Source organism: Nocardioides litoris (assembly GCF_006346315.1).
Classification (GTDB): Bacteria; Actinomycetota; Actinomycetes; order Propionibacteriales; family Nocardioidaceae; genus Nocardioides; species Nocardioides litoris.
In genome coordinates this window covers 110,411-156,094 of the sequence record NZ_VDMR01000010.1, presented here as the reverse complement: position 1 = coordinate 156,094, position 45,684 = coordinate 110,411, and the positions used below count along the sequence as shown (strand labels likewise).

Here is a 45,684-nt window from a genome sequence, read left to right as displayed (position 1 = left end):
CCGGGGGGCCCGGCGGCCGCGGGCGCTCCGCCTGGCGGAGCGGCGGTCCCCGGGGCGGCGCCGCCGGCCGCCGGCGCGGCGGCACCGTCGGTCGGGGTCGCCGCCGCGGGGGTGCCGGCGGCCGGAGCGGCGCCACCGCCGTTGCCGGCGTTTTTGCCGGTGTCGGTGCCGCACGGCCCGGCGCCCTGCTTGTCGCAGGCAGCCGGCATCTCGGCCTTCTCGGCCAGGACGTTCTTGTCGGGGTTCTTGCCGTCGAAGGTCGGGTTGTTGCAGCTGCGCACGTCGCGGTTGGTCAGGTTGACCGCCGGGTCGGCCTGCTTCAGCGTGGCGATCTGCTCGAACCCGGCCTTGACCAGGTTGAGCGGCAGTGGCGAGTAGCCGAACGGTCCGGCGTTCACCTGCCCGGCGCACAGCGAGTAGTAGACGAAGTCGGCGAGCGACTGGCGCTTGGCGGTCGTCATCCGCGGGTCCTTCGCCCCGGTCGGGACGATCATGTAGGAGTACGACGACACCGGGTAGGCCCGCGGGTCGGGGTTGGTGTAGACGTCGTCGAGGATCTGCGTCAGGTACTTCGTGGGGTCGGCCTTGGTGGTGTTGATGCGGGCCCTGGTCAGCGCGACGGCGGTGTTGTACTGCGTCGGCTCGACGTAGTAGCCGCCCTTGTTGAGGACCTTGACGACCGGGTAGTCCTTGTCGAGCGGGTAGGAGTACTCGACGTACCCGATCGTCCCGTCGCCGGCGAACCCGGAGACCGTGTTCATGACCTGGTCCGAGCCCGACTGGGCGATCATCACGTCGCCCTTCTTCGGGAAGTACGACGTGAGCCCGGCCTTGCCGAAGTAGGGCCGCCAGATCGACGGGTAGGCCTTGTCGAGCCAGGTGGTGAACTGCGCGGTCGTGCCCGACCCGTCGGAGCGCACGACCGGGACGATCAACTTGCTCGGGAAGGAGCGGCCGTTGTTGTCGGCCGTGATCGCCTCGTCGTTCCAGTTGGTGATCTGCCCGGTGAAGATCTTGGCGATCGTCTCGCCCGACAAGCGCAGGTTCTTGACCATCTGCCCGCCCACCTTGAGCTGGTAGGTGAAGGCGGTGCCGCCGGCGACCAGCGGCAGGTAGGCGTAGGGGCGGCCGTTGCTGGTGTCGGCCTGGCCGGTCTCGTCGCGGCCCTGGTAGGGGATCTCGGAGATCGCGAAGTCGGTGGTGTTCTGCGAGAAGTCCTTGCGGCCCTTCGAGGAGCCGCCGCCGGTGTAGACGACCTTGATGCCGTTGGCGTCGACGTCGGAGATCCACTGCTTGACGATCAGCTCCGACCAGGTCGAGCCGGTCCCCTCGATCGTGGCGTACGCCGCGCGGCCCGACGTGCCGGGCGTACCGGGCGAGCCGGGCGTGCCGGCGGGGTCGGCGGTCGCCGGCGCGGCGGCCGTGGCCGCGACGACCGCGACGGCGAGGGCGGCCAGGGCGGCGGCGAGGCGGGTGCGGCGGGTGCTCATCGGGTGGCTTCCTTGCTGGGCGGGACGGGCGCGCCGGGGGCGGCGGGTGCGGCGGGAGCGGGCTGGGCGGGTGCGGAGGGCCCGGCGAGGGGCGCGGCCGGCGAGACCGGTCCGCGTCGCAGGCGGGGCCGGCGCCGACCGCCGGCGCGCGGCGGCCGGGCCAGCAGCCGGGCGATGACGAACAGGACGAGCACCAGCAGCAGGAGCGCGAACGCGGCGCCGTACGCGCGCTGGATGGCGACCTCGTTGCCGGAGCGGACGCCGCCGAAGATGAACAGCGGCAGCGAGTTCATCGCCCCGTCGACGGGGTTGGTCTTGGTGAACTCCGCCGCGCCGCTGGTCAGCAGCACGGGGCTCGTCTCGCCGATGCCGCGGGCGATGCCGAGGATGAGGGCGGTGGCCAGGCCGGGGCGGGCGGTGGGCAGCACGACGTGCCACACGGTGCGCCACCGGCTCGCGCCGAGGGCGAGGCTGGCCTCGCGGAGGCCGCCGGGCACGACCCGCAGCACGACGTCGGAGGCGCGGGCGATGATCGGCAGCATCATCACCGACAACGCGAGCGAGGCCGCGAAGCCGGAGCGGTCGTTGCCGAGCGCCAGGATCCAGACGGTGTAGATGAACAGGCCGGCCACGATCGAGGGCAGCGCGGTCATGGCCTCGACCACGGTGCGCACGACTCGGGCGAACCGGCCGCCGACCTCGGTCATGAACACCGCGGTGCCGATCCCGAGCGGGAGCGTGATGGCCACGGCGATGCCGATCTCGATGAGCGAGCCGAGGATCGCGTGCCGGATGCCGCCCTGGTCGAAGGGGTCCTTCGGGCCGACGCCGGCCATGTCGTCGAGGAAGAAGTTGGTGTTGAGGACAGGCTTGTAGCCCTTGTAGGCCACGTACGCGACGACCGCGACGAGCGCCGCCCCCACGACCACCGCGCCGCCGGTCACCACCGCGGCGGCCACCCGGTCCTTGACGTCGACCCAGGTGCCGGTGGCGGCCGTCGCGACCGCGGTCACGAGCAGGCCCAGCACGAACCAGCTGAGCACGAACCACGGCAGGCCGGCGAGCGGCAGCAGCCGCTGCGTCACGACCCAGGCCAGGCCGAGCGCGGCCACCCAGGACCCGACGCGGACGAACAGCTCGTCGGGCGTCGGTCGGCCCAGGGACGCCCGGGGGGCGCGGGGCGGCGCGTCGTCGTCGTACGACGGGAGGGTGGTGGTGCCGCGAGGGCGGGTGGCGGCCGGGGCGGCGTCGGGGCGTCGGTCGAGGGCGGTCATCAGTCGGTGTCCGCCCCGGAGCGGCTGCGGTTGACCACGATCGCGGCGAGCGTGTTGATCAGCAGCGTGATGAGGAACAGCACGAACCCGGCCGCGAGGAGGGCCTTGAGCTGGGAGTCCGAGGCCTCGCCGAAGCGGTTGGCGATCAGCGAGCTGATCGTGTTGCCGCCCTTCTCGGTGACCGACCACTTGATGTCGAAGGCGGGCGAGAGGATGAGCGCGACCGCGATGGTCTCGCCGAGCGCGCGGCCGAGCGCGAGCATCGTGCCGCCGATGATCCCGCCGCGGCCGAAGGGCAGCACGACGGTGCGGACCATGCCCCACGTCGACGCGCCCAGCGCGAGCGCGGCCTCCTTCTCCCCCGGCGGCGTCTGGGAGAAGACCTGCCGCATCACCGCGCAGGCCATCGGCATCACCATCATCGAGACCGCGATGCCGGCCACGAAGGAGCTGAAGCCGTACTGGCTCAGCGCCGGCAGGGGCGCGTCGGCGTTGCCGCCCGGCACGGCGAAGAGCGGGATCCAGCCGAGGTTGCGGTCGAACCAGATCGACAGGTCCGCGGCGTACGGCATGAGCAGCAGCGCCACGAAGAGCCCGTAGATCACCGACGGCACCGCCGCCATCAGGTCGACGAGGGAGACCAGGGTGGGCCGGATCCGTGCGGGGGCGTACTCGCTGATGAACAGCGCCGTGGTCAGGGCCAGCGGGAACGCGATCACCATGGCCACGAACGCCACCTGCAGCGTGCCGACCAGCACCGCGGCGATGCCGATGACGTCGGTGTCGGGCGACCACTGCTGCTCGGTGAGGAAGTCCAGTCCGTAGCGCTGGAACGTCGGCAGCGCCTGCAGCCCGAGGAAGAGCCCGACCCCGCCGGTGATGACGAGGACCGAGGCCCCGACGAGCCGCGCTGAGTGCGCGAAGACGGCGTCCGCGCCCGTCGTACGACGGCTGAGCGCGCGCGCCTTGACCTCGACCCCGGCGGAGCGCTCGAGGTCGGGAAGAGTGGTGGTCACCTGGTGCTGTCCCTGCTGGTCACGAGTGTCGGTGCCGTGCTGCGCCCCTCCCCAGGGGAGCGGCACGAGTCTCAGCGGGACGACGGAACGACCGGGTGGGCGACGGTGAACGACCGACGAACGTCACGCCGGTCCTGGACCAACCGGCGCGCACCCTGGGGACGAGCCTGGCCCGGAATGACCAGGCCCCTGGTCAGCGCGGGCCAGGCGGCCCGTCGACGTGACCACGTGCCGCCCACCGTCGTGACCAGGCCGAGCTCCCCGGGCCCGTCGGCCGGCGCTCGGGGATCCCCCGCAGCGGGACACGGACCGCACCCGACGGTGGTCGAGGAGGGCGCCCTGCGCCCGTCTCCAGACCCGCAGCCGATATGCCGACCCCACCCCACGATGGTCGAGGAGGGCGCCCTGGCGCCCGTCTCCAGACCCGCAGCCGGCAAGCCGACCCCACCCCACGATGGTCGAGGAGGGCGCCCTGGCGCCCGTCTCCAGACCCGCAGCCGGCAAGCCGACCCCACCCCACGATGGTCGAGGAGGGCGCCCTGGCGCCCGTCTCGAGACCATTCCCCAGGGCCATCGACCACATCGAACACATCGAACACATCGTCGAGAACTGTCGGCGGTCACGTCTACCGTGTTCACCATGACCACCAGCCGACTCCTCGACCCGGCCCTCGCCGCCGTGGCCGACGCGCACCGCGAGAAGCGGCGTGTGGAGGTGAGCGAGCTGCTCGCGGTGCTCGACTGGTGCGCAGCCCACGAGGTGTCGGAGGCGGAGGCGTCGCTCCACACCATGACCCCGGGCCTGCAGCTCGGCGGGCCGGGCTGCCCGTGGGTCAGCGAGTTCGACACCCACGACCTCGCCTGCGTCCTCGGACGCTCCCCCGACTCCTGTGCGACCTACGTCGGCAACGCCCTCGAGCTGCGCCACCGCCTCCCCCGCCTCTGGGCCCGGGTCGTCGGGCTGGAGGTGCCGGTGTGGAAGGCGTTCCGCATCGCCGAGCAGACCCAACAGCTCCCGCCCGCGGGTGCAACCGAGGTTGACCGGGCGCTCGCCCCGACCGCGCACTCGTGCACCTTCGCCCAGGTCGACCGCACCGTCGCCTCCGCCCTCGCCACCCACTGCCCCGAGGAGGTGGAACGCCGGCGTCTGGCGGCGCTGGAGCACCGTCGGTTCGACGTCCACCTCGACCACGTCCGCTCCCTCGACGGCACCGTCGAGGTCACCGGGACCCTCGACCTGGCCGACGCGGTCGACCTCGACACCGCCGTCGCCGGCGTGGCGGCCCAGCTCGGCGAGCTCGGGTCGACCGAGTCGTGGGACGCCCGCCGCGCCCTCGCGGTCGGGGAGATCGCCCGCGCCCAGCTCGCGCTCGACCTCGAGGTCGGCAGCACCACGGGGCGTGGGGTGACCGTGTACGCGCACCTGCGCTCGGACTCCGACCTCGTCGAGACCGTCGGCTCCACCATCACCCGCGAGCAGCTCGCCGCCTGGTGCCGCCAGCCCGGCACCCGCGTGACCATCACGCCGGTCGTCGACCTACCCGGCGGCGACCCCACCGCCGCCCTTGCGCTGGCCGAGCAGGTCGCCGCCTGGCTGCACGACGACGCCCACGTCAAGCCGGTCATCGACCTTGCCGCCGACCTGACCAGCAGCGGCTACACGCCCTCACCACGGCTGGCCGAGCAGGTCGACCTCCGCGACCAGCGCTGCGTGTTCCCGTACTGCAACCGCCGCCGCACCGACCGCGACCACACCATCCCGTACGACGCCGGCGGCGAGACCCGCTCGACCAACTCCGCGCGACTGTGTCGGTCCCACCACCGCGCCAAGACGTTCTCCGACTGGGACTACCAGCAGGGCAGACCCGGCGTGTTCGAGTGGCACAGCCCCGCCGGCGCGACGCACACCGTCGACCGCTCCGCCGAACCCTGACCACCGAGCCCCACACCCCGCCCACCACCGGCGGGGCCACCGGCACGTCCACCCGACCTGAGGACGCCGCCACCGGTCCAGACCGTCGCGCTGCGCTACCTCGGGGTGGGCCGCGCCCGCATGGCGCGTTCCTACGGTGCGGCATGCGCCTGCGTGCCGCGTCCCTCGCCCTGCTGGCCGCGTCCGGGTGCGGGTCCGGCGCCGAGCCGCGGTCGACGCCGGGCTCCCCCTCACCTACCTCGGCGATCCAGGCGGGGACCCTCGACAGCACGAGCCTCACGCCGGCCGCGCCGGTCCGCCGGGCCGAGGCGCGCCGGGCCGTGCGCCGCGCCGCCGACCTCATGCTCACCGAGCCGGTGACGCCCTTCGTCGCCGTGACCTCCGCCGAGGACGTCACGCTGGTCGAGACCGAGGGCTCGGCGACGCTGGAGGGTTGGCGGGCGACGACCCGCTTCACCTACCCGGCCGAGGACGGCGACTCGACCATGCGGGTCGTCTCGCGCGGCACCACGACCTGGATCCAGATGGTGGGGTGGCCCGAGCCGGCGCGTGGGTGCTGGCTGGAGCTGGGGCCACGCCAGGTGCCGCTCGGCATCACCGCGATGGTGCCGGGGACCCCGGCGTACGTCTCGCTGCTCGACTTCCTGCGTGCCGACGGCTCCTCGGCGGACGGACGGGGGGTCGTCGAGGGCTCGCTGCCGCTCCGCGCCGCCATGGCGCTCGTCGACGGTCGGGCGCTGCAGCGGATGGGGGTCTCCGGCATCGACCCGGCCGGGCAGCACGTCCCCGTCCGCATCTCGTACGGCGGGGGGCGGGTCCTCCAGGTCACGGTGACCGGCGACGACCTGTCGGAGTCGCTGCGGCGGGCCGGCACGTCCGGCGGCCTCGAGGTCCGCGAACTCCTCGAGGCCGTGACCTACACGCTCCGCTTCCCGGTGCCCCGGTCGGACGACGAGGAGGTCAGGGCCCCCGACCCCGGACTGCGCTTCGATGCGGGCGAGGAGCCCTTCGGCTGCCGCTGACCCGGGACGACCGGGCGACCTCAGGCGCGATCGTCGACCTCGCCGTCCGCGGAGGAGGTCGCGGGACCGTCGTGGCCGGTGGCGGGCGGGCCCTCCGTGCGCGGGGCGGGGTCGTCGACGGCGGTCATGATGCGGGTGATCTCGTCGCAGTCGGCGGCCGAGGGGCGGCCCCAGCCGGGCTGGTAGCCGTACAGGTCCTCCAGCAGGCGACCCTCGACGAGGGTGTCGAGGATCTCGACGTCGCGGGGGCCGAGCAGGCCGGGGTGGGCGACGCCGCAGGTCTCGGCGACCTTGAGCAGGTCGCGGCGCAGGGTCGTGATGTAGTTGGCGACCCGCTCGCCCTTGAGCACCGGGTCGAGGCCGCGCTCGAGCCACGGGACCTGGGTGGCGACGCCGGTGGGGCACTCACCGGTGTGGCACTTCTGGGCCTGGATGCACCCGGCGGCGAGCATGGCCTCACGGGCCACGCTCACCATGTCGGCCCCGAGGGCGAAGGCGACGATGGCGTTCTCGGGCAGCCCGAGCTTGCCGGCGCCGACGAAGGTGACCCGCTCGTGCAGCCCGCGCTCGGCGAAGGTGCGGTAGACGCGGGCGAAGCCGAGCCTGAACGGCAGCGCCACGTTGTCGGCGAAGACGAGCGGCGCGGCGCCCGTGCCGCCCTCGCCGCCGTCGATCGCGACGTAGTCGACGCCGCGCTCGCCGGACTCCATGGCCGCGACGAGCTCGTCCCAGAAGGTCATGTCGCCCACGGCCGACTTGATGCCGACCGGGAGCCCGGTCTCCGCGGCCAGCATCTCGACGAAGTCGAGCATCGAGTCGACGTCGTGGAACTCCGCGTGCCGCGACGGCGAGAGGCAGTCGACCCCGACGGGTACGCCGCGGGTGCGGGCGATCTCCTCGGTCACCTTCGGCCCGGGGAGCACGCCGCCGAGGCCGGGCTTGGCGCCCTGGCTGAGCTTGACCTCCAGCGCCTTGATGGGCGCACTGTCGACGAGCTCCTTGAGCCGGGGGAGGCTGAACCGGCCGTCCTCGTCGCGGCACCCGAAGTAGGCCGTGCCGACCTGGAAGACCAGGTCGCCGCCGTGCCGGTGGTGCCGCGAGACCGCGCCCTCGCCGGTGTTGTGCAGGCAGCCGGCCTCGGCCGCGCCGCGGTTGATGGCCTCGATGGCGTGCCCCGACAGCGAGCCGAAGCTCATGCCGGAGACGTTGACGACCGACGCCGGCCGGAAGGCGAGCCGGCGCCCGCGCGGCCCGCCCAGCACCTTGGCCGACGGGAGCGTCGCCCCCTGGGCGTGCCCGCTCCCGCCGGCGGCGCCGCCCTGGCCCACCGCGCTCTGGGGCGGCGGGGTGTCGGTGAAGGTGCGGTGGCGCACGATGACGTTGCCCGAGGAGTGCTCGAGGTCGTTGTCGGTGCCGAACCCGAAGTAGTTGTTCTCCAGCTTGGCCGAGGAGTAGATCCAGCGGCGCTGGTCACGGCTGAAGGGCCGCTCCTCGTCGTTGGCGGCGACGATGTACTGGCGCAGCTCGGGGCCGATCTTCTCCAGCAGGAAGCGGGCCCGCCCCAGCACCGGGTAGTTGCGCAGGATCGCGTGCTTCTTCTGCGTCACGTCACGCGCCGCCACCGCACCGAGCGCACCGACGGCCGCCACCGGCAGCCCGACCTTCCACTTGCCCATGGGGACCTCCCGCTCGACGCCGCGCCGCGGAGCCGCCGCGCTGCTGCCCGTCACCCTCGCACGATCAGCGCGGACGCAACCGCACCCGGTAGGACCACGCCGCGGCCCACGCGGCCGCGTCGCCCTCGTCGGGGTCCGCCGGCCGCCCGTCGAGCTCGACCGCCTCGAGACCGAGCCCGGTGCCCTCGAGCAGCAGGCGCAGGTCGGCCACGGTGTAGCAACGCGCCGACTGCGCGAGCGGCGGATCGTCGGGCCCGTCGAACCACCAGGTGTCGACGAACCGCGAGCGCAGGTGGTCGTAGTCCACCCGCTCGCGCAGCCCGGTCTCCTCCTCGACCTCCTCGAGGCCGGCGTCGGCGATCCACCCCGCCGGGCAGAACACGTCGAGCAGCGCCACGCCGCCCGGCGCGAGCCACGAGGCGATCCGCCGCAGCAGCACCCGTTGGTCCTCGTCGCTGCCGACCCCGAAGCCGTTCCAGAGCACGACGGCGCCGAACTCGCCGTCGCCGGACCAGGACAGGAAGTCCGCCTCCACCACCTGCAGCCGCGGCCGCGCCTCGGCCAGGGCCCGGGCGTACGCCGCCCGGCGCGGCGACAGCTCGACGGCGACGACGTCGTGGCCGAGGTCTGCGGTGGCCGCCGCCGACCCGCCGGCGCCCGCTCCCAGCTCGAGCACCCGTCCCCGGCCGAGGCCGCCGAACCGCTCGACCGCCGCCGCGCGCTCGCGGTGGTGGTCGAGGACCCCGGACGGCCCGTGGGCCAGCGCCTTGGCGTCGAAGAAGCGGGCGACCCAGTCGGGGGCGTGCGCGGAGGCGGGGTGCGCGTCGGTCACCGGCCCATCCTGGCGGCCCGGGTGCGGTCAGCCCATCGACTTCTGCCCGTCGATCGTCTCCCGGATGATGTCGGCGTGGCCGGCGTGCTGGGCCGTCTCGGCCACCACGTGCACGAACACCCGCAGCGCGCTCCACGACGCCCCCGGCTCGAACCACGGGGCGGCCGGCAGCGGCTGCCGGGCGCCGAGCTCGACGGTGCGGACCAGCTCGTCGGTGCGCGCCGCCTGCTCGTCGTACGCCGCCAGGAGGCCCTCGAGGGTCTCGTCGTCGCGCATCCGGAAGCCCTCGGCGTAGGCCACGGCCTCGGGCGGCGGGTTGGTCCAGTCGATGTGCTCCCAGTCGACCTCCGGCATGTCGACCGGGCCGTCGACGACGAACCGCGCCCACTCGGCCTCGACCGACGTCACGTGCTTGACCAGCCCTCCGACGCCGAGGCTGCTCGCGGTCGGCGTCAGCCGGGCCTGGTCCTCGGTCAGGCCGGCCGCCGTCACGCGGAACAGGTCGCGGTGCTTGGCCAGGGCCTCGAGGAGGTCGTCGCGGATCGGGTCGCCGGTGCTGGTGGAGGTCGTCATGACCTCACCGTAGGAGGCCCACAGGCCAGTTCCTGTCCTTAATCGGGACGGGTGTCCCATCGATCTCCACGCCCTGGGGTGGCGCGCCGCGACCGCGGTTGGTGGTGCCCTGGCCCCATGACCTCGCACGACACCCCGACCGACCGCGGGAGCCGGTCGGACAGGAGCCGACGCCTGTCCCCGAAGCAGGTCGTCGGCATCGTCGTCCTGGTGCTGGTCGCGATCTTCTGCGCCCAGAACACCGGCCGGACGACCATCCAGTTCTTCGGCGGCGAGACGCAGTCGCCGCTGTGGGTCTGGCTGCTCGGTGTCCTCGTCGTCGGCGTGCTCGTCGGCTTCGTGCTCGGCTACCGCAAGAAGGGCTGAGGCCCCGGTGGCGGTCCTCGACCGCGAGGCCGGCCTCGTCGTCACGGCCGCTCCGGGCACCGGCAGCACGGCCCTCCTCGCGGCCCTGCTCGACCAGCGGCCCGTCCAGCAGGTGCCCGACCCCGCGCGGGCCCGCGAGGCCGGGGTCGACCCCAAGCACGGCACCGTCCGGCAGCTCGTGGCGGCCGGGCTGCTCGACGACGACCCCCGGCTCCAGGTGGTCACGACCACCCGCAACCCGTTCGACTTCTACGTGGCCGAGTACGAGCGCAGCCGCACCCGGTGGGTGCAGGAGCTGCGCAAGCCCGACTCCTTCGTGCTGACCACGCCGGGCGTCCTCGACCAGGTCGTCGACGCCGTGACCCTCGACTTCGACGCCTGGCTGGCCAAGGCCATCGACGACCCCGACCGCCCACGCCGCATCAACGCGGGCCACGTCGGCGAGGCCCACGTGGTGCTGCGGATGGAGGCGATGGAGGCCGACCTGCGCGAGCACGTCGGCCTCGAGGTCGCCGTCCCCGCCACCAACGTCACCGAGCGCGACCGCGCCTACTGGCGCCGGTACTCCATCGCCGGCCGCCGACTGGTCGAGCGTGCGCACGCCGAGGACCTCGCGCGCTTCGACTACCGCTTCTAGACCGCCTGCGTTCAATCCGCCCGTGAGAGAACCCTCATCCGCGACGTGGTGAGGCCCGGCAACTCCCGGGGAACGCTGGTCGTTGGACCACCTGTCACCCGACCCTGTCCGACCCCGACTCCCCAGGAGCCAGACCGCCCGATGGACGGCCGAAGTCCCAGACCGCCCCTTGCCCACGCAGCACCCGACACCCCGGGTGCGCCCGGTGAGGGGCGGTGGCGCCTGTGTGGGCGCTGAGCCTGCTCCTCGGACTCCTCGTGGTCCTCGCGATCACCGCGGCCACCGGCTACTTCGTGGCCCAGGAGTTCGCCTACATGACCGTCGACCGGTCACGCCTGACCGCGCGGGCCGAGGCCGGTGACGCCGCCGCCAGGCGCGCGCTCGCGGTCACCCGTCGTACGTCGTTCATGCTGTCGGGCGCCCAGCTCGGCATCACCGTGACCGCCCTCCTCGTGGGGTACGTCGCCGAGCCGCTCGTCGGCGAGTCCGTCGGCACCGCGCTCGGCGGTGTCGGGGTCCCGACCGGCGTCGGCGTCGCCATCGGCACCGTGGCCGCGCTGCTGCTCTCCACCGGCGTGCAGATGGTCTTCGGCGAGCTGTTCCCCAAGAACCTCGCCATCGCCCGGCCCGAGCAGACCGCCATCGCGCTGGCCCGCTCGACCACGATCTACCTGGCCGGCATGGGCTGGCTGATCGCCTTCTTCGACAAGGCCTCCAACGCCCTGCTGCGGCTGTTCGGCATGGAGCCCGTGCACGACGTCGAGCACTCCGCGACCCGGCGCGACCTCGCCCACATCGTGACCGAGTCCCGCGCCTCGGGCGACCTGCCCGCGGACCTCTCGGTGCTGCTCGACCGGCTCGTCGAGTTCCCCGACCGCGACGCCGAGCACGCCATGGTGCCGCGCGCCCGCGTCGGCACCGTCACCGACGACACCCGCCTCGACGACCTGTGGCACACCATGGGCGAGGGCCACTCCCGCTACCCCGTGCTCGACGAGCAGGGCGACGTGGTGGGCGTCGTCCACCTGCAGGACCTGCTCGCCGAACCACGTCGCGCGGAGCTGCACGTGCGCGACATCATGCGCGAGCCGCTGCTCGTGCCCACGGTGATGCCGCTGACCGACGTGCTCGGCACCCTGACGGCGTCGCGGCGCCAGCTGGCCTGCGTGCTCGACGAGCACGGCGGCCTGGCCGGCGTCGTCACGCTCGAGGACCTCGCCGAGGAGCTCGTCGGCGAGATCGACGACGAGCACGACCTCGACGCACCCGAGCTGCCCGAGGCCGCCCCCGACGCCGGCGCGACCTCCTGGGACCTCGCCGGCACCCTCCCGCTCGACGAGGTCGAGCGCGTCGTGGGCCGCGACCTGCCCGCGGGCGAGCACGAGACCCTGGGCGGCCTCGTCATCGCCTGCCTGGGCCGCCTGCCCGAGGTGGGTGACCGCACCGAGGTGCAGCTGGCCTCCCTGCCCAGCGGCGACGACGACCTGCCCGAGCGGCTCGACCTCGAGGTCCTCGAGGTCGAGCGCCACGTGCCCGCCCTGGTCCGCATCTCCCACGCGGCCGCCGACGAGGAGGTGACGGCGTGAACAGCCCCGTCGTGGTCACGCTGGTGACCGTCGCGCTGATCGCGCTCAGCGCGTTCTTCGTCGCGGTGGAGTTCGCGGTGCTCGCGGCCCGCCGCCACCGCCTCGAGGAGCGGTCGGCCCACAGCGCCTCGGCGCGCGCGGCCGTGCGCAGCTCCGACGAGCTCACCGTCCTGCTCGCCGGCTGCCAGCTCGGCATCACCGCCTGCGCCCTGGGGCTCGGCGCGGTGACCAAGCCGGCCGTCAACTACGCCCTCACCCCGCTCGTCGAGGGCTGGGGCGCCCCGTCCTGGGTCGCCGACGTCACGGGCTTCGCGATCGCCATCTTCGTGGTCACCTTCCTCCACCTGGTGATCGGCGAGATGGCGCCGAAGTCGTGGGCCATCGCCCACCCCGAGACCGCCGCGATCGCGCTGGCCCTGCCGATGCGGGGCTTCATGTGGGTCTTCCGGCCGGTCCTCAAGGTCCTCAACGAGACGGCCAACTGGTGCCTGCGCCGGGTCAAGGTCGAGCCCCGCGACACCAAGGCGACCGGGCAGACCCCGGCCGACCTGCGCGCGCTCGTGGAGCACTCGGCCAACGTCGGCGCCCTCGACGCGTCGTTCTCCTCCCAGGTCACCGACGCGCTCGACCTCGAGACGCTGACCCTGGGCGAGCTCGCCGACCCGACGCGTGAGATCACCTCGGTGCCGCTCGACGCCACCGTGATCGAGGTCCGTGACGCCGCCCGGGCCACCGGGCACCTGCGGATCCTGCTCCACGACACCGCCGGTCACCTCGTCGGCATGGTCCACGTGCGCGACACCATGGGCGTCGAGGACGCCACCCGCGCGCGCGACCTGCGCCGCGACGTGCTCGTCCGCGCGCCCGACGTGCCCGCCCACGAGGTGCTCACCGCCATGCGGCGCACCCGCACCCACCTCGCGGTCGTCACCACCGGCTCCGGCCCGGCCGTCGTCACCCTCGACGACGTCGTCGCCCGGCTGCTGCCGAGCGAGGTCGTCACCGGCTGAGGCCCGGCTCGACGGAGCCGCGGACCGCACGGCGGGGTGGTCACGACCACCCCGCCGTCGCGGTCGAATGGGACTGCTCCCTCCGCCGTCCACACCCCCGCGACCACAGGACTGCGACCCCCATGAGCCCCCTCACCTCCGACGCCTGCCCGCGCTGCGGCGCCCGCCAGCTCCCCGTGCTCGACGCCCGGGCCGGCAAACCCGGCTCCGGTCCCGTGCCGGCAGACCCGCCCGTGCGCCTGGTCTGCGCCTCCTGCCCGCCGGCCGAGGCGCCGCCGCTGTCAGGCTGAGCGACCGGGGGCGTACATGATGAGCGCGACGCCGACCAGGCAGACCAGGGCCCCGCTCACGTCCCACCGGTCGGGGCGGAAGCCGTCGACGACCATCCCCCAGGCGAGCGAGCCGGCCACGAACACGCCGCCGTACGCCGCCAGGATGCGCCCGAAGCTCGCGTCCGGCTGCAGGGTCGCCACGAACCCGTAGACCCCGAGCGCGAGCACGCCCGCGCCGATCCACAGCCAGCCCCGGTGCTCGCGGACGCCCTGCCACACCAGCCACGCGCCGCCGATCTCGGCGAGGGCGGCGGCGACGAAGAGGGCGATGCTGCGCACGGTGTCCACGCGCCCGACCCTAGGAGGGCGGGCGGACCCCGCCCCAGATCACGCGGCGCACGACGACGGGGTCGAGCACCCGGTCGACGACCGGCCGCGGGATGCGCCAGCCCCGGCCGCGCGGGTCGTGGATGGTCAGCCCGTCGGGTTGCGGGCCGAGCACCTCGCCCCACCGACGCCGGGCGGCCGGGAACCGCCGGAGCGGGCGTCCGTCGAGGGCGGCGGCGATGTTGTGGGCGAGCTGCTTGTCGGCGCGGTTGCGGGCGGAGGAGCGCAGCGGGTCGGTGGCGGCGCAGTCGCCGACGGCGTACACGTGCTCGTGGCCGGGCACCCGCAGGTCGCGCCCGGAGCGCACGTACCCCTGCTCGTCGAGCAGCGCCGACGGCAGCCAGCCGGTGTTGGGCCGCACCCGCCCCACGGCCCAGACCACGACGTCGGCCGGCGCCGGGTCCTGCCCGGTGCTGAACGCGACGGGGCCGGTGCCGAGGGCGTCGAGCGCGGCGTCGGGCACGACCGCGCGGTGCCCGGGGTGCAGCCGTGTGCCGGCCGCGCTGGCCCGTCGGGCGACGTCGTCCCAGACCCGGTCGTGGTGCAGCGGCAGCCCGCGCTCGCCGGGGAAGTAGAGGTCGACCCGGGCCCCGGGGTGGGCCCGGGCCAGGTTGACCGCGCTGCTGACCGCGGCGGCTCCCCCACCGACCACGGCGACGGACCCCGCGGCGGCGAGCCGCTCGTGGTCGGCCCGCACCTGCGCCTCGACCTCGGCGCGGGTCTGCAGCCCCGGGCGGCGCCAGAACCCGTTGGTCACGCCGGTGGCGACCACCAGGACGTCGTACGGCTCGGTCGCGGGCGACCCGTCGGGCCGGCGCAGGAGCACCTCCCGGGTCGCCAGGTCGAGCCCGACGAGCTCGGCGTGCACGGTGCAGACGTGGTCGAGGCGGCGGTAGCGGTCGAAGGGCACCAGGTGGTCGCGTGCCCACTGCTCGGGCCAGGCGAGCCGGTGGCCGAGCCCCTGGCCGCTGACCAGGAGCGGCTTGCTGGAGACGCCGACGACCTCGAAGCGCCGCGGGTCGAGGTGGCGGGCGGTGAGCAGCCCGCTCTCACCGAGCCCGGCGACGACCACCCGGGTGCGGTCGGTGGGGCGGGTCATGCGCGGCGCGGCGGCCGGGGCAGCAGCATCGGCACCCGGTCGATGACCTCCTGGTAGGACGGCCGCCGCTCCAGCGACCGCCGCTCCATCATCGGGATGCTGGCGCCCAGGAACATGGCGCTCATCAGCACCAGACCGATCGGCATCCACCACCAGTCGCCCGGCGAGGCGGCCAGGCCGAAGAGCAGCAGCGAGGCCCAGAAGCACAGCTCGCCGAGGTAGTTGGGGTGGCGCGACCAGGCCCACAACCCGCGGTCCATGACCTGCCCGGGCCGCTTGGTGCGGGCGAACCGGTGCATCTGCACGTCGGCGACGAGCTCGAGCAGCACCGCCCCGAGGCCGACGACCAGCGCGACGACGTCGAGCCAGCCGACCGGGCGTCCCGGCGCCGTGAGGGCGACGTACGCCGGCAGCAGCCCGGCGAAGACCTGCAGGGTCGGCACGACGTGGATCGCGGCCAGGTCGACCACGCCCTCGGCCCGGCCGGCCCGCTCGCGCAGCATCGGGTAGCGCCAGTCCTCGTGGTGCAGCCCCGGCCACGCCCAGGCCCAGTTGGCCGTCAGGCGCACCGCCCACAGCACGACCACGCCGACGACGAGCCCGTTGCGCAGGCCGTCGACGTCGGGGTGGGCAGCCACCCACCAGTACGCCACGAGGAGCGGCGGCAGCACGCTCCAGTAGGCGTCGTAGCAGCTGGAGTTGCCGAGGAACCGGCTGCCGGCGAAGACGACCAGGGTGGCGACGAGGTCGGCCAGCAGGCCGTCGAGCCACAGCCGGCCGGTGTCGGGGCCGACCGCCAGCCAGGCGCCGGCGGCAGCGAACGCCACGACGTACAGGACGGTGATGCGCGTCAGCGACGCACCCTTGTCGAGGGTCGCGCCGCGCTCGGATGCTCTGGTGCCCGTGCCCACGCGGGCACGCTAGTGCAGAACTGGAACGTGTTCTAGTGGAACGGGAGGGTCGGCGTCAGGAGCCCGCGGCGCGGCGACGGCGCTCGGCCTCGCTCACGGAGGACGCCGCGGTCTGCTCCTGCTGCCGCTTGCGCTCCGCCTCGGCCTCGCGGGCCAGGGCCGAGTCGGCCTCGGAGCGGCCGGAGGTCCACACGCCGGTGGAGTCGAGGTCGATGGTGCGCACCGAGCGGCGGGCGGCCGGCTCCTTCGCGACGTACGTCGGCAGCGGGACCTGGCGCGGGTCCCAGCCGGCGGGCTCGGCGGGCTCGGCGGCGGGCTCCGGGTCGGGCTCGGCCGTCGGCTCCTCGGCGACCTCGGCGTCGACCTCGGCGGGCACGGCCTCGATCTGGTCGGTCTCGGGCTCCTCGTCGACGGTCGCGGGAGCGGCCGGGGCGACGGGCGCAGCCGGGACGGGGAGGCGGCTGGCCGGGACGGCCCGCTCGCGCCGGACCATGAGGCGGCAGGCGACCAGCCAGCCGACGAGCAGGGCACCGGGCAGCGCGACCCAGCCCCAGCCGAGCGCGCCGAGGCCGGCGGCCAGCGCGACGCCGGCGAGGGCGACGACGAGGACCAGCAGCACCCGGAGGCGGCGGCGGGCGGCCTGGCGGGCCGCGGCACGGCGTACGGCGAGGGGCCGGCGGTCGACCCGGACCTGCGGGGCACGCTCGCCGACGGGGTCGCCGACGGGGTCGCCGACGGGGCCGTCGACGGGGACGGCCGTGGAGGCGGGCTTGCCGGGCTGGACGACGAGGCGGGCGGAGCGGGAGTCGACGGGCTCTCGACGCGCGAGGACCCGCAGCCGGTGGGAGAACCCGTCGACGGCGCGCGAGGCGGCACCGTCCTCGTGGTGGCGCAGCGCCTTGGGGATGAGGTAGGCGGCCCAGGCCACCGCCAGGGCGACGAAGATCAGCGCGCTCAGGTCCACAGACCGAGGTTAGGAGCGCTGGACCATCCCGGTGCGGATGTCAACAGGTGTGTCGGAGATTCCCTCCTGGTGCTCCTGTGACTTCCCCGCCCACCGGCCCCGGGTCAGCGGGGGTCGGCGTGCTCGAGGCGCCGGAGGACCCCGGCGGGGGCGTCCTCCTTGGTGATCGCGAAGAGGCGGTGGTCGCGCCAGTCACCGTCGATGTGCAGGAAGCGCGGGGCGTAGCCGACCTCGTGGATCTCGAGCTTCTCCACGACGCGCAGCGAGTTGGAGTTCTCGGGGCGGATGGCGACCTCGATGCGGTGCAGGCCGGCGACGGTGAAGCAGTGGTCGAGGGCCATGGCCACGGCGCGAGGCATGACGCCGCGGCCGGCGACGTCGCGGTCGAGCCAGTAGCCGATCGAGGCGAACTGGGCCGACCCGCGCACGATGTTGTTGACCGTCACCTGCCCGGCGAACCGGCCGTCGACGTCGAGCGCCCAGGGCAGGGTGTGGCCGCGGGCGGCCGAGGCACCGAGACGTCGCACCAGCGCGCGGAACGTCACCGGACGCGCGCGCGAGCCCGGCGGTGCAGTGGCGTCCCAGCGCACCAGCCACGACGCGTTGCGCTGGCGCACCTCGCGCCAGGCCCGCACGTCGGCGCGCCGCAGCGGGCGCAGGGTGACGACGGGTCCGCCCTCGGCACGGGTGGTGAGCGTGACCGGCCAGCCGGTGCGCCGCGCGCCCCGCCGCGTCCACAGGGCCATCAGTGGTCGCTCCCGACGACCTGCTCGACGGCGTGGACGAGCAGCGGCTCGAGGACCCCGAGGCCGTCCTTCACACCGCCGCGGGAGCCGGGCAGGTTGACGACCAGGCAGGCGCCGACGACCCCGGCGAGCCCGCGGGAGAGCGCAGCGGTCGGCACGCCCTTGGCCACGCCCGCGGCGCGGATCGACTCGGCGATGCCGGGCACCTCGCGGTCGAGCAGGGCCCGGGTCTGCTCCGGGGTGCGGTCGGTGGGGGTGAGCCCGGTGCCGCCAGTGGTCAGCACGACCCGTGCGCCGGCCGCGGCCGCCGCGGAGATCGCCGCGCCCACCGGCTCCCCGTCGGGCACGACGGCGGGCTCGTCGACCACGAAGCCCAGCCCCCGCAGGAAGTCGACGATGAGCGGGCCGGTCTCGTCGGCGTACACCCCGGCCGCGGCGCGGTTGGACGCGACGACGACCGCCGCCGGCAGGCCGGTGGGCTGGCCGGTGGGCTGGCCGGTGGGGTGGCCGGTCACCGGCGCCACTCCCCCGACGTGCCACCGGTCTTGGTCTCGACCCGGACGTCGGTGATGACCGCGCCCTTGTCGACGGCCTTGACCATGTCGACGACGGTCAGCGCGGCGACCGAGACGGCGGTCAGCGCCTCCATCTCGACCCCGGTGCGGTCGGTGGTGCGCACGGCGGCGGTGATGTCGACCGACTCGTCGGTGACCTCGAGGTCGACGGTGACGCCGGAGAGGGCCAGCGGGTGGCACAGGGGCACGAGGGACGGGGTCTGCTTGGCGCCCATGATGCCCGCGATCCGGGCCACGGCGAGCGCGTCGCCCTTGGGCACGCCCTCGCCGCGCAGCAGCGCGACGACCTCGGGCGAGACGAGCACCCGCCCCGACGCGGTGGCGGTGCGGGCGGTGACGTCCTTGCCCGACACGTCGACCATGAGGGCCGCACCGGAGGAGTCGAGGTGGGTCAGGCGCTCGGGCACCCCAGCGATCATGCCAGCCCGTGCCCGTCCACGACGTACCGTGGTGCCATGCTCCGCCGTCCCGCTCGCCCTGCCCTGGCCGCCGTCACCGCCGCGGCCCTGTCCGCGACCGTGCTCTTGTCGGGGTGCGGCAGCGAGCCGCGCGGCGACGCGACCTCCGCCGTGGCCGCCCAGGTGCCCGCCGAGCGGGTGGCCGACGCGGCGCCCGTCGCCCGCGAGGACGCCGACCTCACGGGGCTCCTCGACGACCTGCGCGCCGCCGGCGAGCAGCTGACCACGACCCGCTTCCAGCTCGCGGTGCGCGGCGACCAGCGCCTCGACGTCACCGGCGCCCTCGACAAGGACGGGAAGCAGCTGCAGGCCCGCCTCGCCGAGCCGGTGCTCGGCCTGCGCGAGGTGCGGGTGGTCGACGGCGTGGCCTACGCCCTGACCCAGATGGGCTCGGCCGACGGCTCGTGGATCCAGCTCGACCTGGCCGACCTGGAGGGCATGCTGCCCGACCTCGGTGGCCTCGGGGACCTCAAGACCTCGCTGGCCGACCAGCTCGGCGACGCCGACGACCTCGTCACCGACGTCACCTCCGAGCAGACTGCCACCGGCACGACCTGGACCGTCGACCTCGACGTGCGCCGCATCGCCGGCCTGCTGACGTCGCTCACGGGCTCGATGGGTGCGATGGCGATGCCCGGCCTCCCGCAGCCCGACCTCGGCGAGCTGCCGGCGAGCGTGCCGGTCACGGTCGCCTTCGACGACGCCGGTCGCCTGAGCGAGGTCGCCGCCGAGACCGAGCAGGGCTCGATCACCCTGACCCTCACCGACCCCGGCGCCCCGGTCGTCGTCGAGGCGCCCGCGGGCGCGCTCGACCTCGGGTCGATGGGCCTGCCGGGCCTCACGCCCGGCGGCTGACCCGGCGGCTGACCCCAGCGCTCAGTCCTGGTCGAGCCGGACGACCGTCACCTGCTCGCCGGCCGCGACCGCGGTGACGTCCTCCGGCACCACGATCAGGGCGTTGCTGGCCGCCAGGTCGCCCACGAGGTGCGACCCCGACCCGCCGACCGGCTGGACCTCGGTGACGGTGGTGCCGTCGGCGCCGATGCTGATGACGCCGCGCAGGAACTGCCGCCGCCCGGCGGGTGACCGCACGTCGTGGGTCAGCCGGGCCTGCACCGTGCGCCGCGACTCGGGCACCAGGCCCATCATCCGACGCAGCGCGGGCCGCACGAACATCTCGAACGAGAGGTACGACGACACCGGGTTGCCCGGCAGGCAGAAGATCGGCACCCGACGCGGCTCGACGCCCTCGGTCCCGTCGCTCCCGCGCGGCGCGCCGCCGCCGGCGCCGGCGCCCATGCCGGCGGTGACGTGGCCGAAGCCCTGCGGCTTGCCGGGCTGCATGGCCAGCCCGCCGAACCACACCGTGCCGAGCGGGGCGAGCGCAGCCTTGACCACGTCGTAGTCGCCCATCGAGATGCCGCCCGAGGTGACCACGAGGTCGGCCCGGCCGACCTGGTCGTCGAGCGCCCGCAGGAAGGCCTCGGGCTCGTCGGGCACCAGCCCGACCCGGTAGGGCACGGCGCCGGCGCGGCGGGCCGCGGCGGCGAGGAGGTAGGAGTTGCCGTCGTAGATCGCGTCGTCGTCGTCACCGGGGCGCAGGGCCGTGCCGGGCGCCCGCAGCTCGGAGCCGGTGGAGACGATGACGACCCGCGGCCGCGGGCGCACCCGGACCGTCGAGCGCCCGACCGAGGCCAGCAGCCCCAGGTGGCGCGGGCCGAGGGCGGTGCCGGCCTCGACGAGCAGGTCGTCGGTGGCGACGTCCTCGCCGGCGTACCGGACGTGCTGGCCCTCGACGGGGGCGCGGGTGATGCGGACCTCGGCGGCGCCGCGGTCGGTCCACTCGTAGGGGACGACCGTGTCGGCACCGGTGGGCAGCGGTGCGCCGGTCATGATCTTGGCCGCGGTGCCACGGGCGAGCTCGGTGACCGGGCCGCCGGGCGTCTGGCCGGCGCCGATCTGGCCGACGACCGGCAGCACGACGGGCGACTCGTCGGCCGCGGTGGCGACGTCGACGGTGTGGACGGCGTACCCGTCCATGGCGGAGTTGTCGAAGCGCGGCAGCGACAGGCCGGAGCGGACGTCCTCGGCGCAGGCGAGGTCGAGGGCGTCGAGCAGCGGCTGGGCGAAGTCGGGCAGCGGCGAGGTCGCCTCGAGCACCAGGGCGAGGTGCTCGTCGACGGTGCGGAGGTCGGCCACGCTCAGTCGGCCAGCCCGTCGGCCAGCCCGTCGGCCTGCAGCACGGTGCCCTCGGGCACGCGGTCGGCCTGGCGGGCGTCGACGGCCACGTCGCCGACGACCTGGACGCCACGGCCGAAGGTCACGTCGCCCGTGACGCGCAGCGAGGTCGCCTTGGCCATCGACGGCGCCCCCTCGGGGAAGTGCCGGTCGAAGTCGGTGACCAGCTTGTAGTGGTCGGTGTCGAGGTCGACGTACGGGATCTCGGCCGCCGCCTGGTCGAGCACGAAGTCGCTGCCGAGGTCGTAGACGTCGGAGCGCAGCACGAGGAGGTCGTTGGTCGTCTTGACCGGCACGAACCGGCTGCGGTCGACCTCGATGAGCTGCGAGCCCTCGAAGACCTCGATCGCCGCGCCCATCGCGGTCTCGACCTGGATGACCTCCGGGGTGGAGGGGTCGCCCGGGTCGACGGTCTTGGTGTTGCGGATCAGCGGCAGCCCGAGGATGCCCTGGCGCTGGTCGAGCGCGGTCTTCATCGCGGCCAGGTCGAACCAGAGGTTGTTGGTCGAGCAGTAGCGGTGGCGCTCGAGGTCGGCCAGCGCGTCGAGGTCGGCCTTCGGCGTCTGCGCAGTCTCGCGCAGCACCAGCCGCCCGTCGCTCTTGCGCCGCGCGAAGTGGCCGCCCTTGCGGTCGGACGGGGTGCGGCGCACGGCCTCGATGGCGAACGGCGCGCCCGTGCCGGCGAACCAGCCGGCGACGCGCGGGTCGGGCACGGCGCCGAGGTTGTCGGAGTTGGAGACGAACACGTGCTGGAAGCCGCGCTCGAGGAGCAGGTCGACCAGGCCCGTGCCGCGCATCGCGGTGTAGATGTCGCCGTGGCCCGGCGGGCACCACTCGAGGTCGGGGTCCTGGGGCCAGGAGACCGGCGAGAGGTCCTTGGCCAGCAGCTTGGGCTCCTTGTTCTGCAGGAACTCCAGGGGCAGGCCGTGGACCTCGAGGTCGGCGTAGCGCGCCAGCGCGGCCATCGTGTCGTCGCTGGTGCGGAACGAGTTCATGAAGATCAGCGGCAGGGTCGCGTCGTGCTCGGAGCGCAGGTGCAGCACCTGGCGGGCGATCACGTCGAGGAACGACAGGCCCTTGCGCACGCACAGCAGCGACTTGGCCCGGCTCATGCCCATCGAGGTGCCGAGGCCGCCGTTGAGCTTGACCACGACGGTGCGGCGCAGCGCCTCCGCGCCCGCCTCCGCGTCGACCTCGACGCCCGCCAGCGACGGCATGTCGACCGGGTCGATCGTCGACTCCGGGACCATGCCGGTCTCGCCGTGCTCGAGGAGCCGGAAGTAGTGGGCGAAGGTGTCGATCGCGACCTCGTCGACACCGGCGTCGACCATCTTCGCGCGCGCCCTCTTCAGTGCGGGACTACCCATGGGAGCGAGCCTAGGCTCCGATCGTGGACAGGGCACCATCCAGCCTCGCCAAGCTCGCGCTGCGCGACCAGCTGCTCACCGCGCGCAACCGGCTCCCGGTCGCCGAGATCGGGCTGTTCGCGCGCGCGGTCGCGGGCCACCTGCTCGCGGCGCCCGAGGTCACCCGGGCGGCCACCGTGGCGGCGTACGTCTCGATCGGGACGGAGCCCGGCACGTCCTGGCTGCTCGACGGGCTCGCCGCCGCCGGCACGCGGGTCGTCCTGCCGGTGCTGCTGCCCGACGGCGACCTCGACTGGGCGGCGTACGCCGGCCCGGGCGGCCTCGCCCCCGCGCGGTTCGGCCTGCTGGAGCCGACCGGACGGCGGCTCGGCGTCGACGCGGTCGGCACCGCCGACGCGGTCGTCGTGCCCGCGCTCGCCGTCTCCCCCACCGGCCTGCGGCTAGGCCGCGGCGGCGGCTCCTACGACCGCGCCCTGGGCCGGGTGCCGGTGGGCACGTTCACCTGCGCGGTCCTGTACGACGGCGAGGTCCGCCCCGTGCCCGCCGAGCCCCACGACCGGCCCGTCACCGCCGTCGTCACGCCGTCGGGCCTGCACCGCTTCTGACCCCGCGGGGGTTACCCGTCGGCGGCGGGGACCAGCCGCAGCCGGTCGTCGGCGGCGGCGTCGACCGCGGCGGTGGTGAAGGGCCACGGCAGTGACCCACCGCGGACGAGGAGGTCGGTCTGGTCGGTCGCGTGGGGGTGGAAGGCGTGGCCGGAGACGCCGGTCAGGTTGACCCAGCGGGCGTCGTCCCAGTCGGCGAGCGAGACCACCATGCGCATCGAGGGAGCGTTGGTGACCTCGTAGCCCTCGGCGGCGTCCCAGGCGGCGGCGTCGACGGCCGAGGGTCCACCACCGGACTCCCAGCCGCCGCGGTTGAAGGTGCGCTCGACCAGGCCGATGCCCGACTGCCCGAGCGAGGAGGACTCCAGGCGCAGCTCGTGGAGCGCGCCCCACGTCCACTCCCCCGGGTCGGGCCCGACGAGGCGGGTGAGGTCGTCGCGGGCGTCGACCATCGCGCGGGCCACGATGTCGTCGCGACGCTCGACCACGTCGTCGGTGGTGGTGTCGTCCCACCACGGGTCGTCGGGCGCCTCGAGCAGGTCGGTCACCGCCCCCATCCACCGCTGCCCGCCGTCGGGCCACAGGTCGCGCGGCAGCTCGTCGTGGAAGGTGAGGGCGAGCAGGTCGCGCCACACCACGTTGAAGTAGGCCGCCGCCGCGCTCTGCTCGCCCTCGGCCGGCTGGCTGAGGTCCCAGCGGGTCAGCAGGCGCTGGCCGTCGTCGTCGTACCCGGGGTCGAGGCGGGCGGCGAGGAGGTGGGGCAGCAGCACCGGCGCGACCGGGTTGCGGGTGTCGCGCTGGACGGCGAGGGAGTCGTCGACCGAGACGGTGCCGTCGCCGTCGAGCTGGGTCTGCAGCAGGTCGCGGATGCGCTGGGACCGGTAGCCGCGGTCGAAGTCGGACCCCAGGTCGTAGGCGTAGTCGGGGCCGATGACCTCCTGGTTGGCGGTCACCACGAACCCCTCGTCGGGGTCGAGCACGCTGGGCAGGCCGTCGTAGGGCACGTCCTCGCCGGTCCAGTCGTTCTCCGGCCGCCACCCGGCCGAGGGCCAGCGGCCGTCGTTGCCGGACTTGCGGATCGGGATGCGACCGGGGGCCTGGTAGCCGATGTGGCCGTCGCGGTCGGCGTACACGATGTTCTGCGAGGGCACCGCGAAGTCGGCGACGGCGGCGCGGAACGACGTCCAGTCGCTCGCCCGGTTGAGGGCGAGCACCGCGTCGGCGGTGGGCGCGGGCTCCAGCGCGGTCCAGGCGAGCGAGACCGCGAGCTCCGTGCCGGCCGGGGCGCGACGGGAGGGCACGTCGGCGTCGTTGGCGACCCGGGCCAGGGTGTCGTCGACGTCGCTGAGGATCGGCCCGTGGGCGGTCGAGCGGACCTCGACGACCACGTCGTCGGCGCCGTCGACCTCGATCGTCTCGGTGCGGCTGGCGAGCGGGCGGAGCCGGCGCCCGTGCTGCCAGCGGTCGCCGACGACGCGCTCGACGTACAGGTCGGTGACGTCGGGGCCGAGGTTGGTGAAGCCCCAGGCGATGTCGGCGTTGTGGCCGATGATGACGCCCGGCACGCCGGAGAAGGAGAACCCCGCGACGTCGTAGGGGCAGTCCGGCCCGACGGTGCGGCAGTGCAGCCCGACCTGCATCCACACGCCCGGCAGCGAGACGCCGAGGTGGGGGTCGTTGGCCAGCACGGGCATGCCGGTGTCGGTGCGGTCGCCCGAGACGACCCAGGAGTTGCTGCCGATGCCGTCGCCGCGCCCGAGCCAGACCGGCAGGCGGTCGACGGCCGCACCGACCTGCGCGAGCGAGCGCCGCGCAGCAGCGGCGCCGGGGCCGCCGAACGGCGCCGGCCGGGTCGGGAACCGCGTGGTGCCCGGCTCGGCGTCCTGGTCGAAGACCCCGTCGACGACCGCACCGCTGCCCACGATGGGCGCGTGCTCACGGCGGGAGTACGCCGGCCACAGCTGCTCGGTGCGCTCGCGGCCCACGACCGCGGCGGTGAGGGTGCGGTCGATCTCGTCGCTCATGTTGCCGCGCAGGTCCCACGCCATGGCCTTGAGCCAGGCCAGGGAGTCGACGGCCGACCACGGCTCCGGCGTGTAGCCGAGACCACCCGCGTTGAGCACGGCGTACTCCAGCGCGACCTCGCTCGGGGCGCGGTCGCGCAGGTAGGCGTTGACGCCCGCGGCGTAGGCGTCGAGCGCCACGCGGGTGTCGGGGTCGAGCAGCGGCAGCTCGGCCTCGGCCACCCGCCGCCAGCCCATCGTGCGCACGACCACGTCGCTCTCGACCGCGTCGGGGCCGAACAGCTCGGCCAGCCGGCCCGCCGTCGCGTGCCGGCGCACGTCCATCTCGTAGAACCGCTCCTGGGCGTGCACGTAGCCCTGGGCGCGCATCAGGTCCTCGGTCGTGTCGGCGTAGACCTGGGGCACGCCGTGCTCGTCGCGCACCACGTCGACGTCCCCGGCGAGGCCGCTCACCTCGACCTCGCCGTCGGTCTGCGGGAACGAGCGGCGCACGACCACCGCGCCCGTGACCAGGGTCGCCACCAGCACCAGGACGAGCACCGTGGCGGCGTACGCCGACCAGCGCAGCGGTCCCGGGAGCAGCCGGAACCGCCGCCACCAGAGCGGGACGCGGCGGGTGCGCTGCGAGCCCCCGGCGGGGCGCAGGTCGGGCTCGTCGGTAGCGGAGGTCATCGTGCGGAACATCATGCCGTGCCGTATCGTTGGCACTCGACGGGCGCGAGTGCCAATCCCTCCGCCCCGGACCCGATCACCCCTCTCCACCCGCCTCCACCCGCCTCCACCCGCCTCCACGAGGAGCCCCGCCGTGCCGACCTACCAGTACGCCTGCACCGAGTGCGGGCACGCGTTCGAGCAGGTCCAGTCCTTCACCGAGGACTCGCTGACCACGTGCCCCGAGTGCCAGGGCCGCCTGCGCAAGCTCTACAACGCTGTCGGCGTCGTCTTCAAGGGCTCCGGGTTCTACCGCACCGACAGCCGGGCCGCCGACGGCAAGGGCTCCGGCTCGGGCGAGCAGAAGTCCGAGACCAAGACGGAGACCAAATCCGACTCCAAGACCGAGTCGAAGCCGGCCGCGAAGTCCGACTCCTCGTCGTCGTCCTCGTCGTCCTCGTCGTCGGCGGGCAGCAAGGCCTGACCTGTGGAGAGGGCCTCGGCGCCCTCGCCCGAGCCCGTCGACGCGCCTAGCGTCGCGGGATGCCCCTCGACCTCGGCCGTCCCGCCCGCCTGACCCGCCTCGCCTCCGACGTACGCCGCCAGGTGCTGCGCCAGCGCCGGCTGCTCGCCGCGGGCTGCGCGGCTCTCGCGGTCGCCTCGGGCCTCGCGGCCACCCGCACTCCCCCGCCGGCGACCACGGCGGTGGCGGTGGCCGCGCGTGACCTCCCGGCCGGCGAGGTGCTCGGGCGCGGCGACCTGGTGACCGTCGCCTTCGCGCCGGGGTCGGTGCCCGCGGGCGTGCTCGACGCCGACCAGGTCGACGGCCGGGTGCTGGCCGCGCCCGTCACCCGCGGCCAGCCGCTGACCGGGGTCGGTCTGGTCGGGCCGGCTCTCACCACCGGCCACGACGACCTGCGCGCGGTGCCGGTGCGGTTGCCCGACGCCGGAGCCGCCGGTCTGCTGCGCCCCGGTGACGACATCGACCTGGTCGCGACCGACCCCCGGGCCGGCGGGAGCGAGACCGTCGCGTCGGGGGCGGTCGTGCTCGCCGTCCCCGCCCCGGACGACGCGACCGGGCCCACCGGCCTCGCCGGGCGGCTCGTGGTGCTGGGCCTCGACGACGCCGCGGTGGCGTCGGTCACCGACGCGGCCGCGCGCTCGGTGGTGACGTTCGCGTGGTCCAGCCGCTAGTTTCGACGGGCCCCGGGGGTCGGGGCAGTCTCGGACACACCTAGGAGCAAGATGAACGGCTTCAAGAACTTCCTCTTCCGCGGCAACCTCGTCGACCTGGCCGTCGCCGTGATCATCGGCACCGCGTTCGGGGCCGTGGTCACCACGTTCACGGCCTGGCTCACCGCCCAGCTGCCGGAGTCCGTCGACAGCGTCTTCAGCAACGAGGCCAACTCGTTCGGTGCGTTCCTCAACGCGGTCATCTCGTTCGTGATCCTGGCCGCGGTCGTCTACTTCCTGGTCGTGACGCCCTACGTCAAGGCCAAGGAGCGCTTCTTCCCCAGCCCGCCGCCGGGCACCCCGGAGGACATCACCCTGCTCCGCCAGATCCGCGACAGCCTGGTCGCCCAGGGCGGCGGTTCCGCGCTGCCCCCCCAGGCCTGACGCCTTCGGGTTCCCGCGACGGGTCTCGCTCAGCCCCCGTGGTGGGGCGGGACCTGCTCGCGCAACCACGCCTCCGACGCCGAGTCGCCCGGGCCACGCCCGGACGGCTCGGCGTCGTCGCGCTCGTCGCGGGTGGTGTCGGGCAGGACGTCGCCGAAGACGGCCTCGAGCCGCCGGCGCCGCTGCTCCGGGGTCTCGGAGCGCTCGGCGGGCCCGACCTCGTCGGTCACGCGCAGGTCACGCGCACAGGCCGGCGGACCTGCGCTGCTCGGTGGTCACCGCGCCGCCCTTGCCGCTCCCGTCCCCCGCGGAGGCCGACCGGCCGGTGACGTCGTCCTTGGCGCTGATGACGCCGGAGGAGGTCTTGCCGGCGAGCGGCCTGTCCTCCTGGACCCGCTTCCACAGCTGCTCGGCCTCCGGCAGCCACTCGACGCGGTTGGGGTCCTCCGGGGCGTACTGCCACGGCACGGTGACGAACTTGATCTTGTTGAGGCCGACCGAGCGGAACGAGGCGCCCACGTCGCCCATGTCGCGGACGGAGTCGAAGTCGGTCTGCAGCGACTGGGTGGCGGCATCGAGGAAGCCGAGGAGCCGGTCGACCCGGGTCAGCATGCCCTTGGAGACGACCTTGCCGGCCATGGCCGCGAGGAACGCCTGCTGCCGGGTGATCCGGCCGAGGTCGGAGCCGTCGCCGAGCGTGTAGCGGGCGCGGACGTAGCTGAGTGCCTCGTTGCCCTTGATCTCGCGGGTGCCCGCCGGGATGGTGATGCCGTGGGCGGGGTCGGAGACCTCCTCGGGGATGCAGACCTCCACGCCCCCGATGGCGTCGACCATGTTGCGGAACCCGTTGAAGTCGACCTTGACGTAGTTGTCGAGGCGGACGCCGGTGAGCTGCTCGAACTGCTGCATCGTGCAGGCGGGGCCGCCGACCGCGAAGGCCTCGTTCCACATGACGTCGTCCTGGCCCGGGATGACCTCGCCGTCCTCGCCCCTGCACTCGGGGCGGTCGACCAGGCTGTCGCGCGGGATGCTGATGCCGTAGGCGAAGGTGCGGTCGGCCGAGAGGTGGAACATGATCGTGGTGTCCGACCGCTCGCCGTCGCCGGTGAGCCCGTCGATGTTGTTGCCGGCGCCCTCGCGGGTGTCGGAGCCCATGACCAGGATGTTGAGCGGCTCCTGCGGGCCGGTGTCGACGTCGACCTTGTCGGGCCGGTTGCTGAGCTGGTCGTCGTAGCTCTGGAAGTCGACGTTGTCGTCGAGGTGGCGCACGAAGTACACCGAGCCCAGGCCCACGACGAGGGCCAGCGTGGTCACGACGCCGAGGACCACGACGAGGGCGCGGTGCCGCTTCTTGGCCCGGCCGCGACGGCGGGGACCGGCGGAGCGCCGGCCCGCTGACGATCGGCCGGGGTGGTCCTCGCTGCTGATCTCGTCGGGCGTCGGGTGCTGCGCGGGGCGCTCGGGAGGCAGAGAGTGCATCGTCACCTGGGGGTCGCTCGGTCGGAGCTTCCCATGGTGCGCCACCACCCCTGCGGGGGCGAAATCGAGGTCAGGCGCCCCGGGCCCGCCGGGCGGCGGCGTACGACGGCGCGCGGAGCTCACGCTGCCAGGCCGGCACCGTGAGCCCCGGTGGCGCACCGGCGGCGGGGTCGAAGGTGACGTCGACGTCCTCGGCCTCCTCGGCCGGCGCCAGCTCGAGCCGGCCGAACACCCGCCACGCCGAGGCCCGCGACCACGCCGGCGCCCAGAGCAGCCGCCACGCGAGCGGCCCGACGGGCTCGGCCGCCACCAGCACGGGCCCCGACGGCGAGGCCAGCGGCAGCAGGGTGGTGCAGAAGCGTCCGACGCCCCGGGTGCTGGGCGCGAGCACGAAGCGCCCCAGCCGGCCCCGGCCGGTGCCGTTGAGCAGCAGGTCGGCCGGCCCGTCGGGCGTCGGCACCCGGATGGCCAGGCCGTTGACGTCGGGCCAGGGACGCGGCAGACCCACCGACCGCGACACCCGCACGACCACGGGGTCGACGCCGGCGGTGTCGAGGAACGGCGACCCGCTGCCCGCCACCGGATCCGCGACACCGGTGCGCCGCAGCGTTCCCCGGTGGACGGTGCCACGCGGGTGCATCGGCTTGTCCGTCGACCGCACCCGCGCCAGCGCCGCCACGACCGTCCCGATCCCGCGCCCGACCGCTCTCGACGTGCTCACCGCGGGCCGGTACCCACCGGGCGCGGCCCTCGGCGGACGACGTCAGCCCAGGCGCTTGTCGAGCTCGGCGTCGATGGCGTCGAGCTCGTCGGCGGTCTGCGCCGAGGCCACCGACAGCAGCAGGTCGACCATGGGCAGGCCCGGCAGGCCCGGCTCCGCGGTCGTCTCGTCGGTCGTCTCGTCCTGGTGCTCCGCCATGCGCCCCACCCTGGCCCGAGCGGTCGGCGCGCGCCACCTCCGTCCGGCACCTCCGTCCGGTGGCGGCGGCTCGGGCCCTGGCCTGACAAGATGGACCCACCGCCCCAGTAGCTCAGTGGATAGAGCAGCCGCCTCCTAAGCGAAAGGTCGCAAGTTCGACTCTTGCCTGGGGCACCAAAGCGCAGGTCAGAGGCTCGAATGCCTCTGTGCGGAAAGGGATGTACCTATCCTCTTGCCTCCTGAGCCGGAGCTGGGACCGCAGCCTGGGTCGGCCTTTCGCGTGAGCCAGGGACGAGCGCTGGACGCCCTGACGGGTCGTCATCGCGGCGGTGCCTGGCGAGGCGCAGTGGTCCAGAGCGAGCCGACGAGACGTCCAGGACGAACGCCAGCCCGTGCGCAGAGCGCGACCTGTCGTCGTCGGATGCCCCCACGAGCTCCCCCTCCCTCAGTTGCCCTCTCCGTCCCGAGGCCGATCGGAGCGATGGTGGTCGGGCTGATGGTCTCGGCGTCCCCAGCGACCGCTGATGAGGTTCGCCGTCGCGATGCCAGGAACGACGCACCAGCGTCGATCGACGTCGTCGGTGTCCGTTAAGCACACGGATCACAACGGTGGCCTACCGCGTGCGGGTGCTGGCCACGGCGGCAGGCCGGGGCGCCAGGGTCTGGGGGGACCCTGGCGCTTCGTCGACTATTGCTGCACCATGACTGCAACTACTTCTGCGGCCGACCCTCCGAGGACCCGCGCAGTGGGCGCGGGCCGCTCGGGGCCGCACCTCTCGGGAAGGCACGACCATGACCGCACCCCACCCCTCCCCCACCGGGCGCGCAGCCCGGCAAGGCGTCCGCACCCGCCTCGCGCTCGCCGTCGCCGGCGTCACCGCCACCGCCGGCCTCGCCGTCGCACCCGCCCCGGTCGCGGTCGCGGCCTCGCCGTACGAGCGGGGGCCGGCGCCGACCAGCACGAGCATCGCGGCCACGCGCGGCCCGTTCGCGGTCAGCCAGTACTCCGTCTCCGACCTCGCCTCGCGCGGGTTCGGGTCGGGCACCGTGTCCTACCCGACGTCGACGGCCGAGGGCACCTTCGGCGTCGTGGCCATCTCGCCGGGCTACACGGCGAGCGAGTCGTCGATCTCCTGGCTCGGGCCGCGCCTGGCGTCGTTCGGGTTCGTGGTCATCACGTTCAACACCAACAGCCGCTACGACCAGCCCGACGCCCGCGGCGACCAGCTGCTGGCGGCCCTCGACCACGTCGTCGCGGACTCGCGCACCGCGAGCCGCGTCGACCGCACCCGCCAGGCCGTGGTCGGCCACTCGATGGGCGGCGGCGGCACGCTCGAGGCGGCCGTGACCCGACCCTCCCTCGAGGCCGCCGTCGGGCTGACGCCCTGGAACCTCGACAAGACCTGGCCCGAGGTGCAGGCCGCGGCGCTGGAGATCGGGGCCGAGGACGACTCCGTCGCGCCCGTGGGGTCGCACGCCATCCCCTTCTGGACCAGCCTCACCAGCGCCGAGCGGCGTGCCTACCTCGAGCTCGCGGGCGCCTCGCACTTCGCCCCCAACACCGCCAACGCCACCATCGCGTCCTACACCGTGGCCTGGCTCAAGCGGTTCGTCGACGACGACACCCGCTACGAGCAGTTCCTCACCCCCGGCCCCCGGCCCACCGGGGCGATCTCCGACTACCGGATCGGCTGAGCAGCCCGTCGACCCGGTCTTCCGCCCGGTCTTCCCGGCCCGGACGGCGCGCCGCGTGCCGGCGGCGTACCGTCCGGGCATGGACGAGCCGGAGCAGGCCACCGACGGTCGCGTGCTGCGGGGGCAGCGCACCCGTGCGGCCTGCATCGAGGCGTTCCTCCGGCTCGTGGCCGACCGCGAGCTGCGGGTCACCGGGGCCCGGGTCGCCGAGGCGGCCGGCGTGTCGGTCCGCAGCCTGTGGGCCCACTTCCCCGACCTCGAGGCCCTGCACGACGCCGCCGCCCGCGAGCTGTGGCACGGCTATCTCACCGGGCACCAGCCGCTGACGGGCGACGGCCCCCTCGACCAGCGCCTCGGGCGCTGGTGCGCCCAGCGGGCCGAGGAGCTGGAGGACCTCGCGCCGTACGCCGTCGCCGCGGCGCTCCGCGAGCCGTTCAGCCCGGCGCTGCGCGAGTCGCGGGCGCGCTTCGTCGGCTCCATCGTCGTCGAGGCCCAGGTCGTGTTCGCCGCCGAGCTCGAGGGCGCGGCGACCGGCCGCCTGCAGGCGGTGGTCGCCGCGTCCGCCTACCCGTGCTGGACGACCTGGCGCGACGACCTCGGGCTCGACGTCGCCGGTGCCCGCGACGCCATGACCGCGACCCTGCGCGGGTTGCTGACCCCCTGAAGCGCCGGACGCGCCGGGCGCGCCGGACGCGCCGGACCGCTCAGCGCTGGCCGTGCAGCGCCGCGCACGCCTCGTCGTACGCCGTCACGAGGCTCGCGCGACGGGGGCCGGCGGCCCAGTGGTCGAGGGCGACGCGGACGACGACGGCCGTGCTCTCGAGCGCGACGCGGGCGGTCAGCGCATCGAGGCCGAGGTCGTCGACGAGCACGCGCTGGGCCCGGGCCAGCCGCTCCTCGTCGACGGCGATGGCGGCGAGCAGCAGTCCCGGCTCGCGCGGGACGAGCCGCCACAGCCGCAGCACGGCGCGGCCCGTCGCGCTCCGCCCGTCACCGAAGACGGCGAGGGCGTCGCGCCACAGGCCCTCGACCTGCGGCACGAGCGGCGCCGCCGGGTCGAGGGCCGCCAGCGCCGCCTCGAACCGGGCCTCGGCCTCGGCGTCGGGGATGAGCGCCGCGCGCTCCTTGGTCGTGGCGTAGCGGTAGACCGTGCGGGGCGAGACGCCGGCCGCGTGCGCGATGTCGTCGACGGTGGTGCCGTCGACGCCGCGCTCCTCGAACAGGTCGAGGGCGGCATCGCGGATCTCGCGCTCGGTCTGGTGGCGACGGCGGTCCTGCAGGGCCGTGGACATCCCCCCACGGTACCGGGAATGACGGCAGGTGGTGCCGTGTTGGCAGTGACTGCCAGACTGTCACCTGCTGACGCACCCGAGGAGAGACGTGACCGCCACCGCTGCCCCCGACGACCACGACCTGAAGGCCCCGACCCTGCCCCCGGGCGTCCGGGTCGGCCCGCTCGTCGCGCTGCTCGTCGGCTCGGCGTTCGTGGTCATCCTCAACGAGACGATCATGGGTGTCGCGCTGCCGGCCCTGATGACGGAGTTCGACGTCGCGACCACGACCGCGCAGTGGCTGACCACGGCGTTCCTGCTCACGATGGCGGTGGTCATCCCGGTGACCGGGTGGCTGCTGCAGCGGTTCACGCTGCGGCAGGTCTTCCTGGCCGCCATGTCCTCGTTCACGATCGGCACGCTCGTCGCGGGCCTGGCGCCGTCGTTCGGCGTGCTGGTCGCAGGCCGCGTGGTGCAGGCCGTCGGCACCGCGCTGATGATGCCGCTGCTCATCACCACGATCCTCTCCATCGTGGCTCCGGAGCGCCGGGGGCGGATGATGGGCACGATCTCGATCGTCATCTCCGTGGCCCCGGCGGTCGGCCCGACGATCTCGGGGATCGTGCTCGACCAGCTCAGCTGGCGCTGGATGTTCTTCCTCGTGCTGCCGATCGCCGTGCTGTCACTGGCGCTCGGTGCCGCCTGGGTCCGCAACGTCACCGAGCCGGTCCGCGTGCCGCTCGACGCGCCGTCGGTCGGGCTCTCGGCCCTCGCGTTCGGCGGTCTGGTCTACGGGCTCAGCTCGATCGGCGAGGCCGCCACCGGCCACACGCCCGTGCCGGTCTGGGTGCCGCTCGTGGTCGGCGGTGCCGCGCTGGTCGCCTTCGTCGCGCGGCAGCTCTCGCTGCGGGAGCGCGCCCTGCTCGACGTGCGCACCTTCGCCAGCCGCACCTTCACCGTGGCCGTGCTGCTCGTGGCGGTCAGCATGATGGCGCTGTTCGGGACCCTCATCCTGCTGCCCATCTACCTGCAGAACGTGCTGGGACTGACGACGCTGCAGACCGGCCTCGTCCTGCTCCCCGGCGGCCTGACCATGGGCCTGCTCGCCCCGGTCGTCGGCCGCGTCTTCGACCGGGTCGGCCCGCGGCCGCTCGTCGCGCCCGGCGCCGCGATCGCCTCGGCGGCGCTGTGGCTGATGACCACGTTCGGCACCGAGACCGGCCGCGGCTCGGTCGTGGCCGTGCACGTGCTGCTGAGCATCGGGCTGGCCCTCATGTTCACGCCGCTGCTCACCTCGGCGCTCGGGTCGCTGCCCCAGCACCTGTACTCCCACGGCAGCGCGACCGTCTCCACGCTCCAGCAGGTCGCCGGCGCGGCCGGGACCGCGCTGTTCGTCACCGTGATGACGCGGGTGCAGGTCAGCGGGACCGACGACGGCCAGTCGCTGGTGCAGGCGACCGCCGACGGCGTCCACGCGGCGTTCCTCTTCGGCGGGGTGATCTCCGCCGTCGCGGTGGTCGTGGCCCTCGCCGTACGACGCCCGGCGCCGCCGCCCCCCTGAGGCGGCCGGCGGGCGGAGGCGTCAGCGGGTCGTCAGAGGCCCTGGCTGCGGTTCTCGCGGACGGTCTGCGAGCCGTCGGGGTGGGTCACGGTCTGGACGTTGCGCTGGCGGCGGCCGCTGTTCCAGGTGATGGCGGTCAGCACGATGACGAGCGCACCGACGGCGGCCATGATCCAGCCGACCATCGTGAGGTCGACGCCCTGGACCTCCTCGGTGACCGCCAGGGCCAGGACGAGGCCGACGACGAGGAGGAAGGCTCCTGCTCCGTATCCCATGATGTGCTCCTTGCTCGGCCCCGGTCGGGGCAGGTGGGGCGCGCCCGGACGCGCAGGTGTCTGCAGGACCTCACGTTCCTCCTAGGAGCGCGTCTCACCGTCACCCCTCCGGGGGACCTGTCTCACCCCTCGTGCCTCCTCACAACTGTGGAGGCGGGCCCCTCGCGAGCCCCACGATCCTGACGATGCCGGCGCCCCCGGCCGCGGACGAGAGTCCTCCTCGACCGCACAACCGCCCGGTTGAGCGACATCAGGACCCCAGGGACATGGGGACAGTGAAGGGGACTCACATGAACAAGAAGCTCACGCGCGGCGCTCTCGCCGGCGTCGCCGTCGTCGCTCTCGCCGCCGGTGGCGGCACGTTCGCCGCCTGGTCGGACTTCAACAGCATCGACGGCAACCAGATCGGCGCGGACGAGCTCGTCCTGAAGCTCGAGGCGGACGGCAAGCCGGGCGCCGTCGCTCCCGTCAGCAAGTTCACGCTGGCGCCCGGCGTGCTCAACTCGAAGCAGTTCGTCGTCTCGAGCCGTCAGGGCGACACCATCCCCAAGGCCGGCCTGTCGGTCGCACTGGCGGACCTCGTGGGCACCGAGGACGGCTGCAGCGGCAACTCCGAGGTGGTCGTGGACAACGACTGCGCGACCCTGGTCGGCAACCCGGGCGAGTTCCTCAAGGAGGCCGAGCTCCGCTTCTACTCGGGCGCGCCCACCAAGGCCGCCGACCCGTGCGAGACGGCCAAGCCGACCGCCAAGAGCGAGTGGTTCAAGCTCGACGCCAAGCCGCAGGCGGTGCTCGGGGACCTCGCGCCCGGCGAGAAGATGTGCGTGATGACCGAGATCCTCCTCCCGAAGAGCGCGACCAACGCCTCCCAGGGAGACTCCGCGGCCTACAACCTCGACTTCACGCTCGACCAGAAGTTCTGAGTCGCCGAAGCGCCCGGGTCGTTCAACGACGACCCGGGCGCTTTCGTCGTACCCGTCATCGAGAAGCGAGACCGCCATGCCCCTGCTCCGCCTCCCCCGCCCCCAGCGCCCGACGCCGCGCGGGGTCGTCAAGCTCGCCGGCACCCTGCTGGCGCTGGCCGCGGCCCTGGTGGTCGCGGGCGCGGTCGTCGTGGTCGCGCTGCTCCCGCGCGTCGTGCACGGCCAGGCCATGACCGTGCTCACCGGCAGCATGACGCCGACCATCCCGGTCGGTTCGGTGGCGATGGTGCGCCCGGTCGACCCGCGCACGGTCGAGGTCGGCGACGTGCTGACCTACCAGGTCGGGGAGGGCGAGCAGACCTTCGTCACCCATCGGCTCAAGGAGATCACGACCGCCGAGGACGGCCAGACCCTCTACGTCCTCCAGGGCGACGCCAACGACGTGGAGGACGACCCGGTCCTGGGTGACCGGATCCGGGGTGAGGTGTGGTTCCACGTGCCCTACCTCGGCGCCATCCGCGACGGCCTGCACGGCCGCGGCGGCGTCTGGCTCGTCGGGACCATCGTGCTGGGCTGGTTCGCGTTCTCCCAGATCAGCGGCGGCCTGCGTGAGCGGCGCGAGGAGCGGGAGGGCAAGGGCGCGGGGACTGTCACCCTGGACCGTCCGCTGCTCCTGGTCCGCCTCGAGCCGGGCGCCGACGTCGCGATGCTCGCCGTCGACCTCGGCGGCGTCGTCGTCGAGAGCGGCCCGGACGGCCACGTCCTGCTGCTCGCTGCCGGTCCTCGGGGGACCGACGAGCTCGACCGCGCCCTCATCCACCTCGGCCTCGTCGACGTCCGGTCGACGCACGTCGTCCCGGCCGGGACCACGCTCGACCTGCCGGTCGAGGAGGCCCCCACCCCCACCAGCCCCGCCCCCATCCCTGTCTAGCGGGGCGGCCCCACGCCACGACCCCCCGGTTCGTCCCAGCCGGGGGGTCGTGGTGTCTTGGGCAGCTCAGACGTCGCGAGCACGCACGACGACCCCGGCTCGTCCCAGCCGGGGTCGTGGTGGTCTGTGGAGGGATGGAGCCGCGGGTCGGTCGCCTCAGCGACCGGAGCCCACCTGGCCGACCTCGCAGCCGGTGATCTCGGCCGCGTCCCGGCCGGGGCCGGCGACGCAGGTGTCGACGCCCTCGCCGCCGTCGAGCCGGTCGAAGCCGAACCCGCCGTTGAGCAGGTCGTGGCCGGTGCCGCCGATGAGGATGTCGGCGCCCAGGCCGCCGTGCAGCACGTCGTGGCCGGTGCCGCCGACGAGGCAGTCGCCACCGCGGCCGCCCGTGATGACGTCGTTGCCGCCGAGGCCCATGACGATCTTGGGTCGGGCGGTCAGGTTGACGATGACGTCGTGGCCCTCGGTGCCGCGCACGACCTCGGCGTAGCGCGCTAGGTCGCCACACGCCTCGGGGGGCTGCTCGAGCCAGGTGCCGGCCCCGGAGGACATCGACACCGAGGCCGAGTCGCTGAAGGCGGCCAGGGTGCTCGGAGCGGGAGCCGCGGCTACCGCGACCGCTCCAGCGGCGTACCCGGCGCACACGACCAGGGCGGCCGAGCCGGCCCACCGTCGTCCGCGCATCGTTCCTGCCCCTCCGGCACCACCCTGGTGCGCGGTCAGCGTCACCCACGGCCGCCAGCCGGCGCATCGTCAAAACTGTGGACCGGGCCGTTCGTCCGCGCGTACGCCGGAGGTCGCCCGCTGGTCGTCTCGGCCCGCTGGGCTGGCGTCATGGTCTCTCGGAACCTGCGCGGCCTCGTCGCGCTCTCCCTCCTCGCCCCTGCCCTCCCGCTCGTCGCGGCCACAGCGGCCACAGCCGCCCCGCCGCCCGACCGTCCCCGCCACCACCCGCGGGCCTTCGACGTCCAGGCCCACCGCGGCGGGCTCGGCCTGACCACGGAGAGCTCGCTGGCCGGGTTCACCCGGGCGCTCGAGCTCGGCGTCAGCACGCTCGAGCTCGACGTGCAGGTCACCGAGGACGGCCAGGCCGTGGTCACCCACGACCGGCGCACCAACCCGCAGGTCTGCCGCGACACCGCACCGGCGGAGCCCGGCGACCCCGAGTTCCCCTACGTCGGTCGCTACGTCAACACGCTCTCCCTCGCCCAGCTGCGCACCCTCGACTGCGGCAGCGTGCAGAAGCCGGGCTACCCGCAGCAGCAGACGGTGCCGGGATCGCGGATGACCCTGCTGAGCGAGGTCCTCGACCTGGTGCAGGCCTACGACGCCGACGACGTCGACCTCAACGTGGAGCCCAAGGTCGAGGCCGGGGCGCCGAGCGAGACCGCGCCGCGGGAGCAGTTCGTGCAGGTCGTCGCCGAGGAGGTCCGCGAGGCCGGCATCGCCGACCAGGTGACGATCCAGTCCTTCGACTGGGGCGTCCTGCGGCGCATGCAGCAGGTCTTCCCCCAGCTGCCCACCATCGCCCTGACCAACCACGACTTCCTCCAGGTCGGCCGGCCCGGCGCCTCGCCGTGGCTGGGCGGGCTCGACGCCGACGACTTCGGGGGCGACCTGGTCGCGATGGCGACCGAGCTGGGCGTCGAGGCCATCTCGCCCGTGCACGGCTTCCCGCAGGACGGTGCCGTGGGCGACGCCGACTACACGCCGTACGTCGACCGGCGGATGGTCCGCGACGCCCACCGCGCGGGCCTCGAGGTCGTCCCGTGGACCGTCGACGACCCGGAGACGATGCGCCGGCTGGTGCGCCTCGGCGTCGACGGGCTCATCACCGACCACCCCGACCGGCTGCGCACCGTGCTGCGCCAGGAGCACCGCCGGCTGCCGGCGCCGGTGCGGGTGCCGCGCCAGGCCCGCCCGCTCGCCCAGGCGCACGCCCACAACGACTACGAGCACGACCGGCCGCTGCTCGACGCCCTCGACCAGGGCTTTACCAGCGTCGAGGCCGACGTGTGGCTGGTCGACGGCGAGCTGCTCGTGGCCCACGACCTCGAGGACGTGCAGCCCGGCCGCACCCTCGAGCGCCTCTACCTCTCCCCGCTCTCGGCCCGGGTGGCGATGAACCGCGGCTCGGTCCTCCCCGGCAGCGACCGACCGCTGCAGCTGCTCATCGACGTGAAGTCGGAGGCGTCGGCCACGTGGCGCGCCGTCGACCGGGCTCTGCGCAACCACCCCGGGCTCCTCACCCGCTCCACCCCCTCGACGACGACCCCGGGCGCGGTCACCGCGGTCATCAGCGGCAACCGCGACCTGCCCGCGATGGCCGCCCAGGCCGACCGCCGCGCCGGGTACGACGCCCGCTCGACCGACCTCGGCGGCCCGCTGCCCGCGGCCGTCGCTCCGCTGGTGAGCGAGAACTGGACCAAGCTCTTCTCCTGGCTCGGCGACGGCACGATGCCCGCGGCCGAGCGCGCCCGCCTCCGTGCGTACGTCGACACCGCGCACGCCCGGGGCCAGCGGGTCCGCTTCTGGGCCACGCCCGACACCCCCGGCCCGGCCCGCGACGCCGTGTGGTCCGAGCTCCTCGCCGCCGGCGTCGACCACGTCAACACCGACGACCTGCCCGGCCTCCGCCGCTTCCTCGACCGTCGCCGCTAGGGCCCTCCGCGACCGCTACCCGGGGTAGTCCCTGACGATGTGGTCGTCAGATCGCGGATGTCACGACCATTTCGTCAGGGACTACCCCCGGCGGGGACGGGTCAGCCGACGACGTCGAAGCGGATGCCCTGGCCACGGAGGCGGGCGAGGAGGTTGTCTCCCATCGCCTGGGCGGTGGTGACGGAGCCCGCCGTGGGCGGGTTGTCGTCGAAGGCCAGGCACAGCGCCGACTCGGCGAGCATCTTGGCCGTCTCGGTGTAGCCGGGGTCGCCGCCGCTGACACGGGTGTGCAGGGTGCGGCCGCCGCTCTCGGCCACGAAGTCGACGGTGAACCACGTCTTCGCCCGCCGCGCCTCGTCGGGCCCCTGGCCCTGCGGCACCTTCGACAGCAGGAACCTGCGCGCCGGGGGCACCTGGGCGACGACGCCGACCAGCCCGGCACCGACGAGCCCGCCGGCGGCGTACCGCAGCGTCTTGGTGCCGGCGTAGTGGCTGTAGCGGAAGTCGGGCCCGTACGCCGGCAGCGCGGCGCCGCTGCGGGCGACGACCTGCGGGTCGATGGTGGGCAGCGGGACGAGCCAGTAGCCCAGGGTCGAGTCGCGGTGGGGCTTGCCGGCGACGGCGCGCGACCTCCGCCCGTCGGCGGGCTTGGGCTGCGCGCGCCGGCGGGCCTTGGCGGCGGCGGCCATCTGCTTGGCGCGGGAGAAGGCGCCGATCGCGGAGTGGAAGGTGCCGCCGGAGAAGGTGCCGTTGCTGCGGGCGACGCCGCGCACGGTGATGGGCCCGTCGGCGGCGAGCTCCTTCACGGTGAAGTACACGCCGAGGTCGTGGGGCACGGAGTCGAAGCCGCAGGCGTGCACGAGGCGCGCACCGCTGGCCTCGGCGGTCTCGTGGTGCTGGACGTACATGGTGTCGACGAACTCCGGCTCGCCGGTCAGGTCGACGTAGTCGGTGCCGGTCTCGGCGCACGCGGCGACGAGCGGCCCGCCGAGCTGCTGGTAGGGCCCGACGGTCGTGACGGCCACCTTGGCGCGTCGTACGACGCCGGCCAGCGCGGCCTGGTCGGAGGCGTCGACCACCACCAGCTCGAGGTCGGGCAGGCCGAGGCGGTCGCGGACGGCCTCCAGCTTGGCCCGGTTGCGGCCGGCCAGCGCCCAGCGCAGGCCGTCGGGGCCGTGCTCGGCGAGGTAGTCGGCGGTCAGCCCGCCGGTGAACCCGGTCGCGCCGAAGAGGACGAGGTCGAGGTCGCGTGCGGTGTCGCTGTCGCCGGTCATGGCGCTCATCGTGGCACCCTCGCGGATCCGGTCGCGAGCGGGTGGAACCAGGTGGACCCCCTCGCCCGTCGTACGCCTGGACGAGCACCGACCACCAGGAGCGAGATGGACCACGAGGCCGACTACGCGGCGTACGTCCGCGAGGCGTGGGGCGGGCTCGTGCGCTCCGCGGTGTTCCTGGGCTGCTCGCTGCACGAGGCCGAGGACGTCGCCCAGACCGCGCTCGTGCGCTGCTGGACCGCGTGGCCGAGCGTGGTCGCGGCCGACAACCGGGCCGCCTACGTCTACCGGGTGCTGCTCAACTGCCTGCGCGACAGCAAGCGGCGCCGCTGGTGGGGCGAGCGCCCCGCGGAGGTGCTGCCCGAGCCGACCGAGCCCACCCGCGACGCCGCAGACGACCTCGCCACCGCCGACGCCGTGCACCGCGCGCTGGCCGGGCTGTCCCCGCCGCACCGCGACGTCGTGGTGCTGCGGTACTTCGCCGGGCTGTCCGAGCGCGAGACCGCCGAGGCGCTCGGCCTGCCCGCCGGCACCGTCAAGAGCAGGCTCTCGCGCTCCCTGGCCCGCCTCGCGGCCGACGACCACCTGACCGACCTGCGGCCCGGGCCCACCCCCGAGACCGCCGACACCGCCGACACCGCCGACCAGACCGGAGGCACCCGATGACCGACCTCGAGAAGCACTGGCACGACCTGCCCGTCGGACCCGCCCCCGTCGACGCGATCCTGCACGAGGCGCGCCGCTCGTCCGGTCGTACGACGCCCCGCCGGTCGCCCGAGCGGCGGCTGCGCCGGTCGCTGGTGACCGTGGGCGCGCTGGGCGGGCTGGGCGGGCTGGCCGCGGCGTTCGTGCTCGGGGGCGTCGTGGCCGACCGCTCCCCCGGCACCCCGGGCGGGCCCGCCGGGCCGGGCGCGGGCGGCGGCGACGCCACCCCGGTCGCGTTCTTCGGCGAGCTGCAGGCCCCCGACTCGTGCGACGACCTGCTCCAGCACTACGTCGACCGCGGCCTCGACCTGGTGAGCGAGGACGGGTGGGCTCGCCCGCCGTGGCCCGTCGACCTCGACGCAGGCGCCACGGTCGACTCCCTCGACGGCGCCGTCCCGGTGCTGCCCCGGGCGGCGGCCGAGCAGTCCGCGGCGCCGGCCACCACCCGCGCGGAGTCGTCGGCGACGGGCACCAACGTCCAGGAGGCGGGGGTCGACGAGCCCGACAGCGTCAAGACCGACGGCGAGGTGCTGGTGCGGCTGCGGGGCGCCGAGCTGACGACGTACGACGTGTCGGGGGCGGAGTCGGCCGGGGTGAGCGAGCTCGGGCGCCTGGACCTGGGCGACCTGCACGACGGCGAGATCCTGCTGACGGGTGACCGGGTGGTCGCGGTCGGTGACGACGGCACCCCGCCGGACCCCGGCGAGCCGGCCTCGCCGCAGATCCGGGTGCTCACCATCGACCTGTCCGACCCGACGGCTCCCCGGCTGGAGCACACCGTCGACTACGACGCCTCGCTGGTGGCCGCCCGCCAGCACGGCGACGACGTGCGCCTGGTGCTGTCGAAGGGGCTGCCCGACCTCGACTTCACCGGCCCCCGCGACGACGCCGCCCTCGTCGACAACCGGCGCCTGGTCGAGGGGACCACGATCGACGACTGGCTGCCCCGCGTCACCGTCGACGGAGGCGAGCCGACCGACCTGCTCTCCTGCGACCGGGTGGCGGTCCCGCGGGCCGACCTCGGCCTGGCCACGATGGCGGTGGTGGGGTTCGGCGCCGACGACCCCGGCACGACCGACGCGCTCGGGCTGGCCGGCGACGCCCCGCTGACCTACGAGTCGGCCGACCACCTCTACCTCGCCTCCTCCGGCGACGGGTCCGACTGCTGGGAGTGCTCCACCCGCACGTCCGGCCCGGTCGAGCCCGGCCGGGCCGACAGCGGCACCACGCACGTCTACGACTTCGCCCTCGACGGCACGGGCGCGACGTACGTCGGCGCGGGCGAGGTCGAGGGCAGCGTCCGCGACCGGTGGTCGATGGACGAGGCCGACGGCGTGCTGCGGCTCGCGGTCGGACCGTCGAGCGAGACCGCCGACGAGAACGCCGTCGTCACGCTCCGCGCCGACGGCGACCGCCTCGTCGAGGTCGGCCGGGTCGACGGGCTCGGGGTGGGCGAGCAGATCCAGTCGGTGCGGTGGTTCGACGGCCTCGCCCTGCTGGTGACCTACCGCCAGGTCGACCCGTTGTACGCCGTCGACCTCACCGACCCCGCCGCGCCGCGGCTCCTCGGGGAGCTCAAGATCCCCGGCTTCTCCTCCTACCTGCACCCCCTGGGGTCGATGCGCGTCCTGGGCGTCGGCGACGACGGCCGCGGCGGCGCCCAGGTGGGCCTGTTCGACGTCACCGACCTCACCGCGCCCCGGCGGCTCGACGTCCACGGCTACGGCCGGTGGACCCAGGCCCTGGCCGGCGTCGACCCGCGCCAGCTGACCTGGCTGCCCGCCGAGCGGACCGTGCTCACCGTCTGGCAGGAGGGCCGCACCGGCTACCTCTCGCGGATCGTGGTCGCGGGCGGCCGGCTCACCGTCACCGACACCGAGGTCGAGCGGGGCAGCGACGTCGCCGAGGTGCGCACGCTGCCCCTCCCGGACGGCAAGGTCGCGCTGGTCACGGGCGAGGACGTGGAGTTCTTCGCGATGGACTGAGCTCCGGCTGGGCGCCGGGTCACGCGGCCGCAGCGACGTAGCCTGGAGGCATGTGCCGCAACATCCGACCGCTCAACAACTTCGAGCCGCCGGCGACCGACGACGAGGTGCACGCCGCCGCGCTGCAGTTCGTGCGCAAGGTGGCCGGGACGACCAAGCCGTCGGCGGCCAACGAGGCGGCGTTCGACCAGGCCGTCCGCGAGATCGCGCACCTCACCCGCCACCTGCTCGACGACCTCGTGACCACCGCCCCGCCCAAGAACCGCGAGGTCGAGGCCGAGAAGGCCCGCGCCCGGGCCCGGCTCCGCTACGGCGCGTGAGCGTGCTCGCGGCCCTCGACCTGCTGGCCGACCGGCGGCTGGTGCTGCTCACCGGCGCCGGCCTGTCCACCGACTCCGGCATCCCCGACTACCGCGGCCCGGGCTCGCCCGCCCGCACCCCGATGACCTACCAGGAGCTCGTCTCCGGTCCCGAGGCCCAGCAGCGCTACTGGGCCCGCTCCCACCTCGGCTGGGGCCGGATGCGCCGCGCCGAGCCCAACGCCGGCCACCGCGCCTGCGCCGCCCTGGGCGCCGAGCTGCTCATCACCCAGAACGTCGACGGCCTCCACGAGGAGTCCGGCGCCGACCCGATGATCGCCCTGCACGGACGCATCGCCGACGTCGTGTGCCTCGGCTGCCGTCGTACGTCGTCGCGCGCGGCCCTGCAGGCCCGGCTCGAGGAGCTCAACCCCGGGTGGGCGGCCCGGCACGCGTCGGTCGCGGTGCGGCCCGACGGCGACGTCGACCTCGAGGAGACCGCCGGGTTCGTCGTGCCCGCGTGCGAGGCGTGCGGCGGCATCCTCAAGCCCGACGTCGTGTTCTTCGGCGAGAACGTCCCCAAGCCCCGCGTCGAGCGCTGCTACGCCGCCGTCGACGCGCTCGGCCCCGACGACGGCGCCCTGCTGGTCGCGGGATCGTCGCTGACCGTGATGTCGGGGTTCCGGTTCGTCCGGCACGCGGCCAAGCTCGGCGTGCCCGTCGTCATCGTCAACCGCGGCACCACCCGCGGCGACGACCACGCGACGTACAAGGTCGAGGCGGGGTGCTCGGAGTTCCTGTCGGCGCTCGTCGGGCGGCGGGGACTCGCCCCGGTCGGCAAAACCTCCGGTTAAGCGGAGAAACTGCCACTCCTGCGACGGAACTTCCCACCAGGAGTGGGAGATCCTCCAGTTAACCGGAGAATCTGCCAGAACCGTCCAGCTCCACCAGCCCCACCGGTCACAACCGCCGCACGAAGATGTGCTCGGCCGCCTCGGGAACGATCTCGGCGGTCTCGCCGCCGGAGCCGACGAGGACGCCCTCCTCGGTGCGGACGACGGTGATGGTCTTGTCGGGCAGGGCGCCGGCGCGGCGCATGGCGCTCATCAGCACCTCGTCCTTCTGCATCTCCTCGGAGATGCGGCGCACCAGCACCCGGCCCTCGACGTCGGACGCGGCGTCGGACAGCGCCTCGACGCCCTCCATGAACTCCTCGCCGATGGCGCTCTGGCCGAGCTCGTCGAGGCCGGGGATCGGGTTGCCGTAGGGCGACTCGGTGGGGTGGTCGAGCAGCTCGAGCAGGCGGCGCTCGACGGTCTCGGAGATGACGTGCTCCCAGCGGCAGGCCTCCTCGTGCACCAGCTCCCACTCGAGGCCGATCACGTCGGTGAGCAGGCGCTCGGCGAGGCGGTGCTTGCGCATGACGCGGGTGGCCAGCACCCGGCCCTCGTCGGTCAGCTCGAGGTGGCGGTCGCCCTCGACGGTGAGCAGGCCGTCGCGCTCCATGCGGGCCACGGTCTGCGAGACCGTGGGGCCGCTCTGGTGCAGCCGCTCGGCGATCCGGGCGCGCAGCGGCACGATGCCTTCCTCGACCAGCTCGTAGATGGTCCGCAGATACATCTCGGTGGTGTCGATCAGGTCGCTCACGCGAGCCATTGTTGCAGCCCCACGTCAGGGTGGGCACGCTCGGAGGGCCCGGCTGGCACCGTGGTCCGGTGACGTCCGTGATGTGGTTCCGCCGCGACCTGCGCACCGCCGACAACCCCGCGCTGCTCGCGGCCGTCGAGGACGGCCCGACGCTGCCGCTGTTCGTGCTCGACCCGCGCCTGTGGGACCCCAGCGGACCGTCCCGGCAGGCCTACCTCGTCTCCTCCCTGCAGGCCCTGCGCCGCGACGTCCCGGTCTCGGTCGTGCGCGGCGACCCGGTCCGCGAGGTCGTCCGCGCGGCGCAGCAGGTCGGCGCCGAGCGGGTCCACGTCGCCGCCGACTACGGCCCCTACGGCCACCAGCGCGACCTCGACGTCGAGCAGGCCCTCCAGGACGAGGGCATCGAGCTCGTCCGCACCGGGTCGCCGTACGCCGTCGCGCCCGACCGGATCCAGAACGGCAGCGGCGAGCCCTACAAGGTCTTCAGCCCGTTCAAGCGGGCGTGGCAGAAGCACGGCTGGCGCGACCCGGCCGACCCGCTGCCCGACGACGCCCGCTGGCGGCACCTGAAGGAGACCGTCGACCTGCCGACCGTCGACCTGCCCGACGACCTCGAGCTGCCCGAGGCCGGCGAGGAGGCGGCGACCGAGGCCTGGCACCACTTCGCCGACCAGGCCAAGGACTACGCCGACCGCCGCGACAACCCCGGCGTCGAGGGCACCTCGCGGAT

The 45,684-nt window shown here is 74.4% G+C and carries 48 protein-coding genes and 1 tRNA gene (1 of these 49 running past the window's edge); 24 read left to right on the top strand and 25 right to left on the bottom strand.

Features of this window, described 5'->3' with window-relative positions; translation table 11 throughout:
- The 3 genes from FJQ57_RS21785 to pstC form a co-directional block, all read right to left on the bottom strand.
- Positions 1-1,490 (bottom strand): substrate-binding domain-containing protein (locus FJQ57_RS21785; protein WP_139984433.1); only part of this gene is annotated, 1,490 nt, incomplete at its 3' end.
- Entirely contained in the window at positions 1,487-2,764 is a 1,278-nt protein-coding gene (gene pstA, locus FJQ57_RS21780; protein WP_139984431.1) for a phosphate ABC transporter permease PstA, read from the bottom strand. The genes pstA and FJQ57_RS21785, both read right to left, overlap by 4 nt.
- Complete coding sequence (pstC, locus tag FJQ57_RS21775; RefSeq protein WP_139984429.1) at positions 2,764-3,780, bottom strand: phosphate ABC transporter permease subunit PstC; 1,017 nt, start codon at positions 3,778-3,780, stop codon at positions 2,764-2,766. The genes pstA and pstC overlap by 1 nt, the downstream gene beginning before the upstream one ends.
- Positions 3,781-4,420: 640 nt before the next feature.
- Between pstC and FJQ57_RS21770 the strand changes: the two genes are divergently transcribed.
- Together FJQ57_RS21770 and FJQ57_RS21765 are read left to right on the top strand one after the other, a co-directional pair.
- On the top strand, positions 4,421-5,713 hold the full coding sequence (locus tag FJQ57_RS21770; RefSeq protein ID WP_139984427.1) for an HNH endonuclease: 1,293 nt from the start codon (positions 4,421-4,423) through the stop codon (positions 5,711-5,713).
- Positions 5,714-5,856: 143 nt separating this feature from the next.
- Positions 5,857-6,735 carry a hypothetical protein gene (locus FJQ57_RS21765; RefSeq protein WP_139984425.1) on the top strand — a complete coding sequence of 293 codons (879 nt, stop codon included), beginning with the start codon at positions 5,857-5,859 and terminating at the stop codon, positions 6,733-6,735.
- 20 nt (positions 6,736-6,755) lie between these two features.
- Here FJQ57_RS21765 and FJQ57_RS21760 read toward each other — a convergent pair whose 3' ends face one another.
- The 3 genes from FJQ57_RS21760 to FJQ57_RS21750 are packed head-to-tail and all read right to left on the bottom strand — an operon-like array spanning position 6,756 to position 9,816.
- Positions 6,756-8,465: an FMN-binding glutamate synthase family protein gene (locus FJQ57_RS21760; protein WP_246081966.1), complete on the bottom strand. Its 1,710-nt coding sequence runs from the start codon at positions 8,463-8,465 to the stop codon at positions 6,756-6,758.
- Positions 8,466-8,475: 10 nt separating this feature from the next.
- The gene (locus FJQ57_RS21755; protein ID WP_139984423.1) at positions 8,476-9,243 is read right to left on the bottom strand and encodes a methyltransferase domain-containing protein; all 768 of its coding nucleotides are present in this window, start codon (positions 9,241-9,243) and stop codon (positions 8,476-8,478) included.
- 27 nt (positions 9,244-9,270) lie between these two features.
- Positions 9,271-9,816, bottom strand: coding sequence for a DinB family protein (locus FJQ57_RS21750; protein ID WP_139984421.1), 546 nt, complete (start codon positions 9,814-9,816; stop codon positions 9,271-9,273).
- Between the two features lie 117 nt (positions 9,817-9,933).
- Here FJQ57_RS21750 and FJQ57_RS21745 point away from each other — a divergent pair, with 117 nt between their 5' ends.
- The 5 genes from FJQ57_RS21745 to FJQ57_RS22770 all read left to right on the top strand — a co-directional run bounded on the left by FJQ57_RS21745 (position 9,934) and on the right by FJQ57_RS22770 (position 13,705).
- Entirely contained in the window at positions 9,934-10,182 is a 249-nt protein-coding gene (locus FJQ57_RS21745; protein ID WP_139984420.1) for a lipopolysaccharide assembly protein LapA domain-containing protein, read from the top strand.
- Between the two features lie 7 nt (positions 10,183-10,189).
- Complete coding sequence (locus tag FJQ57_RS21740; protein ID WP_139984418.1) at positions 10,190-10,819, top strand: hypothetical protein; 630 nt, start codon at positions 10,190-10,192, stop codon at positions 10,817-10,819.
- Positions 10,820-11,043: 224 nt separating this feature from the next.
- Complete coding sequence (locus FJQ57_RS21735) at positions 11,044-12,405, top strand: hemolysin family protein (protein ID WP_139984416.1); 1,362 nt, start codon at positions 11,044-11,046, stop codon at positions 12,403-12,405.
- Complete coding sequence (locus FJQ57_RS21730) at positions 12,402-13,415, top strand: CNNM domain-containing protein (protein WP_139984414.1); 1,014 nt, start codon at positions 12,402-12,404, stop codon at positions 13,413-13,415. The genes FJQ57_RS21735 and FJQ57_RS21730 overlap by 4 nt, the downstream gene beginning before the upstream one ends.
- Before the next feature lie 122 nt (positions 13,416-13,537).
- Positions 13,538-13,705, top strand: coding sequence for a hypothetical protein (locus tag FJQ57_RS22770; RefSeq protein WP_170219557.1), 168 nt, complete (start codon positions 13,538-13,540; stop codon positions 13,703-13,705).
- Here the strand turns inward: FJQ57_RS22770 and FJQ57_RS21725 are convergent.
- From FJQ57_RS21725 to moaC, 7 genes are all read right to left on the bottom strand, one after another.
- Positions 13,697-14,035: a YnfA family protein gene (locus tag FJQ57_RS21725; protein ID WP_139984412.1), complete on the bottom strand. Its 339-nt coding sequence runs from the start codon at positions 14,033-14,035 to the stop codon at positions 13,697-13,699. The two genes, FJQ57_RS22770 and FJQ57_RS21725, sit on opposite strands and share 9 nt — an antisense overlap.
- A 10-nt stretch (positions 14,036-14,045) precedes the next feature.
- Positions 14,046-15,173: an FAD-dependent oxidoreductase gene (locus tag FJQ57_RS21720; protein ID WP_139984410.1), complete on the bottom strand. Its 1,128-nt coding sequence runs from the start codon at positions 15,171-15,173 to the stop codon at positions 14,046-14,048.
- Positions 15,170-16,084 carry a DUF1295 domain-containing protein gene (locus FJQ57_RS21715; RefSeq protein ID WP_211349296.1) on the bottom strand — a complete coding sequence of 305 codons (915 nt, stop codon included), beginning with the start codon at positions 16,082-16,084 and terminating at the stop codon, positions 15,170-15,172. Before FJQ57_RS21715 ends, FJQ57_RS21720 begins: the two co-directional genes overlap by 4 nt.
- A gap of 55 nt (positions 16,085-16,139) precedes the next feature.
- Positions 16,140-17,048 (bottom strand): divisome protein SepX/GlpR, encoded by a 909-nt coding sequence (gene sepX, locus FJQ57_RS21710; protein ID WP_139984408.1) that lies wholly within the window; start codon positions 17,046-17,048, stop codon positions 16,140-16,142.
- 104 nt (positions 17,049-17,152) lie between these two features.
- Complete coding sequence (locus tag FJQ57_RS21705) at positions 17,153-17,794, bottom strand: GNAT family N-acetyltransferase (protein WP_139984406.1); 642 nt, start codon at positions 17,792-17,794, stop codon at positions 17,153-17,155.
- The gene (locus tag FJQ57_RS21700) at positions 17,794-18,309 is read right to left on the bottom strand and encodes a MogA/MoaB family molybdenum cofactor biosynthesis protein (RefSeq protein WP_246081965.1); all 516 of its coding nucleotides are present in this window, start codon (positions 18,307-18,309) and stop codon (positions 17,794-17,796) included. The genes FJQ57_RS21705 and FJQ57_RS21700 overlap by 1 nt, the downstream gene beginning before the upstream one ends.
- Entirely contained in the window at positions 18,306-18,788 is a 483-nt protein-coding gene (gene moaC, locus FJQ57_RS21695) for a cyclic pyranopterin monophosphate synthase MoaC (RefSeq protein ID WP_139984405.1), read from the bottom strand. Before moaC ends, FJQ57_RS21700 begins: the two co-directional genes overlap by 4 nt.
- 36 nt (positions 18,789-18,824) lie before the next feature.
- Here moaC and FJQ57_RS21690 point away from each other — a divergent pair, with 36 nt between their 5' ends.
- Positions 18,825-19,682, top strand: coding sequence for a hypothetical protein (locus FJQ57_RS21690; RefSeq protein ID WP_139984403.1), 858 nt, complete (start codon positions 18,825-18,827; stop codon positions 19,680-19,682).
- A 21-nt stretch (positions 19,683-19,703) separates the two neighbouring features.
- Here FJQ57_RS21690 and FJQ57_RS21685 read toward each other — a convergent pair whose 3' ends face one another.
- Together FJQ57_RS21685 and FJQ57_RS21680 are read right to left on the bottom strand one after the other, a co-directional pair.
- Complete coding sequence (locus tag FJQ57_RS21685; protein ID WP_139984401.1) at positions 19,704-21,026, bottom strand: molybdopterin molybdotransferase MoeA; 1,323 nt, start codon at positions 21,024-21,026, stop codon at positions 19,704-19,706.
- 2 nt (positions 21,027-21,028) lie between these two features.
- On the bottom strand, positions 21,029-22,432 hold the full coding sequence (locus FJQ57_RS21680; protein WP_139984400.1) for a UTP--glucose-1-phosphate uridylyltransferase: 1,404 nt from the start codon (positions 22,430-22,432) through the stop codon (positions 21,029-21,031).
- Between the two features lie 23 nt (positions 22,433-22,455).
- Here FJQ57_RS21680 and FJQ57_RS21675 point away from each other — a divergent pair, with 23 nt between their 5' ends.
- Positions 22,456-23,037, top strand: coding sequence for a 5-formyltetrahydrofolate cyclo-ligase (locus FJQ57_RS21675; RefSeq protein WP_139984398.1), 582 nt, complete (start codon positions 22,456-22,458; stop codon positions 23,035-23,037).
- Positions 23,038-23,048: 11 nt separating this feature from the next.
- On the opposite strand, the gene FJQ57_RS21670 is transcribed toward FJQ57_RS21675, so the two are convergent.
- Positions 23,049-25,733: a penicillin acylase family protein gene (locus FJQ57_RS21670; RefSeq protein WP_139984396.1), complete on the bottom strand. Its 2,685-nt coding sequence runs from the start codon at positions 25,731-25,733 to the stop codon at positions 23,049-23,051.
- Between the two features lie 133 nt (positions 25,734-25,866).
- Here FJQ57_RS21670 and FJQ57_RS21665 point away from each other — a divergent pair, with 133 nt between their 5' ends.
- From FJQ57_RS21665 to FJQ57_RS21655, 3 genes are read left to right on the top strand one after another with little or no spacing between them, the layout of a single operon-like run.
- Complete coding sequence (locus FJQ57_RS21665) at positions 25,867-26,196, top strand: FmdB family zinc ribbon protein (RefSeq protein ID WP_139984394.1); 330 nt, start codon at positions 25,867-25,869, stop codon at positions 26,194-26,196.
- Between the two features lie 59 nt (positions 26,197-26,255).
- Positions 26,256-26,906, top strand: coding sequence for an SAF domain-containing protein (locus tag FJQ57_RS21660; RefSeq protein WP_139984392.1), 651 nt, complete (start codon positions 26,256-26,258; stop codon positions 26,904-26,906).
- A gap of 51 nt (positions 26,907-26,957) precedes the next feature.
- Positions 26,958-27,329, top strand: coding sequence for an MscL family protein (locus FJQ57_RS21655; protein ID WP_139984390.1), 372 nt, complete (start codon positions 26,958-26,960; stop codon positions 27,327-27,329).
- 29 nt (positions 27,330-27,358) lie between these two features.
- Here FJQ57_RS21655 and FJQ57_RS21650 read toward each other — a convergent pair whose 3' ends face one another.
- The 4 genes from FJQ57_RS21650 to FJQ57_RS22765 form a co-directional block, all read right to left on the bottom strand.
- On the bottom strand, positions 27,359-27,559 hold the full coding sequence (locus FJQ57_RS21650) for a hypothetical protein (RefSeq protein ID WP_139984388.1): 201 nt from the start codon (positions 27,557-27,559) through the stop codon (positions 27,359-27,361).
- 7 nt (positions 27,560-27,566) lie between these two features.
- Positions 27,567-28,808, bottom strand: a complete 1,242-nt coding sequence (locus FJQ57_RS21645) for an LCP family protein (protein WP_139984387.1) — start codon at positions 28,806-28,808, stop codon at positions 27,567-27,569.
- A gap of 70 nt (positions 28,809-28,878) precedes the next feature.
- On the bottom strand, positions 28,879-29,529 hold the full coding sequence (locus FJQ57_RS21640) for a hypothetical protein (protein WP_139984385.1): 651 nt from the start codon (positions 29,527-29,529) through the stop codon (positions 28,879-28,881).
- Positions 29,530-29,571: 42 nt separating this feature from the next.
- On the bottom strand, positions 29,572-29,727 hold the full coding sequence (locus FJQ57_RS22765; protein ID WP_170219556.1) for a hypothetical protein: 156 nt from the start codon (positions 29,725-29,727) through the stop codon (positions 29,572-29,574).
- A gap of 101 nt (positions 29,728-29,828) precedes the next feature.
- On the opposite strand from FJQ57_RS22765, the gene FJQ57_RS21635 reads away from it, so the two are divergent.
- The 3 genes from FJQ57_RS21635 to FJQ57_RS21625 all read left to right on the top strand — a co-directional run bounded on the left by FJQ57_RS21635 (position 29,829) and on the right by FJQ57_RS21625 (position 32,086).
- Positions 29,829-29,904, top strand: a tRNA-Arg gene (locus FJQ57_RS21635).
- A 615-nt stretch (positions 29,905-30,519) separates the two neighbouring features.
- Positions 30,520-31,422, top strand: coding sequence for an alpha/beta hydrolase family protein (locus tag FJQ57_RS21630; protein ID WP_139984383.1), 903 nt, complete (start codon positions 30,520-30,522; stop codon positions 31,420-31,422).
- A 79-nt stretch (positions 31,423-31,501) separates the two neighbouring features.
- Complete coding sequence (locus tag FJQ57_RS21625; protein ID WP_139984381.1) at positions 31,502-32,086, top strand: TetR/AcrR family transcriptional regulator; 585 nt, start codon at positions 31,502-31,504, stop codon at positions 32,084-32,086.
- Between the two features lie 40 nt (positions 32,087-32,126).
- Here FJQ57_RS21625 and FJQ57_RS21620 read toward each other — a convergent pair whose 3' ends face one another.
- The gene (locus FJQ57_RS21620; protein ID WP_139984379.1) at positions 32,127-32,714 is read right to left on the bottom strand and encodes a TetR/AcrR family transcriptional regulator; all 588 of its coding nucleotides are present in this window, start codon (positions 32,712-32,714) and stop codon (positions 32,127-32,129) included.
- An 88-nt stretch (positions 32,715-32,802) separates the two neighbouring features.
- Here FJQ57_RS21620 and FJQ57_RS21615 point away from each other — a divergent pair, with 88 nt between their 5' ends.
- Positions 32,803-34,254, top strand: coding sequence for an MDR family MFS transporter (locus tag FJQ57_RS21615; protein ID WP_139984378.1), 1,452 nt, complete (start codon positions 32,803-32,805; stop codon positions 34,252-34,254).
- A 32-nt stretch (positions 34,255-34,286) separates the two neighbouring features.
- On the opposite strand, the gene FJQ57_RS21610 is transcribed toward FJQ57_RS21615, so the two are convergent.
- A complete protein-coding gene (locus FJQ57_RS21610) occupies positions 34,287-34,529 on the bottom strand; it encodes a DUF6458 family protein (protein WP_139984376.1) in 243 nt (80 codons plus the stop codon).
- A 290-nt stretch (positions 34,530-34,819) separates the two neighbouring features.
- Here FJQ57_RS21610 and FJQ57_RS21605 point away from each other — a divergent pair, with 290 nt between their 5' ends.
- Together FJQ57_RS21605 and FJQ57_RS21600 are read left to right on the top strand one after the other, a co-directional pair.
- Positions 34,820-35,452, top strand: a complete 633-nt coding sequence (locus tag FJQ57_RS21605; protein ID WP_170219555.1) for a SipW-dependent-type signal peptide-containing protein — start codon at positions 34,820-34,822, stop codon at positions 35,450-35,452.
- Between the two features lie 76 nt (positions 35,453-35,528).
- Positions 35,529-36,383 (top strand): signal peptidase I, encoded by an 855-nt coding sequence (locus tag FJQ57_RS21600; RefSeq protein ID WP_139984372.1) that lies wholly within the window; start codon positions 35,529-35,531, stop codon positions 36,381-36,383.
- A gap of 156 nt (positions 36,384-36,539) precedes the next feature.
- On the opposite strand, the gene FJQ57_RS21595 is transcribed toward FJQ57_RS21600, so the two are convergent.
- Entirely contained in the window at positions 36,540-37,067 is a 528-nt protein-coding gene (locus tag FJQ57_RS21595) for a calcium-binding protein (protein WP_139984370.1), read from the bottom strand.
- A gap of 150 nt (positions 37,068-37,217) precedes the next feature.
- Here FJQ57_RS21595 and FJQ57_RS23095 point away from each other — a divergent pair, with 150 nt between their 5' ends.
- Positions 37,218-39,044 (top strand): glycerophosphodiester phosphodiesterase family protein, encoded by a 1,827-nt coding sequence (locus FJQ57_RS23095; RefSeq protein WP_139984368.1) that lies wholly within the window; start codon positions 37,218-37,220, stop codon positions 39,042-39,044.
- A 101-nt stretch (positions 39,045-39,145) separates the two neighbouring features.
- Here the strand turns inward: FJQ57_RS23095 and FJQ57_RS21585 are convergent, their stop codons facing one another.
- Positions 39,146-40,327, bottom strand: coding sequence for a saccharopine dehydrogenase family protein (locus tag FJQ57_RS21585; RefSeq protein ID WP_246081964.1), 1,182 nt, complete (start codon positions 40,325-40,327; stop codon positions 39,146-39,148).
- A 96-nt stretch (positions 40,328-40,423) separates the two neighbouring features.
- Between FJQ57_RS21585 and FJQ57_RS21580 the strand changes: the two genes are divergently transcribed.
- Genes FJQ57_RS21580 through FJQ57_RS21565 form a run of 4 tightly spaced genes read left to right on the top strand, consistent with a single transcriptional unit; the run spans position 40,424 to position 44,161 of the window.
- On the top strand, positions 40,424-40,984 hold the full coding sequence (locus FJQ57_RS21580; protein WP_139984366.1) for a SigE family RNA polymerase sigma factor: 561 nt from the start codon (positions 40,424-40,426) through the stop codon (positions 40,982-40,984).
- Positions 40,981-43,008: a beta-propeller domain-containing protein gene (locus FJQ57_RS21575; protein ID WP_139984364.1), complete on the top strand. Its 2,028-nt coding sequence runs from the start codon at positions 40,981-40,983 to the stop codon at positions 43,006-43,008. The genes FJQ57_RS21580 and FJQ57_RS21575 overlap by 4 nt, the downstream gene beginning before the upstream one ends.
- 50 nt (positions 43,009-43,058) lie before the next feature.
- Complete coding sequence (locus FJQ57_RS21570; RefSeq protein WP_139984362.1) at positions 43,059-43,328, top strand: DUF2277 domain-containing protein; 270 nt, start codon at positions 43,059-43,061, stop codon at positions 43,326-43,328.
- Positions 43,325-44,161 carry an NAD-dependent protein deacetylase gene (locus FJQ57_RS21565; protein ID WP_139984360.1) on the top strand — a complete coding sequence of 279 codons (837 nt, stop codon included), beginning with the start codon at positions 43,325-43,327 and terminating at the stop codon, positions 44,159-44,161. Before FJQ57_RS21570 ends, FJQ57_RS21565 begins: the two co-directional genes overlap by 4 nt.
- Before the next feature lie 106 nt (positions 44,162-44,267).
- Here the strand turns inward: FJQ57_RS21565 and FJQ57_RS21560 are convergent, their stop codons facing one another.
- Complete coding sequence (locus FJQ57_RS21560; RefSeq protein WP_139984358.1) at positions 44,268-44,954, bottom strand: iron-dependent transcriptional repressor DtxR; 687 nt, start codon at positions 44,952-44,954, stop codon at positions 44,268-44,270.
- A 68-nt stretch (positions 44,955-45,022) separates the two neighbouring features.
- Between FJQ57_RS21560 and FJQ57_RS21555 the strand changes: the two genes are divergently transcribed.
- Positions 45,023-45,684 carry the 5' portion of a cryptochrome/photolyase family protein gene (locus tag FJQ57_RS21555; protein WP_246081963.1) on the top strand. 664 nt of this gene lie beyond the right edge of the window, so 662 of the gene's 1,326 nt are visible here — the first part of the coding sequence; its start codon is at positions 45,023-45,025; its stop codon lies beyond the right edge, outside the window.

Bases quoted from the DNA above. Each gene is read 5' to 3' on its own strand.
- FJQ57_RS21705 (WP_139984406.1), bottom strand. From the start codon at position 17,794: ATGGCCCTGTGGACGCGGCGGGGCGCGCGGCGCACCGGCTGGCCGGTC.
- FJQ57_RS21580 (WP_139984366.1), top strand. From the start codon at position 40,424: ATGGACCACGAGGCCGACTACGCGGCGTACGTCCGCGAGGCGTGGGGC.
- FJQ57_RS22765 (WP_170219556.1), bottom strand. From the start codon at position 29,727: ATGGCGGAGCACCAGGACGAGACGACCGACGAGACGACCGCGGAGCCG.
- FJQ57_RS21690 (WP_139984403.1), top strand. From the start codon at position 18,825: ATGCTCCGCCGTCCCGCTCGCCCTGCCCTGGCCGCCGTCACCGCCGCG.
- FJQ57_RS21720 (WP_139984410.1), bottom strand. From the start codon at position 15,173: ATGACCCGCCCCACCGACCGCACCCGGGTGGTCGTCGCCGGGCTCGGT.
- FJQ57_RS21585 (WP_246081964.1), bottom strand. From the start codon at position 40,327: ATGAGCGCCATGACCGGCGACAGCGACACCGCACGCGACCTCGACCTC.
- FJQ57_RS21575 (WP_139984364.1), top strand. From the start codon at position 40,981: ATGACCGACCTCGAGAAGCACTGGCACGACCTGCCCGTCGGACCCGCC.
- FJQ57_RS21770 (WP_139984427.1), top strand. From the start codon at position 4,421: ATGACCACCAGCCGACTCCTCGACCCGGCCCTCGCCGCCGTGGCCGAC.
- FJQ57_RS21620 (WP_139984379.1), bottom strand. From the start codon at position 32,714: ATGTCCACGGCCCTGCAGGACCGCCGTCGCCACCAGACCGAGCGCGAG.
- FJQ57_RS21660 (WP_139984392.1), top strand. From the start codon at position 26,256: ATGCCCCTCGACCTCGGCCGTCCCGCCCGCCTGACCCGCCTCGCCTCC.
- FJQ57_RS21610 (WP_139984376.1), bottom strand. From the start codon at position 34,529: ATGGGATACGGAGCAGGAGCCTTCCTCCTCGTCGTCGGCCTCGTCCTG.
- FJQ57_RS21570 (WP_139984362.1), top strand. From the start codon at position 43,059: ATGTGCCGCAACATCCGACCGCTCAACAACTTCGAGCCGCCGGCGACC.
- FJQ57_RS23095 (WP_139984368.1), top strand. From the start codon at position 37,218: ATGGTCTCTCGGAACCTGCGCGGCCTCGTCGCGCTCTCCCTCCTCGCC.
- FJQ57_RS21605 (WP_170219555.1), top strand. From the start codon at position 34,820: ATGAACAAGAAGCTCACGCGCGGCGCTCTCGCCGGCGTCGCCGTCGTC.
- FJQ57_RS21680 (WP_139984400.1), bottom strand. From the start codon at position 22,432: ATGGGTAGTCCCGCACTGAAGAGGGCGCGCGCGAAGATGGTCGACGCC.
- FJQ57_RS21745 (WP_139984420.1), top strand. From the start codon at position 9,934: ATGACCTCGCACGACACCCCGACCGACCGCGGGAGCCGGTCGGACAGG.
- FJQ57_RS21625 (WP_139984381.1), top strand. From the start codon at position 31,502: ATGGACGAGCCGGAGCAGGCCACCGACGGTCGCGTGCTGCGGGGGCAG.
- FJQ57_RS22770 (WP_170219557.1), top strand. From the start codon at position 13,538: ATGAGCCCCCTCACCTCCGACGCCTGCCCGCGCTGCGGCGCCCGCCAG.
- FJQ57_RS21750 (WP_139984421.1), bottom strand. From the start codon at position 9,816: ATGACGACCTCCACCAGCACCGGCGACCCGATCCGCGACGACCTCCTC.
- moaC (WP_139984405.1), bottom strand. From the start codon at position 18,788: ATGATCGCTGGGGTGCCCGAGCGCCTGACCCACCTCGACTCCTCCGGT.
- FJQ57_RS21595 (WP_139984370.1), bottom strand. From the start codon at position 37,067: ATGCGCGGACGACGGTGGGCCGGCTCGGCCGCCCTGGTCGTGTGCGCC.
- FJQ57_RS21670 (WP_139984396.1), bottom strand. From the start codon at position 25,733: ATGACCTCCGCTACCGACGAGCCCGACCTGCGCCCCGCCGGGGGCTCG.
- FJQ57_RS21630 (WP_139984383.1), top strand. From the start codon at position 30,520: ATGACCGCACCCCACCCCTCCCCCACCGGGCGCGCAGCCCGGCAAGGC.
- FJQ57_RS21600 (WP_139984372.1), top strand. From the start codon at position 35,529: ATGCCCCTGCTCCGCCTCCCCCGCCCCCAGCGCCCGACGCCGCGCGGG.
- FJQ57_RS21655 (WP_139984390.1), top strand. From the start codon at position 26,958: ATGAACGGCTTCAAGAACTTCCTCTTCCGCGGCAACCTCGTCGACCTG.
- pstA (WP_139984431.1), bottom strand. From the start codon at position 2,764: ATGACCGCCCTCGACCGACGCCCCGACGCCGCCCCGGCCGCCACCCGC.
- FJQ57_RS21765 (WP_139984425.1), top strand. From the start codon at position 5,857: ATGCGCCTGCGTGCCGCGTCCCTCGCCCTGCTGGCCGCGTCCGGGTGC.
- FJQ57_RS21645 (WP_139984387.1), bottom strand. From the start codon at position 28,808: ATGCACTCTCTGCCTCCCGAGCGCCCCGCGCAGCACCCGACGCCCGAC.